Consider the following 57,671-nt stretch of genomic DNA (forward strand, 5'->3'; position numbering starts at 1 on the left):
CGGCAATCGGAATGGCCATCAGCGCGCCCAGCACGCCCAGCAATGAGCCTCCGGCGATCACGGCAATCACCGCAACCGAGGACGGGATGGAAACCGCCCGTCGCATCACTCTCGGTGAGACCAGGTAGGCCTCGACCTGTAGATAGATGAAGTAGATGATGGCGAAGATCAAAGCTGATTGCCAGCCGGTCAGCAACGCCAGCAGAGTAATCACGGTGCCACCGATCACCGCCCCGACCAGAGGGATGAACGCCATGAACCCGGCGAAGGTGGCCAACAAGGCCGAAAAGGGAAGCCCGGCAATGCTCACCGCGGTGAAGGCGACAATACCGTTCAAGGTGGCCACAACCGTTTGACCGATCACGTAATTGCCGACGGACCGGGTGATTTTTTCCGATAGTTCCTCGGTACGACGACGCCGGCTGTAGGGGACCAAGCGGTGGGCCCAGAACTTAATCGAGGGCAGGGAAACCAAAAAATACAGCGTGAGAACGATCACAATCAGCACCGAGAAACCCGTGTTGATGATCGCGGTACCGACCCCGAAGAGGCCACCGGCGAGTCGAGTGACATTATCGGTGTTACTGACAAAACGATTCAGTTCGGTGAACGCGGTACTCCTCAGATCAAATTGGTCATCCAATCGTTGGAAGATGTCCGATTCTAAGAAGTCGGTGACCAGCTGAGGGATCTGCTGGATGAAATCAGCAGTTTGGGTGACCACGGTGGGGATCAGAATCCACATCAGCAGGGCAAAGACCGCCAAAAGTAACACCACCGCGATCAACACACCCACCGAGCGGGGTGCGCCCCAGTGGACGATCTTGCGCACCACCGGGTCCAGGCCCAGGGTGATGAACAATGCGGCCAGAATCCACACCACCAGTTGCCAGTTATTGGACAGGACCCAGTACAGCGCTAAGGCGATGCCGACCCCGATGGTCACCATGAAACCGGTCTGGATGGGACGGGCGCTATAGGTGGGTAAGGCCTCGGTCTCGGTCTCGGTGGGAGTAGAGCCTGACTCCGGTTGCGATGTAGCGGGAGGATCATCCACCGTAAATCGTGGTCGGGGTGGCCGTGACGGCAATCGATCGCGCACGGATCGAACGCCGGATTTCAGGCGGCCGAGCAGCCCGGGGCGCTGGGAGGATGAGGCGGACTCTTCGGGATTCACGGTTCATACGGTACGCTACGGCAACGGCTGTGCACAGTACCTTACCGGTGTCCGATGCCGACGTGTTGGGTAAGCAGGTGCGTTCGCTAGGGATGGATCCACGCTAAACTAAGTGGAACTGTCGTGACCGTTCAGAGATCTGGAAGAGATCAAGGTGAAAGTTTTTTTCGGTATTTTGTCTCTGGTGCTCGGAATCGCCTCGATGGTGGTATCCGTTGGGTTGCAGACCGTCTGGTCCCCCCCAGAGGAAAGAACCGCCAGCGTCGAGGCCTCCGACTCGGAAGCGCCGCTGACAATCATTACCCCCGGTATTGAGGTGGAGGACGATCAGACGGCGGAATATACGCTCACCGGTGAGGGCGAGTTCACCTTAATGCTGGGGCAGCGCCGGGATATTGACGCCTGGGTTGGCGATGCTGCTCACACCGAGATCACCGGTATCGACGACTCCGGCGACGACCCGGTGGTGACTGTTGAAACCGTGGAGGGGGAATCTGAGGTTCCCAATCCGGTCAATTCTGATCTGTGGATGGCTACCCAGACCGTGGAGGGTGAAGTCACTCAGCGCTGGGCCGCCCCGGAAGAAGGCGATTGGGCCCTGTTAGTTGCTACCGATGGCACCACCCCTGCTCCCACCGAGCTATCGGTCACCTGGGCGACGGATGAGACCGAATCGCCGTGGGTCACTCCGCTGATGGTGATCGGCGTAGTACTGGTGCTGATCGGGCTGATCTTGTTGATTTGGGCGCTGGTGAGTTTCCGGTCCAAGGCGAAGAAAAAGCCTTCGGGACGCCGTGCTGCTGGCCGTGCCCCGGCTCGTGAGCAGGCGCAGGTGCCAGCTGCGGGTGAATCAGGGTCCGGATCGATCTCGACCCTGGGCCGAGTGAGTGCTGTGCTGGTGATCACCAGCATGATCCTGGCAACCACCTCGGTGCTCACCGCACAGGCAGAAAACACCGAGGAACCCGATAATGCTCCGGTGGAGTCACAGATTGATGAGGATGCCTCCGCGGTGCCCGAGGACGCCGTGGTTCCGGTGGTCTTCCCGGATCAGCTCGAGACCATCCTGGGACGGATCAATTCTGCGGTCGAAAAAGGTGACGCCTCCGAAAACGTCGAGGATCTCGGTCACCGAGTGCAGGCCCAAGCTCGCACCATGCGCTCTGAAATTTATCGCAACCGAGGTATTGATGAAGAGGTTTCCTCGCCTGTTCCGATTTCGGAGGACTCAATACAACGGGCCTGGATGGAACCCGAGGAGCAGTTCCCGCGCACCATGATGGTGCTCACCGGCGCAGAGCCTGGGCAAAGCGATGAGGACTCGCAATACCCGCAATTATTGACGTTGACTCAACCCTCGGCCCGAGAACAATACCAGCTGGTGGCGAATACCCCGGTCTTGGACGGTGTGGAGATTCCGGCCGGTGACCTGACCGATACCGACGTGACCGAATTAGCCGAGGATGAGGACGCCGGTGCGGTGGCCTCACCCAAGGATGCCTTGACCGATGTGGTGGCCTATCTCGATGACCCTGAGGCTGATGCAGCCGACAGGGTCGCCGATAACGCCTACACCGAAGCAATTCATGAGTTGCAAAGCCAAGAGGTTGACGCCCAGTCGGAGAATAATACTGAGGTCTCTCACACGCGGAGCCTGTATAACGAGTCGATGACCGCACTGAAACTCAGTGATGGTTCGGTGTTGGTGATGGGGGCGGGCTCGTCGACCACGACATTTACTCCCGAAGAGGGTGGCACCGTGAATGTGGGCAAGGTAGCTGCCGGGCTGGACGACTCTGACAACGCTGACGAGGAAGCAGCCACCGACGAGGGCGAGGAAGCCACAGCGGAGGAAGACGCTGCGGGGACCTACAGTACCGAGGTACGACTCAAGTACCGCGAACAGCTGGCACTGCTGATTCCGGCTGAGGGTGAAATTCAGCTCGTGGGGTATTCCTCATCGCTGTCAGAAACCAGCAGTGAGTAGACTGAGCCCAGAACGTGATCGAGTCTCGTGGCCCCAGGGTGTCCACGGGCAATAATCCCCGACGACAGGAGTTCCTGCAGATGACCGAATCCACCGGTGCCACCCCCGCCCAATCGCGCGGAGCCGTTGATCTGACGCAACTACAGCAACAGAGCCCCGGTTCGCCCGCTGGGGGAGCGGATGGTGGATCGGAGGCCAGCTGGGTGCTGACCGATATGGATCAGCAGGGTCTGCAACAATTGTTGGAGCATACCAATCAGGTTCCGGTCATCATTCACCTGGCTCGTTCGGCCACCGATGAGGTTTCGGCACAGATTGACCAGGCTCTGGTTCCAGAAATCGATGCGCGCGCCGGACGCATTGCCGCCGGTCGTGTCAACGTCGACACGCACCCCGAAATTTTGCAGGCCTTCGGTGGTGCCCAAGCTCCGATGGTATTGGCCATTCTGGGTGGGCAAGCGATGCCGCTACTCAATGCTCCGGCCCCTGCTGAGCAGATGAAGGCTCTGTTGGATGAATTGAACGCGGTAGCAGTCCAAAACGGTCTGTCGGGCTCAGTTCCTCCACTGGTGGCAGCCGAAGCCGACGCTGAAGGACACCTGCCACCGCATTTGCAAGAGGCCGAAGATGCTGTTGCCGCCGGCGATTATCACGGTGCAATCGCGGCCTATCAGCGGGTCTTGGAACAAAACCCCCGGGACGAGCACGCCAAAGCCGGGGTGGCCCGCGTCGAATTGTTGCAACGCACCGAGTCAATGGATGCCCAACAGGTCCGCACCGCAGCAGCCGAGAATCCCGATGCCGTCCAGGCCCAGATCGATGTGGCCGATCTGGATCTGCTGGGAGGTCACGTCGAGGACGCCTTCACCCGTCTGGTGAAATTTATTGCCTCCCACTTTGGTGACGACCGGGAGACGGCCCGGGCACACCTGGTCGAGTTGTATCAGATCGTCGGCGATCACGACCCGCGCGTGGGAGAATCTCGGAAGAAATTGGCAATGGCCTTGTTCTAGACCGAGCTGGCTAGATACCGGTCGAGGCCATGAGCGGATCCTCGGAACGCGACCCGTGGGCGTGATGAGGGTTAGAATAGAGGCATGACTTTTGAGACGATATCCGTGCTGAACTCTTCCGTGGATCCCGAGCAGGATCTTAGCGGTGGGTCAACGGGTGTGTTGGAACGCGAAGAACAGCGCCAAGCGACCGAACCCGGGGACCACGAACGTTTTAAACACTTCGTGCCGAAAGATAAGCTTGCCGATGCCATGATCAACGGCACCCCGGTGGTCGCATTGTGCGGCAAGGTCTGGGTCCCCTCACGGGATCCAGAGCGGTTCCCGATGTGCCCGTCTTGCCTGGAAATCTGGGAAGGTATGGAGTCCGGGGATGCTGAGTCCGGTCAGGGCCGCGGTGGCCGCGGATTCTTCGGATTCGGGCGCGGCAAGAAATAAACTCCGACAGAACCGGACCGTCAAAGCTACCCGAGCACGCTGTGTCTTCGGGTAGCTTTTGTCGTGGTGCCGGCCGGGTTGCTGGTCTAGCCACCGGTGAGATGACACAGCACGAACACAGCAGACACAACCGTAGGGGACATACAGGCCGGGGAGGAGCCAATCAGTGAGTGAGCAACCTGATGCGTTATTCCAGATTGGAGAAGATCTCCCCCCTGCTCTGCCGAAACGCGCTGCATGGGGCACCGCCTCGAAACTGCGCCAGTGGCAGCAAGAGGCGCTAGAACAGTATTTCTCGGCCCCGCACAAAGACTTTCTCACCGTGGCTACTCCGGGTGCGGGCAAAACCACTTTCGCGTTGCGCGTGGCCAAAATGTTGAAAGAATCCGGGGTGATCTCCCGGATGACGGTGGTGGCACCGACCGAACACTTGAAGAAGCAGTGGGCCGATTCTGCGGCTCGTATCGGGTTGGCCATTGACCCGAACTTCAAGAATTCCGATGGGCATCACGGAAGAGAATATATGGGTGTGGCCCTGACCTACGCTCAGGTGGCCCAAAAACCGGTTTTGCACCGTAACCGCACCGAAGCAGCCCGCACGCTGGTCATTCTCGATGAGGTCCACCACGGCGGTGACGCACTCAGTTGGGGCGACAGCATCAAAGAGGCGTTCGAACCCGCCACGCGCAGACTGTCACTGACCGGTACTCCTTTCCGTTCCGATGACGCCCAGATTCCCTTCGTGCGCTACGCCGATCAGGGGGATGGAGTGCTGCGGTCGCAGGCTGATTACACCTACGGGTACGGGCCAGCGCTGAAAGACCATGTGGTGCGTCCCGTGATTTTCATGGCCTATTCCGGGCAGATGCGCTGGCAAACATCAACCGGCGAAGTGATGGAAGCCCAGCTGGGTGAAGCTGCCACGAAGGACATGACTCAATCGGCATGGCGCACCGCACTGAACCCCGAGGGACAGTGGATCCCCTCGGTGCTCAAAGCCGCCGATCGTCGTCTCAGCGAAGTTCGTCGCAACGTGCCCGACGCCGGAGGACTGGTTATTGCCACCGACCATGAGGACGCCCGGGCCTATGCAGCCCAACTTCAGGCGGTGTGTGGCGAACCGGTGACCACGGTTCTCTCCGATGACCCGACGGCCTCGGAGAAGATCGAGAGCTTCGCGACCTCCGATCAGCGCTGGATGGTGGCTGTGCGCATGGTGTCCGAGGGGGTGGATGTGCCGCGACTGTGTGTGGGGGTGTATGCCACCTCCACGTCCACGCCGATGTTTTTCGCTCAGGCGGTGGGACGTTTCGTGCGCTCACGTAAGCGCGGTGAGACCGCCTCGGTGTTTTTGCCTTCGGTGCCGAAGCTGATGGCATTGGCCAATGAGCTGGAAACAGAACGTGACCACGCCCTTCAAGTCACCGGCGCCGTGGAAGTGGAGAATCTTGAGGAGGCCGCCGAAGAACGAGAACTGAAGGAAGCGAACCGACAGGAGTCGGCCTCGTCACGTCTGACCGAAGGCACCTTCCGTGCCTTGGAATCCGACGCTGCTTTTGACAAGGTCCTGTTCGATGGAGGCGAATTTGGTGCGGGAGCAGCCGTGGGATCTGCCGAAGAACTCGATTTCCTCGGCATCCCAGGTCTGCTCGATGCCGAACAAGTCTCAATCCTGCTCAAACAGCACCAGGCCAATCACCTGAAAAACCGGCCCGCCAAGTCCACGACATCCTCCCAGGATCCAGCGGTGGTTGACCACCGACAGATGAAAGAACTCCGGAAAAAGCTCTCCTCGATGGTGTCTGCCTGGGCTGCCCGCAGTGGTACTCCACACGGGGTGATCCATAACCGGTTGCGAGAGATCTCCGGAGGCCCTGCGGTGGCCCAGGCCTCCCGAGAACAATTACAAACCCGCATTAATACCTTGCAAAAATGGTTTGTGGGCAAGAAATAAACCTCCCGGCATCCACCGTCCCGGGATCAGTGGGCTCGGTGGCTGACGAGAGGTTTATCGCAAGCTGGTGCCAGCATTCAGGCTGGCCTCGGTACCGGCTTTAGTGAGCCAGAATGGCCCGGCACCGACCGACGTGGCATCCGGCATCTTCCATTTCCGAGAGAGCGTCTTCGGACTCCGCCGGATCAACACCGGCGCACAAATCTGCCAAAACCTTGACATCGTAGCCGGCATCGACGGCGTCCAGGGCCGTGGCTAGCACGCAGTGGTCGGTGGCAATGCCGACGATGTGCACGGTTTCAATATCGCGTTCGGCCAGCCACGCATTGAGATCCGGTGCACCATCTTCCACGGCGCTGGCTGCTGCGGCGGTGGCGCCATAGGGGCCGGCGTTACCGGTGGGAGCGTCCGACCGAACTTCATCGGGCTGGCCCAACAGCCCCTCAAACGCGGAGTAGCCGTCGTCGTAACGGCCCTTGAGGAACTCGGCCTGGATATGGTCGGTGTCGAGGTAGTCGCTGAGTTCAGCACCTTCGGTTCCGGCCACACAGTGAACCGGCCAGGTGTCACTGAAGTTGGGTTCCTCGTCGTTGTTCTGGGCGAAATGTGGGCCCGGTTCCACGTGCCAGTCGCGGGTGGCGACGACGGCATCGTATTGTGAATGAGCTTTCTCCAGGAATTCTGAAATCTTGGTTGCGGTGGCATTACCACCTTCGACGGCTAATGTACCGCCCTCGCAGAAGTCTTTCTGGACGTCCACGATCACCAATGCACGCATGGTCTTATGTTCCTTTGGATCGAGAGGTGCGTTGTGACGATGCTGAGCTAGCATATCCTATCTGTCCCGGGGGAAGTCAATCTCCTGGAATAGTGACGGAATGACTGGGTCTCCGGCTTGTAAACGGAAGGCCGTCCGGGGGAGTTCAGCCAGGGACTTACGGTGCCGGGCGACAGCCCGCTGCACACCGGCTTGACCGATATAGCGTTCGTCAATCTCACCGTGATCAACGAGCTTGACGACCAGATCTCGATGGGTCTGATCGGATGTGATAGGTTCATCCACGCTGAGCAACTCAGCGGTGGCCACTCCGCTAGGAGTTAGCTGGCGGGCCGCATATTTCCGGCCACCCACCGATTTCTTCCCCTGGGAGGCTTTAGCCACATTATGCCACGATCCATCGTCGGCAGCCCGGGCAGTGAGCTTATAAACCATGGAGGCGGTGGGTGCCCCGGAGCCGGTGACCAGTTTGGTGCCCACCCCATAAGCACTCACCGGAGCCGAGCGCAATCCGGCAATGGCGTATTCGTCCAGATCCGAGGTGACCATGATTCCGGTGTCGGTATTGCCCAGCTCATCGAGCAATTCGCGCACCGAGTGGGCCTGCTCAATCAGATCACCGGAGTCAATCCGGACCTTGCCTAATCCGGGACCGGCCACCTCCACGGCGGTGCGGACTCCTTGCGCAATATCGTAGGTATCCACCAACAAGGTGGTGTCCGGACCGAGCGTGTCGACCTGAGCCTGGAAGGCCTCGCGCTCGGTGTCGTGTAGCAAGGTCAACGAGTGTGCCGCGGTGCCTCCGGTCGGAATACCGTAGCGGGCACCGGCTTCCAGGTTCGAGGTGGAACCGAATCCAGCCACATAGGCAGCCCGAGCGGCGGCCACAGCAGATTCCTCGTGGGTACGCCGGGACCCCATTTCAATACAGGGGCGCCCCCCGGCAGCCCGCACCATTCGCGAGGCCGCCGAGGCCACGGCGGAATCGTAGTTCAAAATAGACAGGGCGTAGGTTTCCAGCAGGCAAGCCTCGGCGAAGGTGGCCTCAACCTGCAAGATGGGGGAGTGCGGGAAATACACTTCGCCTTCGGGATAACCGTAAATGGTGCCCGAAAACGTGAAATCGGCCAGCCACGCTAGGGTTTGATCGGTAACGACCCGGTGGTCGGAGAGAAAACCAAGCTCGGCGTCCGTGAAACGAAAGTGCTTCAGGCCTTCTAAGAATCGGCCGGTTCCGGCCACCACACCGTAACGTCGTCCCTCGGGCAAACGTCGTGCAAAGAGCTCGAAAATGCTGGGTCGATGTGCGGCACCGGAGGCCATCGCCGTATCGAGCATGGTCAGCTCGTAGTGGTCGGTGAATAACGAGGACGGCCAAAACCCGCGATTGGTCTCTGAGTGATCGAGAATACTCACTTAAACAACACTACTCTGTCTGACCGGGATGCCAAGACCCCAGCGGTGAGAACATCAGCGTCGCTGCAGCGCGCCACTGCACGCACGGCATCGGGGTAGCTCAGACAAGCCTCCACGGTGGCACGATCTGAACCAACTCTCGTTGTGTTTTAGACTGAACTCATGGCCAGACTACAGTTGTCGTTCTCTTCTCCAGTGGTGCATGCCACGGCGGTACCCGATGAGGACACCCGCAGCGATATACTCACCGAGAGCTCTCAGCAACCTGCCAGCCCCTGGAAAGTGATTGTCTGGAATGACCCGGTGAATTTGATGAGCTATGTCGCCTACGTGTTTCGGACCTATTTCGGGTACTCCCAGGCTCAAGCACACTCACTGATGCTCCAGGTCCACCAAGAAGGCAAAGCCGTGGTAGCCAACGGGACAAAAGAAGAAGCAGAACGGCACGTTCAGGCCATGCACGGTTTTGGGCTGTGGGCGACCTACGAGCCACATCAGTAGGCCACACAGCTGGGCCACATCACGAGACCACAGGAGATGTCTGCCACGTATGGCACGTGCCTTTAAATCGGGGATTCGCGGATATACCGCGCACCTAGAAGCTGAAGAACGCCGCTTATTGCGCTCGCTGTTTGCCGATGTCATTCAACTCTTGGGTGGAGCCCTGCCCGAGGGTGCGGAAACCCGGGACTCGGTGCTGAACCGGCCGGAAGACTCCGAGCAACCCGAACAATCCGAGCAACCCGACGAATCCACACAGCAGGGCCCCGCCGACACTGCATCTACCGGCGAGTTAAGCCAGGACATTGACGCCACGTTTTGGGATTTGGTCGGGCAATCCTCCGGGCTGGAGCCGCTTCCGGATCGATCCGACCCGGCCGTGGCGGCCCTGCTCCCGCCGGGACGTAGTGGCGACGATGCGCAATCGGGTTCTCAAGAGTTCCGCGATTTGGCCGAGGACGCCATTCGGGCCGACAAGATTCAGGACTTACAGCTCGCCTGGGCCGCGCTACAGCCCCGGCACCTCGTGCTGGATACGCCCACCGCGCAGGCCTTTGCTCGTGCGTTGAATCAGGTCCGCTTAGTGCTAGCGAAGCGCTTAGAAATCACCACCGAAGACGATGCTCGTAAGATTGCTGGGGTGAATTCATTGGATCGGGCCGAATCGGTGGAGTCCTACATGGCTTTGCTGTACAACTTTAGTTCGTGGCTGCTTGACACGCTGATGGTGGCCCTAATGCACGGAGAACGCGGATGAGTACCCACCCTGAACCCCAACCCCAGGCTCCGATTGGAATCTTCGACTCCGGGGTCGGCGGGCTGACCGTGGCCCGCTCCGTCATCGATCAGTTGCCCGATGAGAACATTGTCTACGTCGGCGATACCGCTCACTCACCCTATGGTCCACGCCCGATTGCCCAGGTGCGTCAGCTGGCCTTGGCGATCATGGACGAGCTGGTAGATGCCGGGGTGAAACTGCTGGTGATCGCCTGCAATTCGGCCTCCTCGGCGGTGCTACGTGATGCCCGCGAGCGATACACCGCCGGGTACGGCATCCCGGTGGTGGAAGTGATTCAACCGGCCGTGCGCCGGGCGGTGGCTACCACCCGTAACGGGCGCGTTGGGGTCATCGGTACTGAGGCCACGATCAGTTCCGGGGCCTATCACGATATGTTCGCCGCTGCTCCGCAATTGGAGATCACCTCCGTGGCCGCCCCGGAATTTGTTCACTTTGTGGAGGCCGGTATCACCACCGGGGAACGGCTCATTTCGGTGGCCGAGCGATACTTAGCGCCGCTGAAGACCGCAGGTGTTGACACGCTGGTGCTGGGGTGCACCCACTACCCGTTGCTCACCGGTGTGATCTCCTACGTGATGGGAGCTGATGTGAGTTTGGTTACGTCCTCGGAGGCCACGGCCCAAAGCGTCTACCGTGCGCTGGTGGAATATCAGCTGGAAAATCCAGCCGGTGCCACTGACTCAGCGCCGACCCTTCGTCCCGACGGGGTTCCTGGTAGTCAGCGAGAGAAATACCGATTTATGGCCACCGGCAACCCGGAGCAGTTTCAGCGTCTGGCCAGGAGATTCTTAGGTCCTGAGGTCTCCTCGGTGCAGGAAATCAGAACCGTGGCCGAAGAGTATCCCACCGGAACGTTGCGGGTGATCGACCAGGCGGTGGCGGAGCACCTGCGGGCCTGAACGGGCCTAGCAGGCGCCCGACTGTTCGGGTTCGGAACTGGCCAGACCCGGTAGTGAACGTGGGGTAGATCTCTCGGTCGTGATGGCACCGACTCTGTGTCGACCGGGGTCCGGGGTTATGGTAGTCAGGAAGACAATCGCCAGCAGGTTGCCTCGGCGAGCACCACGACCGCGCAGGAGCACTATTCATGAAGTTGACCATTATCGGGTCGTCCGGTTCGTTTCCGGGACCCGGGTCTCCAGCATCGTGCTACCTGGTCTCGGCCCAAGGTGTCGACGAACAGGGCAACCCGAAGAAATATCGCATCCTGCTGGATCTGGGCAACGGCGCCTTAGGTGCCTTGCAACGCTACATCTCGTTGGACGAGGTGGACGCGATTTGTCTCTCGCATCTGCATCCGGACCACTGCATGGACTTATGTGGCATGCATGTGGCGATCCGGTGGGATCCCTCCGGCTGGCGGGCCGGACGGGTTCCCGTCTGGGGGCCGGCTGCCACTGCTGATCGGATGGCTATCGCCTACGGGCTCGACCTGGACCCGGGGATGCACGAAGAATTTGATTTTCAGCACTGGCAGAGTCGGGTCCCGGTGAAGCTGGGACCGATGACGATCACCCCCTATCCGGTGCGTCACCCGATTGATGAGGCCTACGCCATTCGCATTGAGGCCGAAGAGCACATTGGCGGCGACACCGTGCGGTCGGCGCTGACCTATTCCGGCGATACCGACACCTGTGATGAGCTGGTGGAAGCAGCCGATCACGCCGATATTTTCCTGTGCGAGGCAGCCTTTCAAGAAGGTCGTGATGACGGGATTGAGGGGGTGCACCTGACCGGTCAGCGCGCGGGCGAGATGGCCCATCGCGCTGACGTGTCCCGGCTATTGCTCACCCACCTGCCGGTGTGGAACGATCCGCTGACTGTCGCCGAAGAAGCCCGTCGTAGCTTTGCCGGGCCCTTAGCGGTGGCGGTCTCGGGAGTGACCTACACCGTCTGAGACCGACGTGAACACAGACAGCCCCCTGCGCGGGGCCCGAATAAGGCCAAATAAGGCAAGAAAAGGACGTGATGTTGCTGTGAGCACTCAGCAGCGAGCCGATGGTCGTCGCGTTGATCAACTGCGCCCGATCACCATTGAGACCGGATGGTCCACCCAAGCCGAAGGCTCGGCGCTGATTCGGTGCGGTGAAACCGTCGTGTTGTGTAACGCCTCGCTGACCGAAGGTGTCCCGACGTGGCTGAAAGGCCAGGGCACCGGCTGGGTCACCGCCGAGTACGCGATGTTACCGCGCGCCACCAGTCAGCGCTCCACTCGCGAATCGGTCAAAGGCAAGATAGGGGGCCGAACCCACGAAATCTCGCGACTTATTGGTCGGAGCCTGCGGGCCATCATCGACCGGAAGGTGCTGGGCGAGAACACCATCGTACTGGACTGTGATGTGTTGCAGGCCGATGGTGGCACCCGTACCGCCTCGATTACCGGCGCCTATGTGGCCCTGGCCCAAGCGGTGTCCTGGGGCAAATCCCAGGGACTAATCCCCGCAGCACACAATCCGCTGACAGATTCCATCTCCGCCATCTCGGTTGGCGTGGTCGACGGGGTCGCCATGTTGGATTTGCCCTACCCGGAAGACTCCCGGGCCGATACCGACATGAACGTGGTGGTCACCGGATCCGGTGACTTCGTGGAAATCCAAGGGACCGCCGAAAACCAGCCGTTCAACCGGGACGAGCTGAACACGCTACTGGACCTGGCGGTAGCCGGAACCACCGAGCTGGCAGAAATCCAGCGCCAGGCACTGCAGGAGGCCGGAGTCCAGTGAGCGCCACCTCCGCATCCACAGCTGCGCGATCGAACCGTGATCCGGTGCTCGTGTTGGCCTCTCATAATCTCGGGAAGCTCACTGAACTGCGTCAGCTGATCGCCACTGGGCTGAGCACGCACCCAGAGCTGGACCTCGATGTCGAAACCCAGATTATTGATGCTACCACCGCCGGCGCCCCAGACGTGGTGGAAGATGGGGTCACCTTCGCCGAGAACTCGCTGAAAAAGGCTCGTGAGATCGCCCAGGCCACCGGACTGGTTGCTATCGCTGATGACTCCGGGTTATGCGTGGACGTGCTCAACGGTGCTCCCGGCATTTTTTCGGCCCGTTGGTCAGGAACCCACGGGGATGACACCGCCAACCTGAATCTCTTGCTGGCTCAGCTCTGCGATATTCCGGCCGAGCACCGTGGCGCGCACTTTCGGTGCGTGGCCTCACTGGCCACCCCGGCCGGACAAACCCACGTTGCACACGGCGTCATGCAGGGCCAGCTGGCCACCAATGCTACGGGGCGCGGCGGATTCGGCTACGACCCAATTTTTATCCCGGACGGTTATCAGTGCACCGCCGCGGAACTCTCCCCTGAGGAGAAAAACGCGATCTCTCACCGAGGCCGGGCTTTCGAGGCCTTGCTACCCCATATCCTGCGGGTGCTGAGCCAATCATGATCGACTTCACCGCCATCGACTTCGAAACGGCCAACGGTTTTCGGGGCTCAGCCTGCTCCATCGGGATGGTGCGGGTTCGCCACGGGAAGGTGGTGGCCCGCAACTACCAACTATTGCGGCCACCGGAAGGCTATGACCGGTTCGATCCGCGCAACACCCGCATTCACCAGCTCACCACCCAGGATGTGGCCCATGCCCCGCGGTTCGGTGATGCCATGGAGGGGCTGATGGAGTTCATCGGCACCGATACGGTGTTCGCCCACAACGCCGGATTTGATCTGGGAGTCATCGAGTCCGGCATGGAAGTCTCCTTGAGACCGGTGCCGGCCATCACCTACGGATGCACGCTGATGCTGTCGCGGAAGGTTTACCAGCTGGCCTCCCATGCCTTACCCTCGGCCTCGGCCGAAGCCGGTTTCGATCTCACCGTCCACCACCACGCCTTGGATGATGCCGAAGCCTGCGCTGCGATCGTGATCGATTGTGCCCGTCGGCTACAGGCCGACAGCGTCGCGGACCTGATGGAACGCGCCGGGGTCGGACTGCGCCAGCTGACGGCTAAACAGCCCGGCGAGCCGCTGTCTCGGGCCACCCGGCACGCCCAGCGGATGGGGTCGGTCTTTGATTCCCGGGTCATCACCGCTGCTGATGAGATGCCGGACCTGTTGCACTGGCCCGATGAGGGCGATAATCCCGAACCCAATACAGCCGCCGATCCGCATCACCCGCTTTTCGACCAACACGTGGTCTTCACCGGGAATCTGGGGATCTCGCGTCAGGAGGCCAAGAACCGAGCGGCCACCTACGGGGCCCACACTGCTAGCCGCGTCAACGGGTCGACCACCATGCTGGTGGTCGGCGACGGCTTCCGCTCCCATGACCTGCAGGCGCGTTCCCGGCACCCGGCTCGTACCCATAAGAAAATGCGTGAGGTGCTACACCGCAATGAGACCGGTCAGTCGATCACTATTGTCACCGAGCCCGAATTTCTCCAGATGCTGGACTACGTCTGGCCGGCCCACACCAGCTAGCGGTCGTGCCCGCCTCGAGCGATGACCGGCCCGAGAGGGGCTTGACACTAACCTGTCGTTTCCGGGAGTGGTTCGGTGAATTTCAACCAGCGGGTCGCCATCTCGTCGAGGACTGCAACCTGATCGGCCGCGAGCGCCGATTCCAGATCGCTGCGGCGGTGGTGGGGTAAGTGCCCGTCACGGGCGCCGAGTAGTTGCCCGGCGATGCTCCCCAGGGTGGACAGATCCTCGTGCGGCGCCTGTCCGAGACAGTCGAAGAGCTGATCAGCCAGCACGCCGAGCGAACCCGACGGATTGGTTGCCACCATCCCGAGTGCGCAGGCGAGCACACGATCGGCGGGAACACGCTGGGGATGGTCAGCATCGCGACCTGGGTTCAACGTGGGCTGTTCGGTGTAGCGACCGATCTGTGCTAACACCGCGCTCAGTTGTTCCTCCACGGAGTTCTCTTGTCGCAGGTACTTCAGTGCTTGGTGCACCGCACGGTCAAGATCGGATCCCGCCAGTAGCTCGGTCAGTATCAGGGCGAAGACCGCAGCCGATACCCAGGCTGTCGTGGACCCGTGGGTGAGTACTACGCTTTGGCGAACCAAGGAGATCCGCAGACGGTGATCAATATCTGGCAACATCGCATACCCGCTGGCCCGGGACACCGCGGTGGCGGTCACCGCGTCCGGATTCGCCACACGGTTGATCAACCGCATCTGGGTATGTTCCAGTCCGGATAAACATACCGGGTCTGGGTGCCGTTCGTGGCCCAATGGCTGATCGTCTGCATCAATCCAGCGCAACAGTGGTCGGGGAGTGTCTTCGGGAAAATCTCCGCGCTGGCTTCGGTACCAGCGCAACATGGCCAGCCAGACGGTGGCGGGCGGGTCGGCGGCCGATCCCTCAGCGGCCCACTCCATGACCTCCAATAGCCCGTCCATGACGTACAGGCTCATCTGTGTGTCATCGGAGATCGCCAGCGGAGACGATGAGCTCTTGGTGCCCTGTTCCCAGCTACATCGGTACCCCAATGCATCCCCGACAGCTCCGGAATGCAACGTCGCCCGGATCCTGTCCGCTGCGGTCACCGCACCGTGATCAGGCATGTGTGGATCGGGGCCGGGGTCAGTGGAGGATAAAGCACACACATCGGAAAGTTTATCTTGTCCAGACATGCACCATAGGCTGGGCTCATGCGAATTCTTCATACCTCGGACTGGCACATTGGTCGGAGTTTTCACGGCACCGGCATGTTACCGGTCCAACAGCGTGCTCTGGAGCAACTGGCCGAGATTGTGGTTCAGCACGGAATTGCGGCGGTGGTCGTCTCAGGTGATATCTATGACCGTGCCCTGCCGGCCGCCGATGCGGTCCGCACGCTGGATGCCGGCCTCGCCACACTACGGGAGACCGGAGCGGAACTGGTGTTGACCTCCGGCAACCACGATTCCTCCATTCGGTTAGGCTTTGGCCGCGAGCTCATGCGGGCCTCCGGGGTTCACTTTCGCACCCAAATTGCTGATATCACCCACCCGGTGGTGCTCGAGGATCCCGACGGTGGCACCGTGGCGATCTGGGGGATTCCCTATCTGGACCCCGGGACCTCCGCCGGGCACTGGGGCGTCGAACCCCAGCACACCGCCGTCATCCAGGCCGCCGTCAACGACATCCGCCAGGCCCAAGAAAGCCAACAGCACCTCGGGCGCGATCAGGCCGCCCACGTGGTGATGGCGCACCTGTTTGCCGCCGGTGGTACCGGATCTGATTCTGAGCGCGACATCGGTGCCCATCATGACGAAACCACTGTGGGCACCCTCGGCCAGGTTCCGGCCAGTATCTTCGACGGCTTCGACTACGCTGCGCTCGGGCACCTCCACGGGCGACAGACGATCTCCCCCGCGGTGCGCTATAGCGGTTCCCCGGTGGCCTACTCCTTTTCCGAGGCGGATCACACCAAAGGAGCGTGGGTGATCACCACTGGGCAGAACCGCGTCACCGATATTCAACCCGTTGACCTCAGCGCCGGGAAGAAGCTGGCCCGGCTCACCGGTGAAATTGACGACCTGCTGGACAACCCCGAGCACACCTGGGCCGAAGACGCCTGGTGCCAAATCACCGTTACCGATGAGCAACGACCGCCACGGGCCTATCAGCGACTGAAACAACGGTTCCCGGACCTGTTGAACTTCATACTAGCCCCCTCCGGGAACCCGCCGACCCGGCAATTGACCTACGCCAAACGGTTGGCATCGGCCACCACCGACCTGGACGTGGTGACCGACTTTATCGACCATGTCCGGGGTCGCCCAGCCTCCCAGGCAGAAAAACACTGGATCAGCCAAGCCTTGGAACAGGTAGGCCGTGAGGGAAGGGACGCTAATCTCCGATGAGAATCCACCGCCTCGAAATTCAAGCCATCGGTCCCTTTGCCCAGCGCGAGGTGATCGAATTCGACCGGCTCAACCAGGCCGGATTGTTTTTGCTGGATGGCCCCACCGGGTCGGGAAAATCCACCATCCTAGCCACCTTAACCTTCGCGCTGTACGGTACCGTACCCGGCGAACGGAAAACCGACTCACTGCACTCGACCCTGGCCGGATCCTCCACCCGGCCGGAAGTGGTCTTAGACGTCTCGGTGGCTGAGCGGCGGTTTCTTATCACGCGCTCGCCGAGTTATCAGCGCCCTTCGAAACGGGCCAAGAACGGTGTGGTGAAAGAAAACTCCACTGTCAGTGTGTCAGAACTGTTGCACGGCGCCTGGCGTGAGGTGACCACCCGAGCCGATGAAGCCGGTCAGCTGATGAATGCGGTGCTGGGGCTCACCGCCGAGCAGTTCATGCGCGTGATCCTGCTCCCACAGGGAGAATTTGCGGCGTTTTTGCACGCCAGTTCGAGCGAACGCCAGGCGCTCTTACGCAAACTGTTCGACACTGCCCGGTTCGAGCAAGTGGAAGACGCTCTCAAAGACGAACGCGACGCACTCGAGCACCACCTCGGGTCTGAAACCGATCGGATCACATCGTTGCGTCACGATGTGATCACTACCATCTCGGCTTTGACGCAGGAGGCTTGGTGGGCTGAGAACCAGGCTCCGGAAAGCGCTGAAGAATTGGACGATGAGACGCTGGCGACACGGGCGACCGAGACGATGGCGGGTTTAGTGGCCTCAGCCCACCACCGGCAACAAGAACTCTCTACAACAGAAAACACCCTTCGACAGCGAGTCGAGACGATCACCCGTGATCTCACCTGCTTGGACCAAGCCACCTCGTATCACCAGCGACGCAACCAACACGAGCACCAGCGGGAGCAGATCAGTCTTGTCACACAGCAACTGGCTGCTCATCGCGTGGCCGAACCGGTGTGGCGTGCCGTCCAAGCGGTCTGCAGAACCGCTCAGGTGGTTCAGGATCAAGCGAAGGCGCTCGCTGAGACCTTCACCGCTGGGCAAGATCATCTGCTGATCCAGACCTGGGCGCGCGCGGCAGAGCTCGGTGTGGCACAGTTTGCAGACCATCTGGATGACCTCGGCGAGTCGGATGCCGGCCTGCAGGCATTGAGGCAGGGATGGAATGACGTGCAGCGACAAGCCGACCGGGCGGTAGACCGGCTCTCGGACCGACACCAGCAAGCACGTGAGATCAGGGAACTGGCAGACAGCATTACCGGAGGTGAGCGCGAGCTCGAGGAGCTCGACGAGACCCTTCAGGTTCGCAAAAACAAGCGCGAAGAGATGGCGGGTCAACTGAGGGAACTGGCCGGAAACCTGGAGGAATTACACGGCACTGAGGAACGATTGGAAGCCGCAGAACAACGCCACCAGCAGACCGAAACAGCACTAACAGCCGCTCGAGCGAGGCAGACCGCGAAGAAAACACTTAGCGAAGAGCAACATAAGCATCACGATGCGGTAGATCAAGCACAGCGGGCGGTGGATACCTATCAGCGGCTGGTGCAGGCACGCCTGGATGCTGCAGCCGAGCTGTTGGCCGAAGAACTGGTTCAGGGACAGCCCTGTGCGGTCTGCGGTTCCATCGAGCACCCGGCCCCCGCCCAGGGGCAGGGGCTCGAAGAGATTTCGCAACACCGCGTGGAACAAGCCCGTCAGCGTGCTGACGAGCTGCACACAGCCCGCGTGCAACAGGACAAGGTGCTTCAGGCGGCTCGCGACGAGCACGAAAGGTTGCTGGCAGCAAGTTCAGGTGTGACCCCCGAGGAAGCCAGCCAAACCAGAGATGAGGCGAAGGAACACGTGGTGCAGCTCCGAAAGGACGTACAACGCTATCGTCAGCTGGTTCAGGACCAACAGCGTGCCGAACAGGCCATCGAGAAGATCACCACCATGCTTCCCGATCTGGAAGCACAACGAACCGCAACCGCGACAACCCTCGAAGCGCAACGAGAACGACAGGAGAAGCTCCAGGAGCAACTGCACAAGGCGCTGGGTTCCTATGCCTCGGTGAGTGAGCTACAGGACCACACCGAGCAAGCGCATCGACTCGTCGCCGCCATCAGCCAGCGCCTCGACCAACTTGGTGTCGCGGTGGCACGACGAGATCAGGCCATCACCAGCCGAGACCTTGCGCTGAAACAAGCTCAAGAACACGTGAAGACTCACCGACTGACCATCGATGCCAGCTCCGTGGAGGCCATCACGGCAGCGGTGATGGAGGATCGCTCGGTGACCGAAGCCGAACAACAAGTGACCGACTGGGACGCTGAGTCGGCACGATTAGCCGAGTTGGCAGAGCATGAGCACGTCGTCCATGGCCTGGACTTACTCGCCCAGCACCACAACGACCCGGAGGAACACCCGCTACCGAGTCAACAAGTGTTGAGCGCCCACCGGCAGCAACTGGAGGAGACCATTCGCAACCGGCAGGCCGCCGATTCGCGTCGCGGGACCGTCGAACACGCCCACCAACAGGTCACCGCTGAAACCACCGAGCTACACCAACGCTCCAGTCAAACCGCCGAGGTCGCAGAGAAGCACCAGCAACTTGACGATCTGCTCAAGGTGGTGCGGGGTCAGGGGGAGAACTCCTACAAGATGTCACTGGGTAGTTATGTGCTGACCGGGCGCTTGGAGAAAGTCGCTGCGGCAGCTTCAGAACGCTTGGAGCGGATGACACAGGGCCGCTACAGCCTGGAACACGATGATGCTGGCCAATCCCGCGGGAAATCCGGGCTCGATCTTCAGGTCCGCGACCACCTCAATGACACCTACCGCGCCCCAGCGACACTGTCCGGTGGCGAAAGCTTCATGGCCTCCTTGGCTCTCGCGCTGGGGTTGGCCGACACAGTTCAAGCCGAGGCCGGCGGGATCACGATGGACACGTTGTTCATTGATGAAGGGTTTGGATCTCTGGACTCCGAAACCTTAGAGCAAGTCATGGAGGTCCTCAACGGATTGGGCGATGATGGTCGCACCATCGGGTTGGTATCTCACGTGGAATCGATGAAACACCAAATTCCGACCCGTATCCGGGTCACAAAAACACCCCAGGGCGTTTCCAACCTCGAGTTGGTTCAAAACACCACCGGGGTGTAAACCCCATGACTGGGGGCCTGGCTTAGGCCAGTTTCAGTGTCTTAGCATTCTCGGCGACAATTTCTTCGTACAGGTCCGGATTATCGGCCAGCTTCTGGCCGAAGGACGGGATGATTTCTTCCAAGGTCGGACGCCATTGCTCAGCCCGGGCCGGGAAGCACTTATTCAGCAGGTTGAGCATGATCGGTGCCGCGGTGGAAGCACCCGGGGAAGCACCCAGCAGGGCCGAAATGGTGCCATCCTCGGAGGTGACCAGTTCGGTACCGAACTGCAGCACGCCGCCTTTCTTGGCGTCCTTTTTCATCACCTGGACACGCTGACCGGCGGTGATCATCTCCCAGTCCTGCTGGTCACCGGCCGGATAGAAGTCCTCCAGGGATGCGAATTTCTTGGACGTGGAGGTGGTCAACTCCGAGACCAAATACTTGACCAGATCCAGGTTGTCCTTGGCCACGTTGAGCATCGGCAGAATATTGTGTCCACGCACCGACAGCGGAAGATCCAATAAGGAGCCGGTCTTCAGGAAGTTGGTGGAGAACCCAGCGTAGGGGCCAAACATCAGCGAACGGCGCCCGTCGACAAAACGGGTATCGAGGTGCGGGACCGACATCGGAGGAGCACCGACCTGGGCCTGACCGTAGACTTTGGCGTTGTGCTGGGAGATGACCTGCTGGTTATGGCACCGCAGGAACTTCCCGGAAATCGGGAAACCGCCGAAGCCTTTGGCCTCAGGGATACCGGAGGACTGTAGCAACGGCAGGGCGCCACCGCCGGCACCAATGAAGACGAAGCGTGACCGGGCAGTGAATTCCCGGTCGCCGATCTTGTCCTTGACCGATACCTCCCAGCGACCATCCGAGCCACGTGTTAGAGACTTGACCTGGTGGCCGAAGCGGATATCAACGTAATCGTCGAGCTGAGAAACCAGCTGGCGAGAGAGCGCCCCGAAGTCCACATCGGTACCGGTCTCCACGCGGGAGGCAGCCAGTCGTTGGGAACCAATGCGTCCCTCGGTGAGCAACGGAGCCCAGGAGCCGATGGTCTCGGGATCCTCGCTGTATTCGATGTTGGAAAACAGTGGGTGAGCCTTCATCGCCTCGTAGCGGGTCTTCAGATAGTTCGCATGATCATCACCCCACACGAAGCTCATGTGTGGCAGACGGTGAATAAAGCTCTGCGGGTCGGTCAGGGTGCCGTTACGCACCAGGTAGGACCAGAACTGTTCGGAGACGTGGTACTGCTCGTTGATGTTGACGGCCTTGGTGATGTCTACGGATCCGTCAGCTTGCTGTGGCGAGTAGTTCAGTTCGCACAGTGCGGCATGACCGGTACCGGCGTTGTTCCAGGGGTCAGAAGACTCCTGACCGGCCTGATTGAGGTTTTCGTACAGGGCAACTGACCAGTTCGGCTCGAGAACCTTGAGGAAAGTTCCGAGCGTGGCGGACATAATCCCGCCCCCGATCAGAACAACATCATAAACGGGGGAGTCGCTTTCGTGCGGCACGTCTATCTCCTGATTTTCGGATCGACTATCTGACCGGCGCGCGGCCGCGGATCATCTAACAGGTTCACTCTACTACCGATCAGCCGGATCAGCTCAGTCTCACCGCGTCACAGAGATGGGTTACTGGCTGAGCCGCAGGTGGTCAAAATGTTCATCGAGCACCGGCGAAATCGGGTAGTACTGCACCCGAGACCCCGAAGCCAGCGAGGAAATCGGAAAGGCCAGCGGAAAAGCCGGCAGATCCAGAGCGGCGGCGCGAGAAATACGGGCGAGCTGTCGGTCACGGGCGGAAGAATCCAATTCGCTGCGGGCGGTGCGCAGTGTCTGGGCTACCATCGGGTTTTCCCACCCGAATTCGGGGTTCGGGGGTCCGAACAGTCGAGCCAGCATGCGTAACGGGTCGCGGGTGACCGCGTGGGCACCGAGTAGGTGGAAGGCCCGGTTGGAATTGGCGGACAGGACCTGTTGCAGGTAGTAGTCCTCCCAGGGGACGGGCACCGGTTTGAGCACCAGGCCAATGGTTGCCAGATCCTCCGAGATTTTGGCGTAGACCGCCTCGGGATTGGGTAGATATGGACGACCGACCTCGATCGGATACCAGAACTCCAGTTCCTGGCCTTGATAGGCCGATGAGTCCAGCAACTCTTGGGCTCTGGCTACGTCGAAAGGATAGGACTGGATGTCTTCTGGGGCCTGCATGATCGCTGGCGGGAGGAAATGATCGGCCACCATCGACCCGGACAGCATGGTTTCGTTGACCAGGTCTTGGCTGTCAATCGCGTGGGCGACCGCCTGGCGCACTTGCAACGAGGACACCACCGGGTGCTGCTGGTTGAAGCCCACATACACGGTGGACATCGGGTCGCGCTGAATGACTTGGAAACTGTTTTGCACCAACGGGCGTAAGACCGCCGGGGCTACCCCATCGAATGCATCGAGCTGGTCGGACTCGAGGCCGTAGAGTCGCTGGTGCACACTGGTGACCACCACCGCGTGGACTTCGGTGACCTGTTCTTCGGTGGGAATATCTGGATTGGAAACGGCCGTCTCGGTGCGGGTCAACGTCACGCTGGTTGCGTCCGAGTCGATGTTCTCGGGCCAGGTAAAGCTACCGGTGCCCGATAGGGGAACCATCGGCCAGATGATCTCGGTCGCCTCGGGGTCAGCATTCAGGCGGGATAGTTCCTGATCGAACGCCGGCCAGTCCTCAGGGCAGGTGATGGCAAAAGACGGGTCCGTCAGCGCCGAGACCAAACCTGAGATCGGTTGGTGAAGCTGAAGTCGGAAATGGGTATCATCGACGGCCTCACTGGAGTCATACAGACACTCGGTCTCACCGGTATAGCCGCCAAAGACTATGGCGAAGGCCAGTCGGGGGCGCGTAGATATTCCCGCCTCGTCTAACCGCTCGGGAAGGGTGGCCCAGCGCTGAAAATTTTGGGCCACGATCTCGGCAGTCAGCGGTGTTCCGTCGTGGAACTCTACGTCGTCACGCAACGTGAAATCGTAACGCAAATGGTCGGCAGAACGGTCCCATTCCAGTGCCAGTCGGGCGGTGGGTTCACCGGTGTCCGGGGTGATAGCCACCAGTGTGTCGTAGACCTGTCGGGTGAGCCGCAACGAATCGTGGTCACTGACCACCGAAGGATCGGTGGACATCGGCCGACTGGGAATGCCTAACCGGAGCGTGCCGGAGGATGGCTGGGCCAAACGGGGTGGTTTCGGGGTGGAAGCCACGGCCGGGGAAAGGTGCCGGGCGCCGACCAGACCGAGCCCACCGGCAGCAACCGCACTCAGCAACGAGCGGCGTGAGAGTTCCATAGCTAGCCCCCATCACGCGATGACTCGGTAGATAACTGCTCACTCAATCTCAACAGTGCGGGCGGGGGGACTTGAACCCCCACGTCAAAGACACTGGAACCTAAATCCAGCGCGTCTACCAATTCCGCCACGCCCGCAACGGTCGGCGAAGACCGTAGACCAGTGTAGCTGAAACGACTTCCGTTTACCGCATTTGTCGGCCCCTGGCTAGTCTGGACCGTCTGGTGGGTCTCGTTTGGTTAGTCCAATCCGAGGTCGCGACGCAATTTCGACACGTGCCCTGTGGCGCGAACATTATATTGAGCCAGTTCGACGGTGCCATCGGGACCAACAACAATGGTCGAACGAATCAAGCCTTCGGTGACTTTTCCGTAATTCTTTTTCTCGCCCCAGGCTCCGTAGGTTTCGGCGACGGCGTGATCGGCATCGGAGAGCACCGGGAAATTCAAATCTTCTTTCTCCGTGAATTTTTCGAGCTTGTCGACCGGGTCCGGCGAAATACCCACCACCTGGTAGCCATCCTGTGCGAAGCGGTTGAGGTTATCTCGGAAATCGCACGCCTCGGTGGTGCACCCAGGAGTCATCGCCCGAGGATAGAAATAGACGATTACTTTGTCACCGGAATAATCGCTGAGGCTGACCTGCTGGCCGCGGGCATCTGGCAAGGTGAAATCGGGGGCAACATCGCCCTGGACGAGTCGAGCGGTTTGTGCATCAGTCATACCCCTACTGTGGCACAACTTCAGTAACAGTGAAACACGAAGACATCGACTAGCAAAAACTGGAGGGTGACGGCGAGGATAGAACTAAACACACCTCAGGACCGATTTCAGCAATTGCTCATAATCGCCGCTGATCACAACCACTTTAAGGAGCCGGTTATGTCCACCCCTCACGACGCCTCTCAACCCTCCGAGACCCCTCCCGAATTCGTCGCACAGGACCAGGTGCGCAGCTTCGTGCGGAAACTGAGTTTCGGGACCATACTTTTCCGCGGGATTTTTGCGTTGATCATCGGTGTGCTGATGGTGCTGGCGCCAGCAATTCTCGCCCCCGCGCTCGGCACACTGGCAGCGGTCTTTATCGGGGTTGGACTGGTGGTCTACAGTGTGGCGGAATTCGTTGATGCCCATCGTGAGCGTAAGGCCGATGAGCCTGGCTGGGGCTGGATCGTGGCCACCGGCATCATCTCGTTGCTGCTGGGGTTGCTGTTCATCGTTTTCCCGCTGATTTCCGGAAGCGTGCTGTTGTTGGTGGCGTCCTGGATTATCGTCGCCGCCGTGTTGTTGCGCGGAATCTTCGTCATCGCCTCTCGGTACACCGGTGGCTGGAGCACCCTGTTGGGCGTGCTGATGATGATTGCTGGTCTGGTGCTCGGCGTACTTTTGCTCGTCCAGCCTGGGGCCACCATCATCAGTCTGGTGTGGGTACTCGGCCTGTTTGCCATCATCTCGGGGATTATTTCCTTGGTGCTAGCGTTCCGCGTACGCAAAATTCTCAAAGACGCCGGCGTGAAATAGCTGGCGTTGTGTTCGGAGGCGTTAGCAACGTCTCAACCCCTCTGAGCAGGTTGATTGCCTAGAATAAGACACGGAGAGACTGAGCAGTACAGGCCAGGATGAGGAGACTGCGTTGGCCACCACGACCGTCCAGAAGACATCGTCATTATTCTCACCTCCCAACGCCCAGCAATGGCATGAGCTCAGTGTTGACCAGACCTTTCAGGCGGTGGAAACCACCGCTGAGGGACTCAGCTCCCAGGAGCACCAACGACGCTTAGAGAAATGTGGCCCCAACGGGTTGCCCACCTCCGACAGCGACGCGTGGTATGTCACCTTGGCCAAACAGTTCCGCTCACCGATGGTGCTCTTTTTGGCCGTCGCCGCGGTGGTGACCGCTGTACTGCAGGAATGGTTCGATGTCCTGGTGATCGTTTTGGTGTTGTTGCTCAACGCCAGTATCGGTTTCTGGCAGGCCCGCAAAGCAGAACGTGATGTCAAAGCCCTGCAAGAACTATCGGCCCCGACCGCGACGGTGATTCGAGCAGGCGAACAGTCGCAGATTCCGGCCAGTGATGTCGTTCCCGGTGATGTGCTGTATCTGGAATCGGGGGACCAGATTGCCGCCGATGTGAGAATTCTGGAGTCTAACGGCCTCCAAGTTGATGAATCCATGCTCACTGGAGAAGCGATGGCGGTGAGCAAACACGACGAGGTCCTTGAGGCCGATATCTCCCTGGGCGACCGCATCAATATGGGCTACTCGGGCACCCTGGTCATTTCAGGCCGGGCCCGCGGTGTGGTGGTCGCCACCGGTACCGATACCGAGCTGGGACACATTGCCGAACTGGTCAGCACAGAATCGGCCAAAACACCGTTGCAGATTCTCACCGACCAGCTGGAACGCAACATCGCCTACGTGATTCTGGGCGTGGCGATCCTGACCTTCATTTCTAGCCTGATCATGGGCACCACGATCGGCGATACCTTCCTGATCACTGTCGCCTTGGTGGTCTCCGCGATGCCCGAAGCGCTACCCATTGTGCTCTCAGTAGCCATGGGCGTCGGTGTGTCTCGTATGGCCAAACACCGTGCGGTCGTTCGCCAACTCCACAGTGTCGAAACCTTGGGATCCACCACCGTGATCGGATCCGATAAAACCGGGACGCTGACGGTCAACCGTATGACCGTCGAACAACTGTGGACTCCAGATGCGGGAACCGTGACCATCAGCGGGGAGAACCGTGAAGAGCTGGAAGATTACACCGCAGCGCAGACGCAGTGCTTGCGCACCGGGGCGCTCACCAACGACGCCGTTCCGGCAGCCGAGGGCGACCGCGACGGTGCGGATGCCGATAGTGAAGGAACCGACAGCGAAGGTTCTCTGCTTGATCTGATCGGTGACGCGGTGGATGTGGCCATGGCGGTGTCTGGGCTCGAATCGGAACAGGTCACGAGCCAGGAGCGGGGTCAAACGCCGATGGCCTCCATGCCCTATGAGCCCGAGCTGGCCTACTCGCAAACCATCCGCACTGATCCGGATGGTACCGCGGTCTTGCATGCCAAGGGTGCTCCTGAAACGATTTTGGATTTCTGCACCGTGGACGAGGAGACCGCCCATAAAGCCCGGAAAGCCGTCTCGGAGATGGCTCACCGCGGGCTGCGCGTGATTGCCACCGCTCACCGCCAGATTGCCGACGACGAACTCGACGAGCTGGTGGAAGAGTTCGAAAACTCTCAGGCTCCGAGACCCACCGGAATGGAACTCAGTGGTCTGCAAGCGATGATGGACCCACCGCGTGGGGGCGTGGAAGACGCTATTGCCCAGTGCCGTGAGGCTGGCGTGCACGTGATGATGATTACCGGTGATCACCCCACCACCGCCGCGGCGATCGCCGACCGGTTGGGTTTGGCCCCGACACAGACCACCAGCTCCCGCCACTCCGAAGCGGAGTCGGTCATCACCGGCACCGAGCTGGCGGAACTGTCTGATCCTGAACTGGTGGAGCGACTGCCACAGATCACCGTCGCTGCCCGCATGTCACCGCAGGACAAACTGCGCGTCGTCAAAGTTCTGCAAGAACAGGACAAAATCGTGGCCATTACCGGTGACGGCGTCAATGACGCGCCGGCGCTGAAAGCCGCCTCGATCGGTGTGGCGATGGGCGAGTCCGGCACCGACGTGGCCCGGGAAGCCTCCGATGTCGTACTCACCGACGACAACTTCGTGACCATCGTCGAGGCGGTGCGCCAGGGGCGCATTACGTTCTCCTCGATTCGTAAAGCCACCTTCTTCCTGCTCTCCAACGGTCTTGCCGCGTTGATCGCGGTCGCCGTCAACACCTTCACCGAGTTACCACTGATCTTCTTGCCGGTGATGTTGCTGTTCATGAACGTGGTGACCAACGGTATTCAGGACATTGCCCTGGCCTTCGAAAAAGGTGAAGGAGACGAACTGGACCAGTCTCCCCGACCACGTTCTGAGGGCGTACTGAACCGCACCATGTGGTTGCGCACGGTGATCACCGGTACCTGGATGGGTGTGGGCACCTTGCTGGTTTACCGGATGGCCCACGAAGCTGGTCTCGAGCTCGACCACTGTCGTACCCTGGCATTGATCACCATGGTGATGTTTAACTTCTTCCAGGTGTTCTCCGCCCGGGCAGAACGTCAATCGGTGTTCCGGCTCAACCCCTTCTCGAACCCGCTCCTGCTCATTTCAGCGCTGGCTGCTCTGGGGTTGCAGTGGTTGGCATCCAGTTGGGAGCCGATCGCGGATCTGATTGGTCTGACCGCCTTGTCGGTCACCGAATGGCTGATGTGCACGGCGATCGGATCGACGGTGCTGTTGATTGTTGAGGGCGAGAAGCTGGTGCGCCGACTGGCACACCGTGGCTCTGCTGACGGTTAGATCACCGCTGAGAACGGTGCGAGCTCGAGGAGCTCGACGAGCCCGTGCCTGAGGAGTCAGTTTCGGCGGAACGGCGACGGACCTGATACAGCCACAAACCCAGGACCGCTCCGGCCAGGGTAAACAGTGCGATGGTCACCAGCGTACCCAGCAGATCCTCGATGATCCGTTGGCCGGTCAGCCACCGGATGCCCTCGACGACCGAGGACGCCACGAGCCCGATGAGAGCGCCGATGATCAGGGCTTTTCTGCTGTTGAGCGTCATCTGTGTTCATCTCCTCTACACGATTGGCCACCGTGACTCCAGCCTACAACTCACCCCATCTGAACCTGAGCTCGCACTACCGGTGCTCACTATGTGGTCACCGGTGGTCATCGGTTTTGACACGACACCAGACCAGGGATTCTACTGAACCGACAGATAGACCGATCTGCACCGCCCGCTGCGTGGTGTCGGACCGGAGACACCTCGTGACTCGAAGGCAGGTACTGTGGCTGAACAAGACCCCAGCACTCAAGAACTCACCCACACCGCACAGGTCAAAGAAGACCGGTCAGCCCGGCTGGCCGTGACGGTTTTCCCAGCCATTATTATTGTGGCTTTTCTCGTGGGGTTCTTCTTCCCCGACCAGACCGCCGGGCTGGGAGAGTTCACCAATATTGCCTTGGGGATCATCATGTTCGCCATGGGACTGACGTTAACCCTGCCGGACTTTGCGCTGGTGGTTAAACGTCCCCTGCCGGTGCTGTTGGGCACTATGGCTCAATACGTGATCATGCCGGTGCTTGCGGTGGGACTGGTGTGGATTTTCCAGCTCCCTGCGGAGTTGGCGGTCGGGGTGATTCTGGTCGGTTGTGCCCCCGGCGGGACCTCCTCGAACGTGATTACCTATTTGGCCAAGGGGGATGTGGCGCTGTCGGTGACGATCACCTCGGTTTCGACCCTGCTGGCCCCGATTATTACCCCGCTGTTGACCCAGTGGCTGGCCGGAGCACTCTTGCCCGTGGATGCCGGGAGCATGGCGTGGTCTATCGTGCAGATGGTGCTGATCCCGATTGTGGCCGGTCTGCTCGTGCGGTGGCTGTTGCGTCAGTGGATCGACAAGATTCTGCCACTTTTACCGTGGGTGAGTGTGCTCGGCATTGCCTACGTGGTGATTGCTGTGGTGTCCGGTTCTGCTGATGCCATCGTCACCGCTGGCTGTTTGGTGCTACTGGCGGTCATCGTGCACAACGGGATTGGTTACCTGCTGGGCTATGGCGCCGCGCGGTTATTTGGCTACCCCTCGCGTGTGGCCCGCACGACCTCGGTCGAGGTCGGGATGCAGAACTCTGGACTGGCCGCAACGCTCGCCGCGTCCCACTTCAACCCCACCGCGGCGCTACCGGCCGCCGTATTCAGTGTTTGGCACAATATTTCTGGCGGATTGCTAGCAGTATTCTTCCGCTGGCGTGCCGCGCAGCACGCCGAACGCTCACTGGACTAGGGGCTTTTCGGAAGATTTCTACTCGATGGTAAGAGCCTGATTGCTGGAGTGGAGACGTTGCTTGCCATCACACCTGGTGTCCGGACACGTGACGATCTTTCCAGCGGTTGAGATCAGTGTGACCGCAGAAACGAGACCAACATGCCTGCTACCCTGCAGGAAAGGCGCCACCGGGTTTGCTCAGCGCACCGGAAAACGCGTCCATCGATCATTCTCGGTACCAGCGTGTTGACCTGTGGGCTTCTGGGTGCCGGTGTGCCCGTGGTGACCGCAATCCCGATCCCGCCCCTGGCTAACACCCCCGTGCAGGATGCACACCACAATGGGGTGGGCACCGCCGACGTGGCTCACCAATTCTCGAGTGCGCCCACACCGAGCCAGGAGTTGCACTGGCCCCAGACACGACCCGATGGTGCGACACAATCCGGACTCGTGGTGCATCACCCTGGCCGGGGAATCCCCGTCGAAGAATTCACAGGATCTCAGCCCCTGGCGTTCCCAGCACGTCACACACGGACACCACGAGCCCAGCCACGGTTCGGGAACGTTTCCAGAATCCCTACCTCGATACCGGCTACATGATGACCCGCGCGCCACGCGCGGGCGAGACTCTGACCGCGATCTTAGATGACTGGGTTGATGAACGTGATGCGACCTCGTCGGAGACGTTGAGGCAGAATTCCCGCCTGCGGATTGGAACGGGTGGTGAGCCCCCGACTACTCCCAGGATCCCTCGGAGAAGTTCCCTATCAGTGCGAAGCACCGATGCATAACTGGGAGCCGGTGACGGTCAAAGCCGGCGGAGATGATGCAAAGACCAATGATATCGGTGATAAACCGGCCCCGAATAGCGCCGTGAAGTACACGCCGGATGCCCCGAAGGACTTCCTGTGACGGTTAATCCGGAGAATGGTGAGGTGACCGCAACGGCAGACAGCACGGTCGAGCCGGGCTCCTATACCGTTCCGATTCAGCGCACCTTTGGTGATGGTCACCCTGATGAACTTCAGGTTAAGGTTATCGTGGCTCAAGTCCCTGTCTACGAGCCCATCACCGTAGCGATGAACGAGGAAGCGACCGTTGCGGTGCCACGCGGAAACGATGGCAACCCGTTGCCCGACGGCACCACCGTCGATGTCGACGGAGAGTGGCCACAGTGGGCCGCACTGCAACAGGATGGTTCCATTGCCGTCGCACCCACCCCACAGAACGCCGAACCGCGGGAGTATACCGTGCCGGTGACGATTACCGTCACGTCTGCGAGCGAGCAGTATGGTCCGGGATATGAGGCGGTCACCACTGCACCGGGTGGAACGGTTGCGGCCCCACAAACCGTCGAGCCGCAACTGCCAGAGGGGACTCGATTTGCAATCGACGAGTCATTTACCGTCCCAGACGACTGGGAGATCTCGCTTGATGAGACCACGGGAACCATCACGTACCGTGCGCCTGAGAACGCCGTGGACGAGGACAAAAGCGGTGGATCCGGAACCGCAACGGAGGGTGCTGCACCGAACAAGCGCCGCTTGGATGAGCAGTCTGGTGCAACTGGCTCTGGTTCGTCCTCAGACGTGGCGACTACCGGTACCGGAAACATCTTGGCCATTGCCGGCCTGGCTGTGGGCTCGATTGTGTGAGGAACCATTTTCGTCCCGGTGCGCAACCGCCGGGTGCACTAAGCGTCACCTGATCGTCGAATAACGACGGCACGGAAGACACACCGCGACGCTGGCCGCGTGGGGAAAGAACCCGGCGCGGCCAGCGTCGTCATAATGTGAGATATTCACGGTAATGAAGGTTTGACGACAGAATATGACGGGTCCTCCACCCGGTGCTTTGACCACTATCAGGGCGATTTTTAAAGTGTCTTTCAGAGTGGGTGGCGGTAGCGGAGGTTGAGACCAAATTCGTTAGACCAACCACTCCTCGAAAACAAGTAGAATACTTTGACAAAGGATCACGAGAACCGGTTCAACAAGCTCTGACTGGCCGGTCGGCAACCCTTTCCGCTGTGACGGGGTGCCTCAGATGATGATCCGGTCTTCAGCACACCGCTGGAGGCAAGCACGGCGTGCCCAGCACTGGCAGACACGCCCTAGTATCAAGGGGGACGTTATGTCTACTACCAGTCACTTTTCTGCCGAAGACTCTGAGGGCCCATGTCAATCCGGGTTTAGTACCCAACAAATTCACGCGGGCCGTATCCCGGATGAATCCATTCGTCCTGTACGCGAACCAGTCTATGTTTCAGCTGCCTTCGGATTCGATTCTTTCGCCCAAGCCCGTGAAGTCTTCGCCCAACGTCAACCTGGACTGACCTATTCCAGAACTGGAAATCCCACGGTTGGATTGCTGGAACGGCGACTTGCCAGCCTGGAAGACGGAGTCGGGGCGGTCGCCACCGCGTCGGGCCAGGCCGCCATCACGCTGAGTGTGCTGGCCCTGGCAGGACGGTCCTCGCAAAGCCCAGACGGTCAACCCCATCCGGAGGCTCCGGCCGGCCACGTGGTGGCTTCAAACCGTATCTATGGTGGCACCGCTGACTTGCTCAACGACAGCCTGGCGGAAGCCGGGATCACCACCACCTGGGTCAATCCGCACGATCCCCAGCAGTGGGAGGAAGCGATCACCGAACGCACGCGGGTCTTTGTGGTCGAATCCATTGCCAACCCACACGCAGACCTGCCGGATATCCCGGCCTTGGCAGAAGTTGCTCACCGGCACGGGGTGGCACTGATTGTCGACAATACCCTGGCGACACCGTATTTGCTCCAACCTGCTCGTCTGGGTGCTGACCTCGTGGTGCACTCGGTGACCAAATACTTGGTCGGAAACGGTTCCTCTCTCGGAGGAGCGGTCATTGTCACGGACAATTTCCATCCCTCACAACGTCCAGAGCTATGGCCACAGCTGACCACACCACGCCCTCGTTTTGGTCCTCAGTCCTTGGTGGAGAAATACGGGGAGGCAGGCTCTGTGCTGCATCTGCTTCGAGCACAGTTGCTCAACGACGTGGGACCGGTGCTATCGGCGTTGAACGCCCAGCAGGCTTTGGAGGGTATTGAAACGCTCGACCTGCGGTTGCCCCGCCACAGCCAGACCGCTACGGAACTCGCTCGTCGACTGGAACAGCACCCCGGTGTGCGTTCGGTGAGCCACCCCTCGCTGGAATCTCACCCGAATAAAGACATTGCGGAACGAGACTTCACGCGGGGGACGGGAGCGGTATTCTCTTTCGAATTGAATACCGATTCTGCCGGTGTTGAGCGGTTTTTCAATTCACTGCAGCTGTTTACCCTGGCGGTCAATCTTGGCGACTCTCGCTCCTTGATCACCCACCCGCTGACCACGACCCACTGTCGCCTTTCGGAGGAGCTTCGCATCGCTGGACAGATCAACGAGACCACCGTGCGACTGGCAGTTGGACGCGAAGATGTCGACGATTTGTGGCACGACGTCAAACAAGGGCTGGACCAGCTTGTTCAAGCAAATCAGCCCGCGTCCGAACAGGTCTGGGCAGATGCAAACACCACTAAGGCAGAAGAATCAGCAAAGGCGGCACTGTCATGACAACTCTTGATCTTCACCACAACATCCCGAGCAAGAAAAACGAAAATCCCACCCCGGGGTTCCGAACCCGAGCCATCCATGCTGGTCAAGACCCGGATCCACTGACCGGAGCGGTGATTCCACCGATCTATCAAACCTCGACGTTTGTGCAACCCGGTGTGGAAACACTACGCGCTGGCTTTGAATATTCCCGCGGCGGTAATCCCACACGGACCGGTCTCGAAGAACAGCTGGCCAAGCTCGAGGCCGGTGCTGCAGCGTTTAGTTTTGCCTCGGGCATGGCTGCTGAAGATGCTCTGTTGCGGGCGGTGCTGAAACCTGGTGCAACCGTTGTCAGCACGGCCGAAACCTACGGTGGTACACACCGACTGCTCACCCAGCTCTACGCTCGGTGGGGAGTTAATACCGTCTTCGTGAGTCCCAGCGAGCAAGACAAGCTCGCTCAGGCGGTGGAAACATACCGTCCTGACGTGGTCTGGTTGGAAACGCCCTCCAACCCGTTGCTGACCGTGGTTGATATCTCTGCCTGGGCAGAAGCAACGCATCAATATGGCGGACTGCTCGTAGTGGATAACACTTTCGCATCACCGGCACTACAACAGCCGATCACTCTCGGTGCGGATCTGGTGATTCACTCAACCACCAAATACATTGGCGGCCATTCAGACGTTTTGGGTGGCGCCATTGTGGTTGGCCAGACGAGCTGGGAAGACAAACCACTAGCCGAGGTCATCGGCTTCCAGCAATTCGCTGCCGGTGCTGTGGCAGGCCCCCAGGACTGTTTCCTCACCTCTCGTGGGTTGAAAACTCTGGGCGTGCGGATGCAACAACACTGTGAAAATGCACGAATCATCGCGGAATGGCTCCAGGATCGGTCCGAGGTCGACCAGGTTTTCTACCCCGGATTGTCTTCCCACCCCACTTACGACATCGCTCGTCGACAAATGAGTGATTCCGGGGGGATTGTGAGCTTCCGATTAAACGGGGGAGAGGCCAAAGCGCGTCAGGTGGCCGAATCCACCGAAACGTTCCTGTTATCGGTCAGCCTCGGTGGCGTCGAGTCGCTCATCTCTCATCCTGCCACCATGACACACGGTTCCACCAAGGGCAGCGAACAAGCTCCGCCCGCTGATGTGGTGCGGCTGTCCGTGGGCATCGAAAACATCGAGGACCTGCTGATCGATCTTGAGCGCGCTCTGCGCAGCTAGTTGGATCCCACAGAGCACAGACCAAGCTCACCAGTAACAGCTCGGGCCCCTCGCAAGCTTGCGACGGGCCCGAGCCGTTGCTGGGCACACTTCGCGAAACACGGGCGCGCCAGCGGTTCTGGGGAGAAAGTTCCGTGTTAATGTTCGTGACCGGGTGATGACCCTTTATGACAGACAGCTGATGTTAACAACGTGATCGGCGTTAGCCTGGTCCAACTAATGTCTCTGCCCAGCGTTTGCTGGTGACGTCTGTTCCGAAGGGTCTGTTGAGCAATGACAACTAGCAAGACAAAAACAGAATTCTCAGTCTTCGAACCGGCGCCGACTCGAGTAGAACCTCCGAAGCCTGATCCGGTTGGTCCGGTACAACGTAACAAGATCAGCATCTTCATTCTATTGGCCATCGGGTTGTTGGCCCTGATCTACAATGTCAACTCCCTCAACGCCGGCATAGAGCAGGGGCTCTACTTCGGCGTGCTCTTTCTCATTGGCCTCGGACTCGGCGTAGCGCTATTTCACTCCCGGTTCGGTTTTACCTCCGCCTGGCGACAGCTGGTAGCTGTCGGCAATGGTAAAGGACTTCGAAATCACGCTCTCTTACTCGGGACAACTGCAACAATCTTTATGTTGCTCTTTACCACCGGGTGGGGAGCCTTCGGCAACGAACCGACGCCCTATGCCGGGACGATCGGGGTAGGGCTTCTCCTAGGTGCCTTTATTTTCGGCATGGGGATGCAATTGGGCGGTGGTTGCGCCTCGGGAACACTTTTTGCCGTGGGCTCCGGACAATCGATGGTGATCCCCACGCTGATTGGCTTTATCGCTGGTTCCATCATCTATACCGCCCCATTTTTCTACCCGTTGGTCTCTGACCTTCCCGGTATGGAACCGGTATTGCTCTCAGACCATGTCGGCTATGTGGGAGGCTGGGCGATCACCATTGCGGTGCTACTTGTTATTGTGGCGATCACGCGCGTTGTCCAGGGCCGTCGCAACCCACCTCCAACCGGAAACCCTCCGACAGCACGTGGTGCTGCTCGAATACTACGAGGCTCATGGCCGATGTGGGTTGGAGCACTGGTGCTCGCGGTGCTCGGCGGGGCCGTGATGTGGGTCTCTGGCGGAATTTGGGGCATTACCAATGCCTTCGCTCTGTGGGGCGCCAAGGTTCTACAGTTCATTGGTTTCCAGCCCGAAACGTGGGAATTCTGGCAACAAGAAAACTGGGCCGCCATGCTGGAGGGTTCAGTGCTTTCCCACAAGAACTCACTGACAAACTTTGGCATCATGATCGGGGCAGCCCTTGCTGCTACGGCGGCCGGGACCTGGGCGTTTGCCCGCAATATCAACTGGAGGCAAGCAGGCATCGCTGTTCTTGGCGGCATCCTGATGGGGATCGGCGCCCGTCTTGCCGAAGGGTGCAATATCGGCGCCTACTTAGGTGGCATTGCCTCGGGATCCGTGTCGGGTTGGCTGTGGGCCGTGGCCGCGTTGGCGGGTACCTGGGCCGGGTTGAAAGCCCGCGCGCTGTTCGGGATGGATAATCCGAAACCGACCGACTCGGTCTGCTGATTCCCGTTTCCCGATTTTCCCGTTCCCCTACGATAACGCGATTCAGCGGTCGTGAGTCGGGCCTTCGTGACTTTGGGGCCAAGCAGTCCGGCCACCTGGAGCGGACGGCGGCTACCAGCGGACTCGTCCGTGCACTCCTCAGCCCCGCACGGTGTACGGCGAGAATCTCAAGACAGGAGCCTCCGAGAGCCCTGCAGGTCGCTGGTACGTGCTAACGACGGCGCTGATGATGACGGCACTCGTGTGCGGTGGGCTGACGGGTACGGGACACAGGGCGAGGAACCGACAGCAGAAGACCTCCGGTGACTAACGGAATCTGAGATCCGCATCGTGGTGGCCGGAGGTCTTTCAGCTATTGCGGTATTGGGTGTCGCTGGCGTTGCTAGTGTCCTGCCCCAAGAGGTTCAACAGCCTTGAGCAACGAGGCGGTGTATTCTTCTTGCGGGTTAGCAAACACCTCTTGGGTGGTGCCGGTCTCGACAATTTTGCCCTGGTTCATCACCGCGACGCGGTGTGCTAGTCGGCGTACGACAGCCAGGTCATGGGTGATGAACAAATAGGTCAATTCGTGTTCGGCTTGCAGATCCAACATCAGGTCCAACACCTGTTCCTGGACCGAAACATCCAGGGCTGAGACCGGCTCATCGCAGACCACAAAGTCGGGGGATAAGGCCAAGGCCCGTGCAATCGCGACGCGTTGACGCTGACCGCCAGACAGCTCCCTGGGCAATCTGGACCCAAACGTGGCGGGTAACCCGACTTGGTCGAGCAGTGTCTCGGCCGTGGCACGACGCTCGGCGCGGTTGCCGACTTTGAAAGCGCGCAGGGGCTCGGTGATGATCTGCTCCAGGCTCCAGCGAGGGTTTAATGACGCAAACGGATTCTGGTAGATCAACTGCGCCCGGCGGCGCAACTGTCGCCAACGACGTCCCGACAGGTTATGAACGGGTTCCCCGTCGAAGGTCACGGTCCCCTCGGTCGGAGTATCCAAACCGAGTACCAATCGTGCGGTGGTAGATTTACCGGACCCCGATTCACCCACGAGTGCCAGTGTCTCACCGCGCCGGATCACGAAATCAATGCCGTCAACGGCGTTGGTACGCAATGTTGAGGCGTCATGGCGCCGTGACGTGGCCTTCGGCTGGGCGAAATGGCGTTTCAGTCCGCGGACCTGGACCAGGACTTCGGTTTCGACCTCCAGTGGGGGACGGATATGTGTCGAGCGGTGTAATGAATCAGCCGCAGTCACCAGACGCTGGGTGTAGCTGTGCGTGGGGGTATTGAGGATGGTTCCGGTGTCTCCGATTTCCACCACGTTTCCGTGGTGCATCACCACGGTGGTCTCGGTGCGTTGCGCAGCGACTGCCAAATCGTGGGTGATGAGCACCAAGGCGATGTCTCGCTCACTGATGATGGAATCCAGCAGGTCCAAGATCTTACGCTGCACCGTGGCATCCAGAGCGGAGGTGGGCTCATCCGCGATGAGCAGATCCGGCTCGGGAGCCAAGGCAATAGCAATGAGGACGCGTTGCCGCATACCACCCGAGAGTTGATGTGGGTACTGGTCAAAACGGGTCTCTACCGCATCGAGCCCTACCTGGTCGAGCAACTCCAGAGCGCGTTGACGGGCAAGAGCCTTCGGCACCTTCTGGTGGGCGCGAATGGCCTCAATGAGTTGATGGCCAATGGTGTAGACCGGGTTGAGGCTGACACCGGGATCCTGAGGGATCAATCCGATCTTTTGACCACGGAGTCGTTGCCAGGCTCGATCAGAGCTCAGCGCGACGGGGGTATCGCCCCAGGAAAGTTTGCCGTCACGAATGGAGGCTTCCGGCGGGAGCAACCCGAGCAAGGACAGAGCCAAGGTGGACTTGCCGGACCCGGACTCGCCTACCACGGAGATTCTCTGTCCGGGGCAGACAGCAAAATCGATGCCGTGTAGGGCCGGTGTGGTGGAGGACCCGGATCGATAATCGACTTTCAGTCCTTCCAACTGAAGCAACGGTGTCGTTGGCTTCGGGGCGCTCGACGAGGCATTTTCAAGCAGAACGGTCATGGGAATCAAACCCCCTTTCGCGCGGAAATCCGGCGGGCAATGACGTGGACGGAGAGCACAGTAGCAGCTACCACCAGGCCTGGTAGTAGCGTCAACCAGCTAGCACTGTAGAGATAGTTGCGGCCCTCAGAGACCAGGGCTCCCCACTCAGGTGCCGGCTTGGGAGCACCGAAGCCCAGGAAGCTCAAGGCGGAGACCGCTAGGATGGCGTTGCCGAATTCCAACACGGCCAGCGCGATGATGGGTCCGGAAGCATTGGGCAACACGTGTCGTACCAGGATGCTGAATCGACTGGAGCCGACGGAACGGGCCGCATCAACATAGTCTGCACCCGAGACTTTGAGGCTCTCGGACCGTGCGATGCGAGCGAAGGTTGCCACGGACCCCACAGCGACAGCAATGGCAACATTCAACGAGCCGAAACCGAGTGCGGAAATCAACGCGAGTGAGAGGAGCAACGAAGGAATCGCCAAAAGGACATCCACGATGCGCATGATGACCTGGTCGACTTTACCTGCCAGGAATCCAGAGAGCACTCCGAAGAAGCTTCCGCTCACGAAGGCGATGACAACGGCCATCAGGGCGGTCTGCAGTGACAGTGAAGTACCGTGGACTACGCGGGTGAACAAATCTCGGCCGAGTTGATCGGTACCGAACCAATGGGCCAGGCTGGGCGACTGTAGCACGTTATTGGTATCACCTTGGTAAGGATCACCGGGAGCCAGGACCCCGGGGAAGAAGGCCGCGATCACCACGAGGGCCAAGAATACACCGGCCAGGATCAGCCCGATTCGAGACGTGATGGATTTTGGCGAGAATTGTGGTGGTCGGTTGTGTTGAGATCGTTGTGCGATGGTGGGTTCTGCGGACGATCGGGGCAGTCGAGCAGAGAGTGTTTGAGTCATGATGAGTTTCCCGTTCTCTTAGGCGAAACGACGGCCAAGTCGTACTCGAGGATCGATCGCTGGCAACACCAGGTCCACCAGCAGATTCACGGTGACAAAGACGACAGCTGCTAAGACGACAATGCCTTGAACCACCGGAAGATCCTGAGTGGAAACAGCCTGAACCGTCAGCTGTCCGACACCGGGACGTGAGAACACCGTTTCAACGATGACTGACCCGGCTAGTAAACCGCCGGCGACCAGTCCCACCATCGATAGGGCCGGGACCAGTGAGGTTTGGGCCACATGGCGCAGGTGCACGGTAAACCGGTTGAGTCCCTTTGCCCGCGCTGTATTGACGTAGGACTCTGCCGAGCTTCTTTCCAGGCTGGATGCAAAAACCTGGCAGATCACCGCGCCAATCGGAAGGCTGAGTGTTATCGCCGGAAGAATGATTCCGGCCAGGTTCGCCCCACCCAATGCAGGTAGCCAACCCAACTGGAAACTGAAAACCTGAATGAGTAACAAACCAATGAAGAAGGTGGGTAAAGAGATGGCCAAGGGAGGCAACGACAACAATAGGTTCTTCAACCAGGTGATGTTCGTATAGGTGGCGAGCATGGCAATTGCTGCGCCCAACACTACGGCGAGTAACAACGCGACCCCCGCTAATTGCGCGGTGGAGGGGATGACCTCGGCGATCGCTGTGGAGACCGGTTGACCGGTTCGCATCGATTCACCGAAATCACCAGTGATGGCGGCACCAAGACGGTTGAAGTATTGGACGATGAGCGGATCGTTGAAACCATAGGCTTCTCGGTACGTTGCGAGTGTCTCTTCATCCACGGCACTCGGGTCGCCACCACCAGCGGCCATGGCCAGCACAGGGTCGCCGGGAATCATGTAGAGAATAATGAAACTGACTGTATAGGCTGCCCACAAAACGAGCAGCGCCATCAGGACTCGGATGCCAACGTAACGGGCCATCAGTCCTCACCTCGATTCAAAGTCACGTCGTACAGACGAATTCGTCGATCTGAATCAAATCGCAGCCCGGATACCTCAGCGGAGGTGGCCATGACGTTGGTGTGATCGATAACTGGAATGGATGTGTAGTCCTCAATCAGTGCTTTTTGAGCTTGGTGGATGGCTTCTTCCCGTGCTTCGGGGTCCAGGGTTGTGGCCTGAAGGGAAAGAGCTTCATCGGTGTGATATCCCTCCGGCAGATGAGAGGTATTTGCCAGACGAGAGTCGAAGACAGTCCGGAGAATGTCGGCATCAGAACGGGTAGTGTTGAACCAATCGAGGTGGTAATTGCCCTCGGCCACTTTGGCCGTCCACTGGGCGGGGGTCCCCTCATCTAGTTCTGCGGCGATACCGACTTCTGAGAGTTGCTGTTGGATCAACTCCACCGAACCCGAGTTCGTAGCGGTGATGGCTGACCAGGTGAAATCAAGTTCCAGGCGTTCGCCGTCACGAACCAGGATGCCATCGTCACCAGGGGTGAAGCCGGCCTCCGCCAGTAGCTGCCGTGCTCTTTCAGGGTCGTAGCGTAGCTCTTCGGAGAAATCACTGTGGCCCGGAGTGGTCGACGACAAGATACTCGTGGCTGCGGGAGCCCCATCAGGGTAAACGACCTCGGCCACTTGTTCCCGGTTAATAGCCAGCGAGATGGCTTCGCGCACAGCATGCTCTTGAATCACCGGACTGTCGTGGTTCAGTCGAAGCGACATCGGTACTCCGGGAACGGTCAGTGTGTGCAAGGTGGCATCGGTTTGTTCGATAGCGGGAATATCCTGTGGCGCCACGCTTCCAATAGCATCAACCTGCTCTGACTGCAAGAGCCCGGCGCGTACTCCAGATTCCTGAACGACGGTAAAGCTCACCCCGGAAATCTTGGGTGCCGAACGGTTTTCGTATAGAGGCGAACCCCAGTCGTAATCCTCCCTGGCGACCAGGTTAATTCCTTCATTAGGGCGGTAGGAATCCAAGACAAATGCACCGGACCCGATAACCCCTTGGCAACGTTCATCATCCGAGAGCTCGATGGACTCCGAAGCCAGCAACCCCAGGTTGTGGGTGGACGTGGCTTGTAGAAATTGCGCATTTGGTTCGGAGAACTTCACCACAAATTCGTGGTCGTTGACGATCTCGGTGTCCTCGTAATTCTCCAGATAGCTTCGCGCAATATTTCCGCGTGGACCGAACTCGAGAATTCGTTCAAAATTGGCTTTGACGACCTCAGAAGTCACAGGCTCACCATTAGAAAAGGTCACTCCGGGGCGCAGGGTGAATGAGAACTCGGTAGCTTGGTCGTTGACTTCCCAGTCAGTAGCTAGCCAGGGGACGATTTCACCGGTCTCAGGGTCCTGGTCCGTGAGTGAATCTACCAAGTGACGTGTGGAAAACACCGCATCATTCAGAATGAGTTGCTGAGGATCAGCGCAACCAGCGTCCGAACCAACCGCTATGTGTAAAACGTTCTCCTCGTCCACTTCCGCGGCGGGGGAAAATTCCAGGCCAGTTCCACTGCTGCAACCAGTGAAGGCGAATAGGGCCGTTGCAACAAGGGCTAGTGAGCGGACGCCATGACGTGAGGACCGTGCGTGACGCTGCTTCATGAGACATTCACCCCTTGCCGGAAAGTTGCCCGGCCGGTCGTGGCCGGATCCCACGTTGTGGGCAGACCGAGTAGTTCACGTAACGTTGCGCCCTCTGGGTAGTCGGTGCGTAGAGCACCCCGCTCTTGGAGTAACGGAACAACGCGGTCGATGAAAGGCACGAGTCCGGTCGGGCTCAGATGTGGTGCCAGAATGAATCCGTCGCTGACATGGGTTTCCACAGTCTCAATCATTTCGGACGCCACGGTTTCAGGGCTTCCGACGAAGGTCTGCCGCGACTGGGTGGCAATCACTGTTTCGCGCAGGTTCAGATTGCGCGCCTCAGCGATGTCCCGTAGCTTCTGCACGGTCGCGAACCGGTCGTCATGCCTGACCTCACTGCGACCCTTACTGATGGTGGTTTCACCGACCACCGGGTCCACATCAGGAAGTGGGCCCTCGGGATCGAACTCTGAAAGCTCTCGGTTCCAAATCTGTTCCAGCAACAGGATGGCGGTCTGACCGCTGACCTGCTGAGCCCGAATCGTCGCAGCCAGTTCTTCTGCTTCTTCATCGGTATCTGCCACAACAACGGAAGTACCCGGCAGGATCTTGACAGATTCGGGATCACGGCCGGCCTGTCGCACCCGCTCGGAGAGTTCATGGTAGAACTGTCGGCTGTCTTCGTTATCAGTGTGCAAAGTGAAAATAGCATCGGCGTTACCGGCCGCGAAGTCTTGACCCTGAGCGGATTTTCCGGCCTGGAAGATCAACGGACGCCCCTGAGGGGAACGGGGGAGCGGGAACTCGCCGTGAATATCGAACTGATCGTTGGTGACGTTCACACGTTCCCGCTCGGACTCGACATCTTTCCAGCTTGCCCAGAAACGATTGGCAACATCCAGAGCCTGAGAAGCCCGCACATAGCGGTCCGCCCGGTCGAGGTAACCGCCACGACGGAAGTTGGCGCCGTGGAAGGAATCGGAGGTGGTGACAATATTCCAACCAGCTCGCCCGTTGGAGACATAGTCCAAGGTTGAAAATTGCCGAGCCACCTCATAGGGCTCATTGAAGGTGGCGTTAATAGTCCCGACCAGTCCAATGTGGTCGGTCACCGAGGCCAAGGCTGCCAAGATCGGCAACGTGTCGGGGCGACCAACGACATCCAGGTCGTGGATCAGACCCCGGTTTTCGCGCAGTCGGAGCCCTTCGGCCAAGAAAATGAAGTCCAGGCGACCACGCTCGGCTTCGGCGGCGAACTTCTCAAAAGACTCGAACTCAATGTGGCTTCCAGACTCCGGATCGGACCACACGGTGTGATGATTCACCCCGGGGAAGTGTGCCCCAAGGATGATCTGGCGAGGGGAAGAGTGATTCTGCTGATTCGTCATGAGTGTCTCCTGGGGGAGGTTAGTGAGCGGAAGCGGACGAGGAAGCTGAGGCGTACCGGTTTGCGGGACGACCAAGTCCGAACCGGGCCCGCAATGGAGCGGCATTGTTATCGGCTGGGTGATCTTGGAGTGTCTCCACGACAGATTTCAGGTGCTGCTCGATCACAGCAAGGTCGTGCTGGTTCTGGGCAGGCCAAAGCCGGACGCCATCAACCCCGGCGGCCTTGACCTGGTCGAGGCGTTCACTGAGGTGCTCTGGAGTACCGATGACGACCTCATCGGCCTGAGAAGGATTAAGGGTCTGGACCTCGTTGAGGCGTTGCCAGCGTGCGAGCGCCTCTGACTCGTCTGGATCAACCGCAAAGTACACATCGGCCACGACCTTCGGCGGCGCGTTCTTGTCACGACCGTGCTGGTCGGACAGCGTTGTAATCCTTTCGTGGAGTGAGGTCAACTTCTCCGGGGCCGAGGTGCCGGTGAAGATCACGTCGGCAGCGCGCACTGCAGTGTTCAGCACCTCTTCGCTGGTACCTGCAATGGTGACCAGTGGCTGGCCTTGCGGTGGCCGGGGAACGATAGAGGGGCCTTTGATGGAGAAGAAGTCTCCTTCGAAGTCCACGTAGTGGAGCTTGTCGCGGTCGATGAATCGTCCGGTGGCTACATCGCGAATCTCGGCGTCGTCTTCCCACGAATCCCACAGACCGCGCACGACCTCGATGACGTCGCGGGCTTCAGCATAAAGCGAGGCCTCATCGTCGTAGGCGCGTCCTCGTCCCACTAGCAGCGTTTCGGCTTCGGTGGCTGAGACTGCAACCTGCCAGCCAGCGCGACCGTGACTGACATAGTCAAGCGTGGCAAGATTATTCGAGACGTGGAAGGGCTCGGTATGGGTGGTGGTCAGCGTCGGGATCAGGCCGATCTTCTCGGTGCGGGGCGCCAACCACGAGGCCAGCAACGACGTATCGAATCCCGGGCGGGTGGCGTCATTGAACGCATCCTCGAGGGTCACGAATCCGGCCCCCAGGTTCTCAGCCTGACGCACGAGGTCTTCCCACGCTGTGATGGAGAAGTTATCGGCAAGAGCCTGCTGGCTCCGGATGGCTGCGGGGTGGAAACCCCCTCGATCCAGCGCAACTCCGATGACGAAGTGGGAGGTTTCGGGTGTGGCACGTGACATGATTCTCCTTAAACACACTTGCCGAATGGGCCTTGTCTTCACCTGGAGCACCCCACTGTGTAAGAGATTGTGGTCGATCTCCAGAGAGAGGGTTGCTGTCCGATCAGCCAGGGCTTGAAATCGGATCTCGTGACAATAAATTCTCGGTGGTGGTTGGGTAGTTGATGGGCTGGGATGGGTGGTCAGGGGTAGCCGGAGGGCAACGGGGAAGCTATTGCCAGGCCTCAGCCAACAGCTGGAAGCTACGCAGGCGGGCTTCCGGGTCGTGGGTAATGGTCGAGATCAGCAATTCGTCGGCTTGTGTAGCGGCCTGTAGCGCCTTGAGTTTCTCGACCACCTGGTGCGGGTCCCCCACGTAGCGGGTCGTCGTCCGGTCGCGGACCAGGGGTTGCTGTTCGGCGGTGAGCTGGTTTTGTGCAGCGGTATCGGGTGAAGGATATGTGATAGCGCCTTGACCGCTACGGATGCTGTAGACCCACTGGTCGTAACCAGCTGCCAAGGTGTCAGCCTCGGAGGTGGTATCGGCCACCAAAACTTCAGCGGAGACGATGGTGTATGGGGCATCGAGGTCTTCGCTGGGTTGGAAGCGCTCGCGGTAGTCCGCCAGAGCTTCCAGAGTATGGGTGGGGGCTACGTGATAATTCGCACCAAACCGTAGTCCCTTTTCTGCGGCCAGTTGCGAGGAGTCACCGGCGTTGGTACCCAAAATCCAAATCTCCGGAGAACCCACATCCGCGGTGGCATTCGAGATCGGTTCGCCATGTACTACGGCGCGGTCATGGAACAAATCCAGTAATTGATCGAGGTACTCATCATAGAAGCGAGGCTCCGCGCCGGGCTGATGCAATAGGGCCTGCTGAGCGGTAGCACGCGGTGAGCCAAAGAGGTGAGACAAATCGGGGGAAGCGGGGATAAACACGCCGTTGTCGGTCTCGTAGTCGTCTGACTGCTGCTTAGCCTCATCTTTCTTCTCTTGTTTGGCAGCTTCGGCCTCGGTGCGCTTCTTTTTAGGGCCCTTCAACCCGGCACGTCCCAAGCCGAGGTCAATTCGTCCCGGAAAGGCCGCTTCAAGCAGGCTGAATTCTTCTGCCACCGAGAAAGGAGTGCGGTGACCGGTCAGAACCGTTCCGGAACCAAACCGCAAGGTTCCGGTTTCACTGGCCAACAAGGCGATGGTCAGGGCAGGGGAGTAGCCCAACATCCCTGGGTTCAGGTGGTGCTCCCCGTACCACAAGCGGTGATAGCCGGCTTCTTCAATGCCACGAGCAAAGGCTCGAGCATGATCAATACCTTCGGCAGGGGTATACCCTTCAGAGAGCGGTACCAAATCGAAAGCGCTAAGCCGGACTGTCATCAGATCACTTCCCGTTTTCCCATTGACGTTGGTTGATAGAGGAACGATTAACCATTCTTCAGATAGGGAAGGCTGGGACCTAGTCGAGGTCAAAGCACTGACACATTCGTCCGTTCATCTCTGGCGCGACGGTTTCCCCTGTCATATATTTCGTGTCCTTGACGCAGTGTTACACGTACCAGGCCACGCTCAACAGGCGGCCCGTCGCGAGAGGGCCGGTACGACAGGTGGCTCCCACCCAGGGTGTTGCGCCACGTCGGGACATGGTGGTCGATGCCTCATGAGGTACCCTGCTCTGGGACGAGAGAGCGAGAGGGTGGGAGGTAACGATTGCACCGGATGGATCAGATCGTGGTCCTGTCGCGGGCGTGATGCAGGAGGAGTAAGTCGGTGGGCACCAGCGCCCAGACCATGACGGAGACTCAGAGCCACACGGAAGCTGGCAGTCAATAGGCACAAACAACCCAGCGTGGAGGCGGGCCTGGTGGCTTTAAAGCTGTGGGTAGACGGTGGATTTGCCGTGTCCGCCGGATATGACAACGGCACCTGTTTGACGTGTGGCCAAACGAGGTGCCGACTTAGAGTGCGCCCCGTGGGACTCGAACCCACAACCTATTGATTAAGAGTCAAGTGCTCTACCAGTTGAGCTAGAGGCGCAGAACTAGATGCGCGTTTCGCACGAGGAACTACTCTAGCAGAGGAGTTTATCGATTGTTAAATCTGAGCGGTGTGACGATCACGACCTCTTGTTCAGCCTACTGATCTTGCTTGCGCTTGTAGAGCTCATCGAGCTGGTCCATCAGTTCGGTCATGAACTCGTGAAAGTCCTCCGAATCATCGAACTGCTCGAGAGCCACGCTGTGCCCGGCACCGAGAGGAACCTCGGGGTCTCCCACCACATCAAAATGTGCGCGATGGCCGGTCACAGTGGTGACTCCGTACCCAGCACCCGAATCAGACACCATGGCTACATTCGACAGGTCAATGGTCAGGATGTCTTCTCGGTCGGCCTCGGTGTGCACCCCAAAGGCTTCGACCTCTTCGGTGACGATCGGCAGCAATACCATCTCTAAAGGCTGGCGACGATAGCCGATCACGAAGGCCGGTCCGGTCGCGACCGGGTGGGCATAAATCAGGTTGTAATCGCCGTAGTTAAAAATTGTGGCTTCAAAGAGCAAACGCAGGCGCTGCTTCAGCGCCGCAGACGAGGAAGAGCCCTGCTTGAGGTGTGCCATCATAATGGACCAGTCTAGTCTCTGGGATGACGCTGCGTCATGATGAAATCACCAGCGATTGATTTACTCGACGATTCAGTCAGTGCAATGTGTTCGTCGTGTTGCAGATAACAGGGGCGAGCAGTCGTAGACTGTCGTCATGACACCTCGCACTACGGACAATTCATCTGAGCCAGATCTCAAGCCCCGCTCACGGGACGTGACCGATGGGATGGAAAGGGCCCCAGCCCGTGGCATGCTCCGTGCCGTGGGCATGGGGGATGAGGACTTCTCCAAACCGCTGATCGGTATTGCGTCGTCGTGGAATGAAGTCACCCCCTGCAACCTCTCCCTGGACCGTCTGGCTGATGCCGCGAAGTCGGGTGTCCATGCAGCCGGCGGGTACCCGCTGCAATTCGGCACCATTTCGGTCTCCGATGGTATTTCTATGGGCCATGACGGTATGCATTACTCACTGGTGTCTCGCGACGTGATCGCCGACTCGGTCGAGACGGTGATGATGGCTGAGCGCTTGGACGGTTCGGTGTTGCTAGCCGGGTGTGATAAGTCGCTACCCGGGATGATGATGGCCGCCGCCCGTCTGGATCTGGCCTCGGTATTCGTCTATGCCGGGTCGATCATGCCCGGCTATGCAACCTTGTCGGATGGCAAGACTCGGCAGGTGACCCTTATCGATGCGTTCGAAGCCGTAGGGGCATGCGCCTCGCGGGTTGATCTCGCGCGAGGACGTGGACACCATCGAACGCGCGATTTGTCCTGGCGAAGGTGCCTGTGGCGGGATGTATACTGCCAACTCTATGGCCTCGGTCGGGGAGGCCCTTGGTCTGTCGATTCCGGGCTCGGCCGCCCCGCCTTCGGCCGATCGTCGTCGCGATGCTGATGCTCGCCGGGCCGGTGAGGCTGTGATCAACCTCCTGAAACAAGGGATCCGCACTCGTGACATCCTCACCAAGGAAGCGTTCGAGAATGCTATTGCCGTGATGATGGCCTTCGGAGGCTCCTCGAACTCGGTGCTACACCTACTGGCCATCGCCAATGAAGCCCAGGTGAACCTGAGCCTGCACGACTTCAACCGGATCGGAGACAAGGTCCCGCACCTGTCAGATATGAAGCCCTTCGGTCAGTACGTGATGACCGACCTGGACCGCATTGGTGGCGTCCCGGTGGTCATGAAGGCGTTGCTGGATCTCGGAGTGCTCCACGGCGATGCCCTGACGGTGACCGGCAAGACTGTCGCCGAAAACCTCGAAGAACTCAACCCGCAGGGACTTGATGGCGAGGTATTGCGCACCCTGGACAACCCGGTGCACCCCACCGGAGGACTGACCGTGTTGCACGGGTCGTTGGCCCCGGAAGGCGCGGTGGTGAAATCCGCGGGATTCGACGCGGAGGTCTTTGACGGTACCGCGCGGGTCTTTGAACGCGAACAGGCCGCCATGGACGCACTGGCAGCCGGCGAGTTACAGGCCGGAGACGTGGTGGTCATCCGTTACGAAGGCCCCAAGGGAGGACCCGGTATGCGCGAAATGCTAGCCATTACCGGTGCCATCAAGGGCGCCGGTCTGGGTCAAGACGTGTTGCTGATTACCGATGGTCGCTTCTCCGGCGGGACCACCGGATTGTGTATTGGACACATTGCTCCCGAGGCAGCTGTCGGCGGACCCATCGGGCTGATCGAAGACGGTGACGCGATCCAGGTCAGCATTAAAGATCGTCGTATTGATCTGCTGGTCGATGAGGCCGAACTGGAGCGTCGCCGGGAGAACTTCGAGCCCCTGCCACCGAAATTCCAGCAAGGCGTGCTCGGAAAATTTGCCGACATGGTCTCCTCCGCCTCCGCAGGTGCGGTCACCTCACGCCCGGTGAGCACCCGGTAACGCAACAGTACAGCGCGCCACACAACAGCACAGAGCGGGCTGACGACACGGGGTCGTGAGATGGTCAAATCGGTGTGAGATAGCACACCGTGGGCCACCTCACGACATATTTGACTTTTCAGTTCCTCGACTGCAAATATAAGAACATGTCGAAGACCCTAGTAGTCGTTATGTAGCGCATGGCCTGAGTCGAGAAACTCAGCTGGCGAAGCACCGCCACCATGCGCTGACCCCGTAAGGCCCACACCAGAGCCGGTATCGGGGTTTTTTTATGGCCTTTTGTGCAAACCACAAATGGCGGAATCACGAGTCGAAGACAGAAGAAATGAATGAGGCATAGCTCATGAGTTCTGGAGCGAATATCACCCCGTCGGTGATGCCCCCTCATCCACCAACACGCGGCACGAGAACCACCGCCGGTGGATACGATGACCGAGTCCCCGGAGAGAACCGGCGGATCGAACCCACCACGATGACCGGCGCCGAGGCCATTGTCCGGTCACTGGAAGAACTCGGCGTCACCGATGTCTTTGGTCTACCCGGTGGGGCAGTTCTACCCCTCTATGACCCGCTTTTGGACGCTGAGAAGATTCGCCACATTCTCGTCCGCCACGAACAAGGCGCCGGCCACGCCGCCCAGGGCTACTACTTGGCGACCGGTAAACCCGGGGTTGCTATCGCCACCTCCGGGCCCGGTGCGACCAACCTGGTCACCGCCATCGCCGATGCCCACATGGACTCGGAAGCCGTGGTCTTCATTACCGGACAGGTCGGAGCCCAGTTGATAGGCTCCGACGCTTTCCAGGAAGCCGACATTGTCGGGGTTACCATGCCGATCACTAAGCACTCCCGGCTGGTGACCCGCAGCGAAGACATCCCGCAGGTGCTGGCGGAAGCGTTCTATATCGCCACCTCCGGTCGTCCCGGGCCCGTGTTGGTCGATATCACCAAGAATGCGCAGGAAGGCACCCTGGACTTCGCCTGGCCACCGAAGCCCAATATTCCGGGCTACCGTCCGGTGACCCGTGGCCACTCCCGTCAGGTGCGCGAGGCCGCCAAGCTCATTAACTCCGCGTCCCGTCCGGTGCTCTACGTCGGCGGTGGTGCCGCCCGCGGCGAGGCTCAAAAAGAACTCCTGGAGTTGGTGGAACTCACCGGCGCACCGGTGGTGACCACCTTGAACGCCCGGGGCATGGTTCCCGACTCGCATGAGCAAAACCTGGGCATGCCCGGCATGCACGGCACCGTGGCCGCGGTCACCGCCCTGCAAATGTCGGACCTGCTGATTACGCTAGGCGCCCGATTCGATGACCGGGTGACCGGCAAACTCTCCAGCTTCGCCCCCAAAGCCAAGGTCATTCACGCCGATATCGACCCGGCCGAAATCTCCAAGAACCGTGCGGCCGATGTTCCGATCGTGGGGGATCTCAAAGAGATCCTGCCCGATCTGTACCAGGACGTCACCGCATTGCGTGAGTCCGAGGGCACACCGGACCTCAGCGAATGGTGGACGGTGCTCAATAAGGTACGCAGCACCTACCCGCTGGGTTACCCACCCACCGACGATGGGCTGATGGCCCCGCAGACCGTTATCGAGAAACTCTCCCAGATTGCCGGTCCGGAAGCCGTCTACGTTGCCGGGGTGGGCCAGCACCAAATGTGGGCCTCCCAATTCGTGGCCTACGAACGTCCCCACCAGTGGTTGAACTCCGCCGGACTGGGCACCATGGGCTTTGCCGTCCCAGCCGCCATGGGTGCCAAGGTGGCCCAACCCGAACGGGTGGTGTGGGCTATTGACGGTGACGGATGCTTCCAGATGACCAACCAGGAACTTGCCACCTGCGTGATCAACCAGATCCCGATCAAGATCGCGGTAGTCAATAACTCATCGCTGGGCATGGTCCGCCAGTGGCAGACCTTGTTCTACGACGGCCGGTATTCCAATACCGATCTCAATACCGGAGCCGACACCGTCCGGGTGCCCGACTTCGTGAAGCTCGCCGAGGCCTACGGTGCTACCGGGTTGCGGTGTGAACGCGCCGAGAATTTGGAAGACACCATTAACCAGGCGATGCAGATCAACGACCGCCCGGTCGTGGTGGACTTCGTCGTCTCCCGGGACTCGATGGTCTGGCCGATGGTGCCCGCCGGGGTGTCCAATGACGATATTCAGGTTGCCCGTGATCTGACACCGGAATGGTCAGAGGAGGACTAGACCATGGCACGACACACATTGTCCGTACTCGTTCAAGACGTCCCCGGCGTGCTGACGCGGGTGTCCGGGCTGTTCTCTCGCCGCGCCTTCAATATTGAGTCCCTGGCGGTGGGCAACTGTGAAATCGACGGGCTCTCGCGCATCACCGTGGTGGTCGATGCCGATGGTGATCACCTGGAGCAGGTCACCAAACAGCTCAATAAGCTGATCAATGTCATCAAAATCGTCGAGCTCGATGATGCAGCAGTGCACCGGGACCACATTCTGGTCAAGGTCCGCTCTGATGCCTCCACCCGTGCCTCGGTGGTCCAAGCCGTAGAACTGTTCCGCGCCACCGTGGTGGATGTTTCCACTGATGCGGTGACCGTGGAGGCCACCGGTTCACTACAAAAACTTCACGCCTTATTGGAAGTTCTGGAGCCCTTCGGGATTCGAGAACTAGTCCGTTCCGGCACCATTGCGGTCGGCCGTGGCGGGAAATCCATGACCGATAGAGCCCTGTCTAAAAAAGGAGAATGATGTCCGTTCACAAGTTTTATGATGACGATGCCGATTTGAGCATCATCCAAAACCGCAAAGTGGCCGTGATTGGTTTCGGCTCCCAGGGCCACGCCCATGCCGAATCTCTGCGCGACTCCGGTGTGGATGTCACCATTGGTCTCGCCGAGGGCTCGAAGTCTCGTGCGAAGGCTGAAGCTGCCGGGCTGAAAGTCGCCTCCGTCGCCGATGCCGCCGCTGAGGCTGACGTGATCATGATGCTGGTTCCCGACCAGGTTGCCGCCACCGTCTACACCGAGTCGGTGGAGCCCAACCTGTCTGAGGGCAATGCGCTGTTTTTCGCCCACGGGTTCAACATCCGTTTCGATTACATTCAGCCTCCGGCCGGTGTTGATGTGGCCATGGTGGCCCCCAAGGGCCCTGGTCACGTGGTTCGTCGCGAATTCGAAGCCGGACGCGGTGTTCCTGCCCTGGTGGCTGTAGAGAAGGACGAGACCGGTTCGGCCAAGGACCTGGCCCTGTCCTACGCCAAGGGTATCGGTGCCACCCGCGCTGGCGTGATTGAAACCACCTTCACCGAAGAAACCGAAACCGACCTGTTCGGTGAACAAGCCGTGCTCTGCGGTGGGGCATCCCACCTGGTCCAGGCCGGTTTCGAGGTACTCACTGAAGCTGGTTACCAGCCGGAGATCGCCTATTTTGAGGTACTACACGAGCTGAAGCTGATTGTGGATTTGATGGTCGAAGGTGGTATCTCCAAGCAGCGCTGGTCCATCTCCGACACCGCTGAATTCGGTGACTACATTTCCGGCCCGCGCGTGATCGATGCCCGGGTGAAGGAGAACATGAAGGCTGTGCTGGCCGATATCCAGGACGGCTCCTTCGCCAAGCGCTTCATGGACGATCAGGCTCAGGGCGCCGAAGAGTTCCAGAAACTGCGCGCTGAAGAAGAACAGCACCCGATCGAAACCACCGGTCGTGAACTGCGCAAGATGTTCTCCTGGCTTAAGGACTCTGATGCCGACTACACCGAGGGCACCGCAGCTCGCTAAGCGCTCGCACGGCTCACTCGAGACTGAACCCCACCGCAAGGTGCGTGATCGATGATCACCACCTGCGGTGGGGTTCCGATCTTTCCCGCTTCGCACAGTCTCCCAGCCCTCGCTCGCGTCGTAGACTAGGTGAGGTGTCAGTGTTGGCGGGCCACATGGTCCGCTCATCAACACCGGTGACTGATGCACCAATAAGTGAACCACCCCTTGAGATGATGAAAGCGTGTCCAGAACCGTGACAAAACCTGTCGTGTTGATTGCCGAAGAGCTCTCCCCGGCCACCATGGACGTCTTGGGAGGTGACTTCGATGTTCGCCACACCGACGGGTCGGACCGCGAACAACTCCTCCAAGCCCTGCCCGAGGCCAACGCCGTCCTGATTCGCTCCGCGACCACCATGGATGCCGAAGCCATCGCCGCGGCCCCCAAACTGAAAATTATTGCCCGCGCTGGTGTGGGGCTGGACAACGTTGACACCCAAGCGGCCACCGACGCCGGGGTGATGGTGGTCAATGCCCCGACCTCGAACATCATCTCTGCGGCCGAGCTGACCTGTGCACATATCCTGGCTTCGGCTCGGAACCTGGCTGAAGGTAACGCCACCCTGAAAGCGGGGGAGTGGAAGCGCTCGAAACTCAAGGGCACTGAACTGTATGAAAAGACCCTGGGCATCGTCGGTTTAGGACGTATCGGATCGCTGGTGGCCGAGCGAATGCAGGCTTTCGGCATGAACATCGTCGCCTACGACCCCTACGTCACCGCCGCACGCGCTCAGTCCATCGGCGCGAAACTCCTCAGCCTCGAGGAAGTTCTCCAAGCCTCCGACTTTGTCACCATCCACATGCCACGCACTCCCGAAACCATGGGCATGATCTCGGACGAGCAGTTCGCGCTCATGAAGGACACCGCCTACGTCATCAACGTGGCACGTGGCGGTCTGGTGGATGAGGACGCTCTGACCCGCGCCTTGGAATCCGGGGCTATCGCTGGAGCCGGCATCGACGTCTACGTCAACGAACCCGCCAAGGACCTGGGCTTCTTCTCATCACCGAAGGCCACCGTCACCCCGCACCTGGGTGCCTCCACCTTAGAAGCCCAGGAAAAGGCCGGAGTCGCTGTGGCGAAGTCGGTGCGGTTGGCCATGGCCGGAGAGCTGGTGCCCGATGCCGTTAACGTCGCCGGGGGAGCGATTGATCCCTACGTGCGACCGGGCATTCCGCTAACCGAAAAGCTGGGACGAATCCTGACCGCACTGATGCGCAACCAGTCGCTGACCGCCGTGGAGGTCCATGTTGCCGGGGAACTGGCCGAGATGAACGTGGACTCGCTGAAATTGGCTGCCCTGAAGGGCGTGTTTACCGATGTGGTCTCCACCCAGGTCTCCTACGTCAATGCCCCGGTGATGGCCGAAAACCGCGGTGTCGAGGTGCGTTTGACCACCTCCCCGGAATCCCCGTCCTACCGTAATACCGTCACGGTGCGCGGAGCGGCCGCTAACGGTGAGCAGTATTCGGTTACCGGTACCCTGACCGGCCCCAAGCAGGTCCAAAAACTGGTCGGCATCGATGACTTTGAATTTGAGGTGGTCTTGGCTGACCACCTGCTGGTGTTGCAGTATCAGGATCGACCCGGGGTGATTGGTGTCATTGGTCAGACCCTGGGCGATCAGCACGTCAACATTGCTGCCATGGACGTCAGCCCCGATGGTGACAATGACACCGCCTTGGCCGTGGTCACCCTGGATGCCGCTCTGGCGGAGGGCACGTTGATCACCATCAGCGACACCATCGGTGCGGAACGTTCCTGCGAACTCAACTTGGAAGAACGCTGATATGAAATACTACTTGACCACCGCGATTGCCTACCCGAACGGCGACCCACACATCGGTCACGCCTATGAGTACATTGGCGCTGATGCCATGGCACGGTTCGCCCGCCTTGATGGGCGCGATGTGCGCTTTTTGACCGGCACCGATGAACACGGTCAGAAAATGCAACAAACCGCCCAGAAGCTGGGCATCACCGCCGCTGAACTCGCCTCCCGCAATTCAGCCCGGTTCAAGGACATGGACGACACGGTGCTGAAGGTGTCCTACGACCGGTTCATCCAAACCACCGACACCGATCACCGGGTGGCTGCTCGAGAGCTCTGGCAGCGGATGAGGGACAACGGTGATATTTACCTGGATAAGTACTCCGGGTGGTACTCGGTGCGTGATGAACGGTTCTTTACCGAAGACGAAACCGAGCTGGCCGACGACGGCACCCGCATCGCCACCGAAACCGGTACTGAGGTGACCTGGACTGAAGAAGAATCCTATTTCTTCCGGCTCTCGGCCTACCAGGACCGGTTGTTGGCACACTACGATGCACACCCTGAGTTCATCGCACCGGCCTCTCGTGCCAACGAAATCCGCCGCTTTGTCGAATCTGGTCTGCAAGATCTCTCCATCTCGCGCACCAGCTTCGACTGGGGCATTGACGTCCCAGAGCCCAGCGAAAAAGCCCTGGCCGCCGACCCTGGACTGGTCACCGACCAGAAACACGTGATGTATGTGTGGGTCGATGCCCTCGCCAACTACCTCACCGGTGCAGGTTTCCCCCACGATGATGAGATGTTTGGCTACTGGCCGGCTGATCTACACGTGATCGGTAAAGACATCTCCCGGTTCCACTGCGTGTTCTGGCCGGCGTTTTTGATGTCGGCAGGCATTGAGCTCCCGCAGCGAGTCATCATCCACGGATTTTTGACCAATGACGGCGAAAAGATGTCCAAGTCCTTGGGCAACGTGATTGCCCCGGCCGACTGGGTCGAGCACTACGGGCTGGATACGGTGCGCTACTTCCTACTACGCGAATTCAGCTTCGGTGCTGATGGGTCCTACACCCACCAGGCTGTGGTCGCCCGCAAGAACGCCGACTTGGCCAATAACCTGGGTAACCTGGCCCAACGATCGCTGTCAATGGTGTTCAAAAACTGCGACGCCCAGATTCCAGCACCCGGCGGTGACCTCACGGACGCCGACCGGGCGCTACTGGACCAAGCACAGCCGCTGTTAAAGATCAACCAGGACCACTACTACCGGCAAGAGTTCAACCGTGCCCTGGCCGAAACCTGGCGTGTGCTCGATGAAGCCAACACCTATTTCGCCGACCAGGCACCCTGGGTGTTGCGCAAAGCAGACCCCGAGCGGATGAAGACCGTCCTATGGGTGACGTTGGAAGTCGTGCGCCAGGTCGCGTTGCTGATCCAACCGGTCATGCCGGACTCTGCTACTCAGCTGTTGAGCCTGTTGGGTGTGCCTGCCGAGGGCGATGCCGGAGCAACCCTGGTCTCCGGGCACGGCCCGCGGTCCTTCGCGGCCTGGGATGAAAAGCTTACGCCCGGAACTGAGATTCCCAAGCCGGTCGGGGTGTTCCCACGCCACGACGACACCGACGATCAGCAGTAGGGGGCCGGTGATGACAACCATCCCCGCATTGGATCTTGCGGTGATACCCGGCGACGGGATCGGCCCGGAAGTTACCGCTGAAGCGGTCAAGGTGCTCAAGGCGGTCTCTCAGACCCCGGTGACCACCACCGAGTACCTGCTGGGTGCCGAGCACTATCTGGCCACCGGTGAGACCCTAACCGATGAGACCCTGGAGGCTATCCGTGGCCACCAGGCCATCTTGTTCGGTGCCATCGGCTCCCACCCGGGCGACACCCGGATTCCCTCCGGCATCCTGGAACGCGAGATCATCCTTTCATTGCGATTCCGCCTCGACCACGGGGTGAACTTCCGCCCCGCTCAGCTCTACCCGGGAGTCCGCTCCCCGTTGGCTGACCCCGGCGAGATCGACTTCGTGGTCTTCCGCGAAGGCACCGAAGGGCTCTACCTGGGACAGGGTGGTCGGTTGCGGGCCGGCACCGACCACGAGGTGGCCACCGAGGTTTCGGTCAATACCCGGTTCTCGGTAGAGCGAGTGGTGCGCGCAGCCTTTACCTATGCCGCCGAACACCGTGAGCGCAAACACCTCACCCTCGTGCACAAACACAACGTGTTGGTTCACGCTGGTCGGCTCTACCAGGACACGGTGAATCAAGTGGCCGAAGAATTTCCGCAGGTCACCCACGATTATCTGCACGTCGATGCGGCGACCATCTTTCTGACCACCGATCCGTCCCGGTTTGATGTGATTGTGACTGATAACATGTTTGGTGACATCATCACTGATCAGGCCGCCGCAATCACCGGCGGGATCGGTTTGGCGGCATCGGGGAATCTCTCCGATACCGCACCGTCGATGTTCGAACCGGTTCATGGATCCGCCCCGGATATTGCGGGCCAGGGTCGTGCCGACCCGACCGCAGCGATCCTTTCGGCAGCCATCCTGCTCGAACACCACGGTCAGCCCGAGGCCGCACGGGCAATCCGCACGGCAGTCAGCCGCGATGTGGCCAATCGCCGTCCCCGGACGACCGAGCAGATCGGCGATGACATCATCGCCGCCCTGCCAGAAACGAAGTGAAAGGTCGTTGATTTTCCCCATGGAATTTGAACTTCACCCCCATCCGGCACCCGTCAGCGCTGACGAACGTGCCCAGATTCTGAAAGATCCCGGCTTCGGTAGCTACTTCACCGACCACATGGCCACCATTGAGTGGAAAGCCGACGTGAGTGCCCAACGGGAAGCCGCGGCTGCCGGAAACTTCTTGGACATGAAAGGCACCTGGTCCTCGGCCCGGATCGAGCCCTTCGGCCCCATCACGCTTTCACCGGCGGCCGGTGTGTTGCACTACGCCCAGGAAGTTTTCGAAGGCATCAAGGCCTACCGCCACCAAGACGGCTCCATCTGGACGTTCCGGCCCTTCGAAAATGCGCGTCGGTTGAACCGGTCCGCACGCCGTTTGGCGTTGCCGCAATTAGACGAAGAAGCGTTCGTGAAAGCCATCCAGTTGCTGGTCGAACAAGACCAGGACTGGGTCCCGGACGGCGACGGTCAATCACTCTATATCCGCCCCTTCATGATCGGCACCGAAGCCTTCCTGGGGGTGCGCCCAGCCCGCGCGGTCTCCTTCCACGTGATCGCTTCCCCGGCCGGTAACTATTTCGGTGGCGAGCTCAAGCCAGTCTCGATTATGGTCTCCCGCCAGTACGCCCGCTCGGGCCCCGGCGGTACCGGTGAAGCCAAGTGCGGTGGAAACTACGCTGCCTCCCTGGCCCCGCAACTCGAGGCCGATGCTCAGGGATATAACCAGGTATTGTTCTTGGACCCCACCCACGACAACGCTGTTGAAGAGCTCGGCGGCATGAACGTGATGTTCGTGACCGACGACAACCGCCTGATCACCCCGCAGCTGACCGGTACCATCCTGGAAGGTGTGACCCGCAAGTCCATCCTGCAGCTGGCCGAAGATCAGGGTATGACCGTCGAAGAACGTCGTATCACCCTGGATGAGTGGGACCGTGGCGTGGCTGATGGGACCATTACGGAGGTCTTTGCCTGCGGTACCGCCGCGGTGATCACCCCGATCGGTACACTTCGCGACGGCGACCGGGTGATTGATTCCTCCCACTCGGACTTTGCGGTCACCAACCGGTTGCGTCAGACCCTGCTGGATCTGCAAACCGGTGCCAGTGACGACCCCTATGGCTGGCTCTACCGCCTGGCCTAATCAGATCGAGAGGACACTTGTCATCCATGCGGATAGCTCGAGCTGTCATCGACGACCAGCCCACCTTCGGGCTG

At 59.8% G+C, this 57,671-nt stretch carries 45 protein-coding genes, 2 tRNA genes, 1 pseudogene and 2 riboswitches (2 of these 50 running past the window's edge); of the genes and pseudogenes, 30 read left to right on the plus strand and 18 right to left on the minus strand.

Annotation, left to right across the window (positions count from 1 at the left end; genetic code table 11):
* On the minus strand, positions 1 to 1,057 hold the 5' portion of the coding sequence (locus DCC25_RS01045; protein WP_233487814.1) for an AI-2E family transporter. The gene continues 56 nt to the left of window position 1, outside the view; 1,057 of the gene's 1,113 nt are visible here — the first part of the coding sequence; the start codon lies at positions 1,055 to 1,057; its stop codon lies off the left edge, out of view.
* Positions 1,058 to 1,331: 274 nt separating this feature from the next.
* Here DCC25_RS01045 and DCC25_RS01050 point away from each other — a divergent pair, with 274 nt between their 5' ends.
* The 4 genes from DCC25_RS01050 to DCC25_RS01065 all read left to right on the plus strand — a co-directional run bounded on the left by DCC25_RS01050 (position 1,332) and on the right by DCC25_RS01065 (position 6,569).
* Positions 1,332 to 3,164, plus strand: a complete 1,833-nt coding sequence (locus DCC25_RS01050; protein ID WP_110100294.1) for a hypothetical protein — start codon at positions 1,332 to 1,334, stop codon at positions 3,162 to 3,164.
* A gap of 80 nt (positions 3,165 to 3,244) precedes the next feature.
* Complete coding sequence (locus DCC25_RS01055; RefSeq protein WP_110100295.1) at positions 3,245 to 4,177, plus strand: co-chaperone YbbN; 933 nt, start codon at positions 3,245 to 3,247, stop codon at positions 4,175 to 4,177.
* 84 nt (positions 4,178 to 4,261) lie between these two features.
* Entirely contained in the window at positions 4,262 to 4,615 is a 354-nt protein-coding gene (locus DCC25_RS01060) for a DUF3039 domain-containing protein (RefSeq protein WP_110098677.1), read from the plus strand.
* A gap of 166 nt (positions 4,616 to 4,781) precedes the next feature.
* Positions 4,782 to 6,569 (plus strand): DEAD/DEAH box helicase, encoded by a 1,788-nt coding sequence (locus DCC25_RS01065; RefSeq protein WP_110098678.1) that lies wholly within the window; start codon positions 4,782 to 4,784, stop codon positions 6,567 to 6,569.
* Positions 6,570 to 6,669: 100 nt separating this feature from the next.
* Here the strand turns inward: DCC25_RS01065 and DCC25_RS01070 are convergent, their stop codons facing one another.
* The gene (locus tag DCC25_RS01070; protein ID WP_110100296.1) at positions 6,670 to 7,347 is read right to left on the minus strand and encodes an isochorismatase family protein; all 678 of its coding nucleotides are present in this window, start codon (positions 7,345 to 7,347) and stop codon (positions 6,670 to 6,672) included.
* A 57-nt stretch (positions 7,348 to 7,404) separates the two neighbouring features.
* The gene (locus DCC25_RS01075; RefSeq protein ID WP_110100406.1) at positions 7,405 to 8,685 is read right to left on the minus strand and encodes a nicotinate phosphoribosyltransferase; all 1,281 of its coding nucleotides are present in this window, start codon (positions 8,683 to 8,685) and stop codon (positions 7,405 to 7,407) included.
* Between the two features lie 240 nt (positions 8,686 to 8,925).
* Between DCC25_RS01075 and clpS the strand changes: the two genes are divergently transcribed.
* The 7 genes from clpS (at position 8,926) to DCC25_RS01110 (ending at position 14,488) form a co-directional block, all read left to right on the plus strand.
* Entirely contained in the window at positions 8,926 to 9,264 is a 339-nt protein-coding gene (clpS, locus tag DCC25_RS01080) for an ATP-dependent Clp protease adapter ClpS (RefSeq protein ID WP_110099763.1), read from the plus strand.
* A gap of 49 nt (positions 9,265 to 9,313) precedes the next feature.
* Entirely contained in the window at positions 9,314 to 10,021 is a 708-nt protein-coding gene (locus DCC25_RS01085; RefSeq protein ID WP_110100297.1) for a DUF2017 family protein, read from the plus strand.
* Positions 10,018 to 10,962 carry a glutamate racemase gene (gene murI, locus DCC25_RS01090; protein ID WP_110100298.1) on the plus strand — a complete coding sequence of 315 codons (945 nt, stop codon included), beginning with the start codon at positions 10,018 to 10,020 and terminating at the stop codon, positions 10,960 to 10,962. Before DCC25_RS01085 ends, murI begins: the two co-directional genes overlap by 4 nt.
* Before the next feature lie 188 nt (positions 10,963 to 11,150).
* Complete coding sequence (locus DCC25_RS01095; RefSeq protein WP_110099760.1) at positions 11,151 to 11,960, plus strand: MBL fold metallo-hydrolase; 810 nt, start codon at positions 11,151 to 11,153, stop codon at positions 11,958 to 11,960.
* A gap of 79 nt (positions 11,961 to 12,039) precedes the next feature.
* A complete protein-coding gene (gene rph, locus DCC25_RS01100) occupies positions 12,040 to 12,786 on the plus strand; it encodes a ribonuclease PH (RefSeq protein ID WP_110100299.1) in 747 nt (248 codons plus the stop codon).
* Positions 12,783 to 13,457 carry an RdgB/HAM1 family non-canonical purine NTP pyrophosphatase gene (gene rdgB / locus DCC25_RS01105; protein WP_110100300.1) on the plus strand — a complete coding sequence of 225 codons (675 nt, stop codon included), beginning with the start codon at positions 12,783 to 12,785 and terminating at the stop codon, positions 13,455 to 13,457. Before rph ends, rdgB begins: the two co-directional genes overlap by 4 nt.
* Positions 13,454 to 14,488 (plus strand): exonuclease domain-containing protein, encoded by a 1,035-nt coding sequence (locus DCC25_RS01110; RefSeq protein WP_110100301.1) that lies wholly within the window; start codon positions 13,454 to 13,456, stop codon positions 14,486 to 14,488. Before rdgB ends, DCC25_RS01110 begins: the two co-directional genes overlap by 4 nt.
* Before the next feature lie 47 nt (positions 14,489 to 14,535).
* Here the strand turns inward: DCC25_RS01110 and DCC25_RS01115 are convergent, their stop codons facing one another.
* Positions 14,536 to 15,651 carry an ADP-ribosylglycohydrolase family protein gene (locus DCC25_RS01115; protein WP_158524696.1) on the minus strand — a complete coding sequence of 372 codons (1,116 nt, stop codon included), beginning with the start codon at positions 15,649 to 15,651 and terminating at the stop codon, positions 14,536 to 14,538.
* 18 nt (positions 15,652 to 15,669) lie between these two features.
* Between DCC25_RS01115 and DCC25_RS01120 the strand changes: the two genes are divergently transcribed.
* On the plus strand, positions 15,670 to 16,866 hold the full coding sequence (locus DCC25_RS01120; RefSeq protein WP_110100302.1) for an exonuclease SbcCD subunit D: 1,197 nt from the start codon (positions 15,670 to 15,672) through the stop codon (positions 16,864 to 16,866).
* Positions 16,863 to 20,027, plus strand: a complete 3,165-nt coding sequence (locus DCC25_RS01125) for an AAA family ATPase (protein WP_110100303.1) — start codon at positions 16,863 to 16,865, stop codon at positions 20,025 to 20,027. The genes DCC25_RS01120 and DCC25_RS01125 overlap by 4 nt, the downstream gene beginning before the upstream one ends.
* Positions 20,028 to 20,049: 22 nt before the next feature.
* Here the strand turns inward: DCC25_RS01125 and DCC25_RS01130 are convergent, their stop codons facing one another.
* From DCC25_RS01130 to bcp, 4 genes are all read right to left on the minus strand, one after another.
* The gene (locus DCC25_RS01130) at positions 20,050 to 21,531 is read right to left on the minus strand and encodes a malate:quinone oxidoreductase (protein ID WP_110100304.1); all 1,482 of its coding nucleotides are present in this window, start codon (positions 21,529 to 21,531) and stop codon (positions 20,050 to 20,052) included.
* 120 nt (positions 21,532 to 21,651) lie between these two features.
* Positions 21,652 to 23,352 carry an ABC transporter substrate-binding protein gene (locus DCC25_RS01135; RefSeq protein ID WP_110100305.1) on the minus strand — a complete coding sequence of 567 codons (1,701 nt, stop codon included), beginning with the start codon at positions 23,350 to 23,352 and terminating at the stop codon, positions 21,652 to 21,654.
* Positions 23,353 to 23,408: 56 nt separating this feature from the next.
* Positions 23,409 to 23,489, minus strand: a tRNA-Leu gene (locus tag DCC25_RS01140).
* A gap of 102 nt (positions 23,490 to 23,591) precedes the next feature.
* On the minus strand, positions 23,592 to 24,074 hold the full coding sequence (gene bcp / locus DCC25_RS01145; RefSeq protein WP_110100306.1) for a thioredoxin-dependent thiol peroxidase: 483 nt from the start codon (positions 24,072 to 24,074) through the stop codon (positions 23,592 to 23,594).
* Between the two features lie 159 nt (positions 24,075 to 24,233).
* On the opposite strand from bcp, the gene DCC25_RS01150 reads away from it, so the two are divergent.
* Positions 24,234 to 24,872, plus strand: a complete 639-nt coding sequence (locus tag DCC25_RS01150) for an HdeD family acid-resistance protein (RefSeq protein ID WP_110100307.1) — start codon at positions 24,234 to 24,236, stop codon at positions 24,870 to 24,872.
* A 112-nt stretch (positions 24,873 to 24,984) separates the two neighbouring features.
* A complete protein-coding gene (locus DCC25_RS01155) occupies positions 24,985 to 27,762 on the plus strand; it encodes an HAD-IC family P-type ATPase (protein ID WP_110100308.1) in 2,778 nt (925 codons plus the stop codon).
* Between the two features lies 1 nt (position 27,763).
* On the opposite strand, the gene DCC25_RS01160 is transcribed toward DCC25_RS01155, so the two are convergent.
* Positions 27,764 to 28,027 carry a hypothetical protein gene (locus tag DCC25_RS01160; protein WP_110099748.1) on the minus strand — a complete coding sequence of 88 codons (264 nt, stop codon included), beginning with the start codon at positions 28,025 to 28,027 and terminating at the stop codon, positions 27,764 to 27,766.
* A gap of 226 nt (positions 28,028 to 28,253) precedes the next feature.
* Between DCC25_RS01160 and DCC25_RS01165 the strand changes: the two genes are divergently transcribed.
* The 6 genes from DCC25_RS01165 (at position 28,254) to DCC25_RS01185 (ending at position 35,599) form a co-directional block, all read left to right on the plus strand.
* Complete coding sequence (locus DCC25_RS01165) at positions 28,254 to 29,249, plus strand: bile acid:sodium symporter family protein (protein ID WP_110100309.1); 996 nt, start codon at positions 28,254 to 28,256, stop codon at positions 29,247 to 29,249.
* A 765-nt stretch (positions 29,250 to 30,014) separates the two neighbouring features.
* Positions 30,015 to 30,143: a hypothetical protein gene (locus DCC25_RS11715; RefSeq protein ID WP_255410735.1), complete on the plus strand. Its 129-nt coding sequence runs from the start codon at positions 30,015 to 30,017 to the stop codon at positions 30,141 to 30,143.
* Positions 30,140 to 30,886: a Rib/alpha-like domain-containing protein gene (locus DCC25_RS01170; RefSeq protein WP_110100310.1), complete on the plus strand. Its 747-nt coding sequence runs from the start codon at positions 30,140 to 30,142 to the stop codon at positions 30,884 to 30,886. Before DCC25_RS11715 ends, DCC25_RS01170 begins: the two co-directional genes overlap by 4 nt.
* Positions 30,887 to 31,204: 318 nt before the next feature.
* A riboswitch (SAM riboswitch) is annotated at positions 31,205 to 31,322 on the plus strand.
* Positions 31,323 to 31,364: 42 nt separating this feature from the next.
* Entirely contained in the window at positions 31,365 to 32,819 is a 1,455-nt protein-coding gene (locus DCC25_RS01175) for an O-acetylhomoserine aminocarboxypropyltransferase/cysteine synthase family protein (RefSeq protein WP_110100311.1), read from the plus strand.
* Positions 32,816 to 34,027, plus strand: a complete 1,212-nt coding sequence (locus DCC25_RS01180) for a cystathionine gamma-synthase (RefSeq protein ID WP_110100312.1) — start codon at positions 32,816 to 32,818, stop codon at positions 34,025 to 34,027. The genes DCC25_RS01175 and DCC25_RS01180 overlap by 4 nt, the downstream gene beginning before the upstream one ends.
* A 273-nt stretch (positions 34,028 to 34,300) precedes the next feature.
* Positions 34,301 to 35,599 (plus strand): YeeE/YedE family protein, encoded by a 1,299-nt coding sequence (locus DCC25_RS01185; RefSeq protein ID WP_110100313.1) that lies wholly within the window; start codon positions 34,301 to 34,303, stop codon positions 35,597 to 35,599.
* Positions 35,600 to 35,981: 382 nt separating this feature from the next.
* On the opposite strand, the gene DCC25_RS01190 is transcribed toward DCC25_RS01185, so the two are convergent.
* The 9 genes from DCC25_RS01190 to DCC25_RS01230 form a co-directional block, all read right to left on the minus strand.
* Complete coding sequence (locus tag DCC25_RS01190; RefSeq protein ID WP_110100314.1) at positions 35,982 to 37,655, minus strand: ABC transporter ATP-binding protein; 1,674 nt, start codon at positions 37,653 to 37,655, stop codon at positions 35,982 to 35,984.
* 5 nt (positions 37,656 to 37,660) lie between these two features.
* Positions 37,661 to 38,560, minus strand: a complete 900-nt coding sequence (locus DCC25_RS01195; RefSeq protein ID WP_110099740.1) for an ABC transporter permease — start codon at positions 38,558 to 38,560, stop codon at positions 37,661 to 37,663.
* 18 nt (positions 38,561 to 38,578) lie between these two features.
* Complete coding sequence (locus DCC25_RS01200) at positions 38,579 to 39,526, minus strand: ABC transporter permease (RefSeq protein ID WP_110100315.1); 948 nt, start codon at positions 39,524 to 39,526, stop codon at positions 38,579 to 38,581.
* Entirely contained in the window at positions 39,526 to 40,950 is a 1,425-nt protein-coding gene (locus DCC25_RS01205) for an ABC transporter substrate-binding protein (RefSeq protein ID WP_158524697.1), read from the minus strand. Before DCC25_RS01205 ends, DCC25_RS01200 begins: the two co-directional genes overlap by 1 nt.
* A 206-nt stretch (positions 40,951 to 41,156) precedes the next feature.
* Positions 41,157 to 42,530: an NtaA/DmoA family FMN-dependent monooxygenase gene (locus DCC25_RS01210; RefSeq protein WP_110100317.1), complete on the minus strand. Its 1,374-nt coding sequence runs from the start codon at positions 42,528 to 42,530 to the stop codon at positions 41,157 to 41,159.
* 19 nt (positions 42,531 to 42,549) lie between these two features.
* Entirely contained in the window at positions 42,550 to 43,707 is a 1,158-nt protein-coding gene (locus tag DCC25_RS01215) for an LLM class flavin-dependent oxidoreductase (RefSeq protein WP_110100318.1), read from the minus strand.
* Positions 43,708 to 43,716: 9 nt separating this feature from the next.
* Positions 43,717 to 43,842, minus strand: a riboswitch (SAM riboswitch).
* Between the two features lie 76 nt (positions 43,843 to 43,918).
* The gene (locus DCC25_RS01220; protein ID WP_110100319.1) at positions 43,919 to 45,061 is read right to left on the minus strand and encodes an LLM class flavin-dependent oxidoreductase; all 1,143 of its coding nucleotides are present in this window, start codon (positions 45,059 to 45,061) and stop codon (positions 43,919 to 43,921) included.
* Between the two features lie 584 nt (positions 45,062 to 45,645).
* A tRNA-Lys gene (locus tag DCC25_RS01225) sits at positions 45,646 to 45,718 on the minus strand.
* Between the two features lie 98 nt (positions 45,719 to 45,816).
* Entirely contained in the window at positions 45,817 to 46,299 is a 483-nt protein-coding gene (locus DCC25_RS01230) for a hypothetical protein (protein ID WP_233242775.1), read from the minus strand.
* Positions 46,300 to 46,435: 136 nt separating this feature from the next.
* Between DCC25_RS01230 and ilvD the strand changes: the two are divergent.
* The 9 genes and pseudogenes from ilvD to DCC25_RS01275 form a co-directional block, all read left to right on the plus strand.
* A pseudogene (ilvD, locus tag DCC25_RS01235) lies at positions 46,436 to 48,173 on the plus strand (dihydroxy-acid dehydratase).
* A gap of 343 nt (positions 48,174 to 48,516) precedes the next feature.
* Positions 48,517 to 50,388, plus strand: a complete 1,872-nt coding sequence (locus DCC25_RS01240) for an acetolactate synthase large subunit (RefSeq protein ID WP_110100320.1) — start codon at positions 48,517 to 48,519, stop codon at positions 50,386 to 50,388.
* A gap of 3 nt (positions 50,389 to 50,391) precedes the next feature.
* Positions 50,392 to 50,907: an acetolactate synthase small subunit gene (gene ilvN, locus DCC25_RS01245; protein ID WP_110099732.1), complete on the plus strand. Its 516-nt coding sequence runs from the start codon at positions 50,392 to 50,394 to the stop codon at positions 50,905 to 50,907.
* Positions 50,907 to 51,938 carry a ketol-acid reductoisomerase gene (gene ilvC / locus DCC25_RS01250; RefSeq protein ID WP_110100321.1) on the plus strand — a complete coding sequence of 344 codons (1,032 nt, stop codon included), beginning with the start codon at positions 50,907 to 50,909 and terminating at the stop codon, positions 51,936 to 51,938. Before ilvN ends, ilvC begins: the two co-directional genes overlap by 1 nt.
* A 235-nt stretch (positions 51,939 to 52,173) precedes the next feature.
* Positions 52,174 to 53,769, plus strand: a complete 1,596-nt coding sequence (gene serA, locus DCC25_RS01255; protein ID WP_110100322.1) for a phosphoglycerate dehydrogenase — start codon at positions 52,174 to 52,176, stop codon at positions 53,767 to 53,769.
* A gap of 1 nt (position 53,770) precedes the next feature.
* Positions 53,771 to 55,390 carry a methionine--tRNA ligase gene (gene metG, locus DCC25_RS01260; RefSeq protein ID WP_110100323.1) on the plus strand — a complete coding sequence of 540 codons (1,620 nt, stop codon included), beginning with the start codon at positions 53,771 to 53,773 and terminating at the stop codon, positions 55,388 to 55,390.
* Positions 55,391 to 55,400: 10 nt separating this feature from the next.
* Positions 55,401 to 56,450 carry a 3-isopropylmalate dehydrogenase gene (locus tag DCC25_RS01265; RefSeq protein WP_110100324.1) on the plus strand — a complete coding sequence of 350 codons (1,050 nt, stop codon included), beginning with the start codon at positions 55,401 to 55,403 and terminating at the stop codon, positions 56,448 to 56,450.
* Positions 56,451 to 56,469: 19 nt separating this feature from the next.
* The gene (locus tag DCC25_RS01270; RefSeq protein ID WP_110099728.1) at positions 56,470 to 57,597 is read left to right on the plus strand and encodes a branched-chain amino acid aminotransferase; all 1,128 of its coding nucleotides are present in this window, start codon (positions 56,470 to 56,472) and stop codon (positions 57,595 to 57,597) included.
* A 26-nt stretch (positions 57,598 to 57,623) separates the two neighbouring features.
* A protein-coding gene (locus DCC25_RS01275; RefSeq protein ID WP_110100325.1) for a fumarylacetoacetate hydrolase family protein crosses the window boundary here: on the plus strand, positions 57,624 to 57,671 show its 5' end (the start). Its footprint extends 714 nt past the window's final position; 48 of the gene's 762 nt are visible here — the first part of the coding sequence; the start codon lies at positions 57,624 to 57,626; its stop codon lies off the right edge, out of view.

This window comes from Auritidibacter sp. NML120636 (assembly GCF_003185945.1).
Lineage (GTDB): Bacteria > Actinomycetota > Actinomycetes > Actinomycetales > Micrococcaceae > Auritidibacter > Auritidibacter ignavus.

Coding starts and splice junctions, on each gene's coding strand:
- DCC25_RS01055 (WP_110100295.1), top strand. CDS start 3,245: ATGACCGAATCCACCGGTGCCACCCCCGCCCAATCGCGCGGAGCCGTT.
- DCC25_RS01060 (WP_110098677.1), top strand. CDS start 4,262: ATGACTTTTGAGACGATATCCGTGCTGAACTCTTCCGTGGATCCCGAG.
- DCC25_RS01070 (WP_110100296.1), bottom strand. CDS start 7,347: ATGCGTGCATTGGTGATCGTGGACGTCCAGAAAGACTTCTGCGAGGGC.
- DCC25_RS01075 (WP_110100406.1), bottom strand. CDS start 8,685: ATGCTCGATACGGCGATGGCCTCCGGTGCCGCACATCGACCCAGCATT.
- clpS (WP_110099763.1), top strand. CDS start 8,926: ATGGCCAGACTACAGTTGTCGTTCTCTTCTCCAGTGGTGCATGCCACG.
- DCC25_RS01085 (WP_110100297.1), top strand. CDS start 9,314: ATGGCACGTGCCTTTAAATCGGGGATTCGCGGATATACCGCGCACCTA.
- murI (WP_110100298.1), top strand. CDS start 10,018: ATGAGTACCCACCCTGAACCCCAACCCCAGGCTCCGATTGGAATCTTC.
- DCC25_RS01095 (WP_110099760.1), top strand. CDS start 11,151: ATGAAGTTGACCATTATCGGGTCGTCCGGTTCGTTTCCGGGACCCGGG.
- DCC25_RS01110 (WP_110100301.1), top strand. CDS start 13,454: ATGATCGACTTCACCGCCATCGACTTCGAAACGGCCAACGGTTTTCGG.
- DCC25_RS01115 (WP_158524696.1), bottom strand. CDS start 15,651: ATGTCTGGACAAGATAAACTTTCCGATGTGTGTGCTTTATCCTCCACT.
- DCC25_RS01120 (WP_110100302.1), top strand. CDS start 15,670: ATGCGAATTCTTCATACCTCGGACTGGCACATTGGTCGGAGTTTTCAC.
- DCC25_RS01125 (WP_110100303.1), top strand. CDS start 16,863: ATGAGAATCCACCGCCTCGAAATTCAAGCCATCGGTCCCTTTGCCCAG.
- DCC25_RS01135 (WP_110100305.1), bottom strand. CDS start 23,352: ATGGAACTCTCACGCCGCTCGTTGCTGAGTGCGGTTGCTGCCGGTGGG.
- bcp (WP_110100306.1), bottom strand. CDS start 24,074: ATGACTGATGCACAAACCGCTCGACTCGTCCAGGGCGATGTTGCCCCC.
- DCC25_RS01150 (WP_110100307.1), top strand. CDS start 24,234: ATGTCCACCCCTCACGACGCCTCTCAACCCTCCGAGACCCCTCCCGAA.
- DCC25_RS01160 (WP_110099748.1), bottom strand. CDS start 28,027: ATGACGCTCAACAGCAGAAAAGCCCTGATCATCGGCGCTCTCATCGGG.
- DCC25_RS11715 (WP_255410735.1), top strand. CDS start 30,015: ATGCATAACTGGGAGCCGGTGACGGTCAAAGCCGGCGGAGATGATGCA.
- DCC25_RS01175 (WP_110100311.1), top strand. CDS start 31,365: ATGTCTACTACCAGTCACTTTTCTGCCGAAGACTCTGAGGGCCCATGT.
- DCC25_RS01180 (WP_110100312.1), top strand. CDS start 32,816: ATGACAACTCTTGATCTTCACCACAACATCCCGAGCAAGAAAAACGAA.
- DCC25_RS01185 (WP_110100313.1), top strand. CDS start 34,301: ATGACAACTAGCAAGACAAAAACAGAATTCTCAGTCTTCGAACCGGCG.
- DCC25_RS01190 (WP_110100314.1), bottom strand. CDS start 37,655: ATGACCGTTCTGCTTGAAAATGCCTCGTCGAGCGCCCCGAAGCCAACG.
- DCC25_RS01195 (WP_110099740.1), bottom strand. CDS start 38,560: ATGACTCAAACACTCTCTGCTCGACTGCCCCGATCGTCCGCAGAACCC.
- DCC25_RS01200 (WP_110100315.1), bottom strand. CDS start 39,526: ATGGCCCGTTACGTTGGCATCCGAGTCCTGATGGCGCTGCTCGTTTTG.
- DCC25_RS01210 (WP_110100317.1), bottom strand. CDS start 42,530: ATGACGAATCAGCAGAATCACTCTTCCCCTCGCCAGATCATCCTTGGG.
- DCC25_RS01215 (WP_110100318.1), bottom strand. CDS start 43,707: ATGTCACGTGCCACACCCGAAACCTCCCACTTCGTCATCGGAGTTGCG.
- DCC25_RS01220 (WP_110100319.1), bottom strand. CDS start 45,061: ATGACAGTCCGGCTTAGCGCTTTCGATTTGGTACCGCTCTCTGAAGGG.
- DCC25_RS01230 (WP_233242775.1), bottom strand. CDS start 46,299: ATGATGGCACACCTCAAGCAGGGCTCTTCCTCGTCTGCGGCGCTGAAG.
- DCC25_RS01240 (WP_110100320.1), top strand. CDS start 48,517: ATGAGTTCTGGAGCGAATATCACCCCGTCGGTGATGCCCCCTCATCCA.
- ilvN (WP_110099732.1), top strand. CDS start 50,392: ATGGCACGACACACATTGTCCGTACTCGTTCAAGACGTCCCCGGCGTG.
- ilvC (WP_110100321.1), top strand. CDS start 50,907: ATGTCCGTTCACAAGTTTTATGATGACGATGCCGATTTGAGCATCATC.
- metG (WP_110100323.1), top strand. CDS start 53,771: ATGAAATACTACTTGACCACCGCGATTGCCTACCCGAACGGCGACCCA.
- DCC25_RS01265 (WP_110100324.1), top strand. CDS start 55,401: ATGACAACCATCCCCGCATTGGATCTTGCGGTGATACCCGGCGACGGG.
- DCC25_RS01270 (WP_110099728.1), top strand. CDS start 56,470: ATGGAATTTGAACTTCACCCCCATCCGGCACCCGTCAGCGCTGACGAA.